The following is a 57,671-nucleotide window of genomic DNA, read 5'->3' as shown; positions in this document are numbered from 1 at the left end:
ATTACATGATTCAAACACATCAATTAACAAAACGTTATACAGGCAAACCTGTCATTAACCAAGTAAGTATGAATATTAAAGAAGGAGAAATTTATGGGTTTCTCGGTCCAAACGGTGCTGGAAAAACGACGTTGATGAAAATGCTATTGAATTTAGTAAAGCCGACATCAGGGGATATTTTCATTCAAAATCACCCCATTGTTACCAGTTCGTATAAATATTTAAAAGACATCGGCAGTCTCATTGAGTATCCCATTTTTTATGAGGAACTAACCGCACAAGAAAACTTGGAAATGCACTGTTCTTATATAGGGTATAAAGACCAAAACCATATCAAGAAAGTGTTAGACATTGTCGGATTGCAACAAATTGAAAGGAAGAAAGTAAAGGAATTTTCCCTCGGTATGCGACAACGTCTGGCGATTGCACGCGCCATTGTTGCTAAACCCAACATTTTAATTTTAGATGAGCCTATTAATGGGCTGGATCCCATCGGCATTAAAGAAGTGAGAGAATTGCTTGTCATGCTAAAACATCAATATGGAATGACCATTTTAATTTCGAGCCATATCGTCTCGGAAATCGAATCCATTGCAGATACGATTGGCGTATTAAATCGCGGAGAATTAATTGAGGAAATTCCGATGCATTCCCTGCGTGATAAAAGGCAATCGACGATCGAAATGGTTGTTAGTGATACGAAAAAAGCGAAACGAATATTAGAGGAAAAATTCAGTGCTAAAGTGCAAATTACGAATCCTAGAACTTTGATTATTCAACAAATGCACGAAAAGCCATCAACATTAACAAAGCATTTGATCATGCATGGTGTTGATGTAGATGAGGTCGAAACTGTACATCAATCGTTAGAAGAATATTTTGTCAATCTTATTAATGGGAGGAAACAATATGCTTAATTTAATCAGCTTAGAATGGCGCAAGCATCAAATGGAACGTTATTTTACAAGCTTCTTCTTCTGTGTTATTGGCATTTATGGCTTTGTGGCATTCATTTCATTAGCTTCAAAAAATGATGCAGACGGGGCGATGCGTTCATTTCAAGAGTTTATGACACTCGTAAATATCTTATCGAATATTACATTTATTATTTTGGGCAGTGTGATTTTATCCCGCTTGATCATTTCAGAATTTCGTACGAAAACGATGCAAGTATTGTTTACCTACCCTATAAAACGTAAAAAACTTTTATTTGCTAAGTTAACGCTCGCTTATTTATTTACTGCAGGCTGTTTATTTGCCGGCGTTTGGCTCATGCAAATAATCACGTACTTTTTACAGCCCTCACTCGGGTTATTTGAAGGCACAGTATCCATGAATGATTTAGCTGCGACGTTTCCAAAAACGTTGACTAACGCAATAATGATGGGCGCAATTGCTTTAATTCCGTTATTTTTCGGTATGCGTAAAAAGTCGACTGCTGCCACAATTACATCTGCCGTCATTATCAGCTTTTTAATTAACGCAACCGTTTCTGATGGCGGTGCAACATTTAGCTTAGCCGATGTTGTATTGATCCCACTCCTATTAGCACTGCTTGGGATTGGCATTGCCTATTTATCATTCCGCAACATTGACGTAAAGGATGCAGGATAAATGATCCGAAAAATATTGTTTGTACTGTTGCTTGGAATCATCACTGTAACCATTATTCTTTTTATGAAACAACCGGCGAAGACAATAACGATTGGTGAATACGAAGCGGTGCCGCATATCGATGTGACACTTGATGAGTTAAATATGGCTATTTCCAACTCACCTGATGATAAAATACATGTTCAAATGCAAGGACATAAATTAAATAAAAACATGCTGACAATTCATGAAGAAAACAATACATTCTTCATGAAAGAGCAAAAGGGCAAGAAAAATTGGAAAGAAAATATCCGTTTTCGTCCAACGGCAACCGTTATCGTACAATTGCCCAATTCTCAAAGCAAAACACTGGCCCTTAATGGTGCAGATGGAGATTTCACCATTCAGGATCTGGAACTCGATACAATACAACTTGAAACGTCAGCAGGCGTAACTTATCTAAAAAATCTTTCCGCTTCAAATACTGAGATTCAATCGGAAGATGGGAATGTGACAATAGCAAACAGTGCCATCGATCATTTAGAAATTACCTCAACTGCGGGTGATGTTGCCATAAAAGAAAGCACTGGCTCAACACATACAATACAAACGGTTGATGGACAAATCAAATTGACAAAGGCTGCAGAACAGCCGAATGTACATGTGAAAAGTGTCTCTGGTGATATTGGTATTCACTATAAAGAATCACCAACTTCACTTCAATTATTGACAACTGGTGAAGATGTCGAGATAACATTACCAAAGTATAATAAGAAAACAGGTAATATCGGCGATGGCTCTAATATCCTTTCAGCCGAAACGAAAGATGGTGTCATTGCAATCAAATAGAAAAGAGGTTGATAAAGAAATATCCTTTGCCCCATGGTATCGGGCATCCTTGCAGCCTATACTGGGTTTCAATGGGACATTTCTTTTATGGATAAAGGGAATGTAAAACAAACTGTGAACCGAGGGGGCTGATACCTCTTGCTCAACAGTTTGTTTTTTAATGGTAGTCTAATCTGATGTCTTAGTGCAGTGTTGCTTATAATTATTGACCTGTAACTGCACTTACTCCTCCTACCTGTTTTAGTGGTTACATGGATGAAGTTGTTTATGAATGAGGGGTTTTTCCAACTCCAGAAGCTGTTTCTTCATCTCAATCCCTCCCCGATAGCCTCTCAATTCTCCGTTTTTTCCTATCACCCTGTGACAAGGAATTGCCATTAAAACCGGGTTAGCACCTATTGCACTGGCAACGGCCCTAACGGCATTGGGCCTTTGAAGGTTTGATGCAAGTTGGGAATAAGAAAAAGTCTCGCCATAAGGTATGTCTAGCAAAGCATTCCATACTAATAATTGAAAATCCGTTCCATGCAGGTCGACCGGAAAAGTAAACAAATTACGTTTCTGTTCAAAATACTCCTTAAACTCATCGATATATGGCTCCAGCTTTTCGTCATTTTGTTCTAAATGAACCTCTTCGAATATAGATTTAGCCCAACTTGTTAGTGGCTCAACCCCCTTATCGTAAGAACCTACATAACAAAGTCCCTTCACTGTTGCGGCAAGATACATCTTCCATTGATCATGCTTGAACAAAGTCCAATATATTTTTTCATTTTTTATTTGTTTCACAGTTGAAATCCTTCCATTCTTTTTTCGTTCTATATTGGTTTGGCGAGCAGCCGGACAACTTTTTGAACTGCCTGTAAAAACTGGAGAAGTTGTTGTATCCTACTTGAAAACAAATTTCGGTACTGCTGTAAGCAGTAGACAAAAGCAGGCCTCTGGCCTTCTCAATTCGTATATTTTCCAAATACATATGAGGGGTAAATCCTGTTTTTTCTTTAAAAATCCGGTTTAAATAATATTGGCTTATGCCAATTTTCAAAGCTAATGTATGTAACATAATTTTTTCTTGGTAGTGATGTTCTAAATAGTTCTTTGTTTGTTCCACAATTTCAAGATGAGGGTCAAAAATGTCAACTTGTAAATCTGGCTTACATCGTTTACACGGTCGAAATCCTTGGTTCATGGCTTCTGTTGCTGTTTCAAAAAAACAAATATTTTTGTGATTCGGTGTCTTTGATTTACAAGAGGGACGGCAAAATATTCCTGTTGTTTTTACTGCATAAAAAAACTTGCCATCATATATTTGATTACATGAAACAACCGCTTCCCACATTAATGCCGTTGAAAGTTTCGTTTGTAATGTCACAAACAGTCTCTCCTTTTAAAGCCAACACTTTTTAAGTATTGTTATTGGAATCTCATTTTTGATTTATAAGAGTATTTTATTATAATGAGCGTGGTCTTCAGTTAAGACAGAAACTTTTTCTGAAACATCATATAGCCGGCATACAATGCAACGATGATAACTGGAACCGTCAAATACAATTCAAAAAACGGAAGGACAAGTATACACATGGTGAGTGATAATAACGAGCACCACCAAGGAAATGTATGTTTGGCAAATAATTTAACACCCGCTGCCATGGATAGAATGTATACTATTACTCCCAACGAGGTAGGTATAAATAATATACCACGGAAAGACATGGATAAAGATTCTGTTAAAATGACTCCGGCTATAGCAATAGCAATGACAAATGCCACCATCCGTCTGGGAATTTGTTTTGTTACATGTAAAACCGAGAGTTTTTTTGGGAAAGCTCCATCTCTGCCCAACGAATACCCGAGCTGAGTCAAACTCGCCACAAATGCATTAGACGTTCCAATACATATCATGAGAGCTAAAATGGCAGTTACCATTTGGGCTCCTACTCCAATTGTCTCTCCCATGATCACACCTATTGGGGAAAAATTGCTTTCAATATTTCCATACGTTCCGGTTCCAATAGTGACAAAGCTTAGCGCCAAGAACAGTAGGCTTATTACCACCGCACTAATAATCGTGCTTTTAACAATATTTTTTTCCGGTTTTTTAAAGTGGTGGGCAAGATTACAAATAGCTTCCCAACCAAAAAACGACCAAAAAATAACAGTTACTGCTTCCCCAATCGAGTACCATCCATTTGAAAGAAAAGGTGTGAAATTCCCCCACTCGATGTTGACTAAGGAGACGAGCACTGTAAGGATTAACAATAGGAGCAGACAAGTACTTATAATTAATGCCACTTTACCACTTACAACAACACCATGGTAATTGGATAGACCCGCAATCAATAAGATCATGATCGCAATACATGCTCTTTCAATATCACTGAGCCCAAAAGCCAGACTGATATAGAAAGCACCAGTCAAGGCTACAACAGTTTGGCCAACTGCCGCAGTGGCAAAGTATAACCAACCAACAATATTACCTAAATGATACCCGAAAGAAAGCCGAACAAAAGTAGCTGCCCCTCCAGCATCGGGATATTTGCGAGCCAGACAGGCAAATGAATAGGCAAGCGGAAAACTAATGAATATCACGATCATCCAGGATAAAATGGATGCCGGACCCGCTATCGAAGCAGTAACTCCGGACAAAAAGAGAACACCCGAACCAAGAATCGCAGCAATATATAACGCAATACCTTCATATAACCCTATCGATCTTCTTTCCATTTGCCACCCCTTCTTTCATACATTACCTTACCAGCATTGTGCTTGATGTTCTTCTCTTTTCTTGCATTCTAATTCTGGCTTTTTAATAAACTATTCAAACTTCAGTATGACCAGGGAGAGATACTAGCAATGAAATCGCTTGGTTATGGGAATGGAAAAACACTTGTAAGAAGTATGTGCATAAATGAAGATCTCTAATAAATAAGGTTTCATCACATGGAGACTAAACTTTTCAACACAAAACACAATTAAAAAACGCAAGCCCTATCTTATTGCTGATTGGGCTTGCGTTTTTTATGATTAACCCGCTGTTTCAAAAACGTTTAAATTAATGCCTATTGGCTGAAGGGGCATCGAGTCGTCCGTTTACCGGCTTATAAACTAGACTCTTATTCTATTAATAACTGCTGTTCAAACAAATCTTTAAAAATAGATATACTCCAATGACTACTAACTATCAAACAATGCCATCAGATAGTATGACAAGACCATACTTTACTTAACGGTATTGTTCATATGATTCAAAGAATTTAATCACTTTTTTACAGCATGAATATAATGAATCGTTTCAAAGGCTGTCAAATAATCTTTTCGATTACTAAAATAAAGCTCATTAATTTTAGCTGGTGATAAATGTTCATAGATAAGCAAGCCTGAACTCTCCAACATTTTCTCCAGTTCAGAGTATGAATAACACGACTTCATTGGTTCTCCGCCCACTGCAGCCATTTTTACCATGTTTTCTACTCTGTTCGAAAATCCTTTCTCTTCAAAAAGTCTTCGGTCGGCATAATCGAAAACAATGGAGCTTCCAGTTGGAACTTTCGCAAATAACTGATCTAGCAAGCTTGAAAGTTCTTGCTTCGTTAAATAATAGGAAACGCCCAGCAAACTAAAAAAGGTTTTCTCATAGCCAAATCCTTTCTCTATCAGTTTCTCGTATGATAATGTGTTCGTTAAATCCATGGGAATAAAATGAAGATTACCCGGTATCTTTAAATCAACTTGCTCTAATCTCTTCTTTTTAAACTCCTGTGTTGCCGGATGATCAATTTCAAATATCTCTAAGGTGCTTTCCAGTTCAGGATGCCGAAAACCGAATGTATCTAAGCCTGCACCTAATATTACATATTGCTTTACCCCCAGCCTTACTTCATTGCGTAATATTTTTTCGCAATAAGCCGCACGAGCCAATGGCGTTGGTGACAGCTGAACTTGTGTAATCCATTTTAATATTTCATCTGGATTACCCTTATATTTTTCCGCTATTTCCTTATTGAAGAATGGTATACCTTGAACCATATTTTCTTTGATATCATTATATTCTTTTGGTGATATTAATTTCTTTGCGATATGGTCATCAAAAATCTTAGGGGTGTCAAATTGACTATGATAGGCTCTACCAAATGCTGAAATGAGTGAAGTCAAACTGGATTCGTCTTTATTCATCCAAATACACTCCTTTACATAAAAAAATGGGATTCCCCTGGCCAGGAGAACCCCATTTTAACCCGAAAATTTTTTATTGTAAATTATAGCATATGTAAATTTTTTTGTCAATAAAAACACCTTCATACATTTACTTATTGAAAAAGGTGGTGACAAGCTCGTTGTCGCAGGAAATGAAGTAGATGAAAAACGGTTGGAAAATTATATGAAATACAAGTAAGTATATATACTCCTTACTCCGTCATTTAATAGCCCACAAAAGTGAGACTATATTTGATTATAACCTCTGCAAATTCTGTGCGGCAGTCTGGCTAATCACTATTTTTTTTTTACGGTAGGCCTTAAAAGAATCTACGATGATCGATTTGAGTTAACCATTTTCGAGCCCTTTTTAGCAGGCTTAGATGTTACACCAGATGACCGAACGTCAATTTATGAAGCAACTCAAGATTTTGCTTTGCTGTGCTTCTGTAATGACTAATGCGATATTGTTTAGCCAGGCGTCCTTAATAATCTTCGGTGCCTCAGCTTTTACAGATCTCACCTGAGTTTGAGGAACATCGACTTTTATATCTTCTCTTTTTTTAACCATTTTGTTCTAAAAAACATTGATTTCACTAAATGTATAGATTTTATACATTATATTGTTATAGTATGAAATAAAAAATTTCGCCGGCAATGTATCCGCAAGAATACGGACAAAAATGGGGAGGGTTTGAAATTGAATATAGATGTTGCTCAATTTAATGCAATTATTCTTGAAAGCAAACTCGAACTAACCATGATGCTAATGGCATTAAAGGATGGAGAAAACATCGAACACCGCATGATTAGATTGATCGAAACCTTAGAGGAATTACCATATAGTAATAAGCCCTGAATGAGGGCTTTTTTATCCCATATTTTCAGTAATGATATCTACTTCACATTGAATATATTGCGCAGAAGTGATCGGTTGCAAAGTTTACCTTTTAAGTCTTTATCCATCCGTTTTAGGAAAGTTAAGTAATATCATTACATCCAGTTATATGTAAAATTCCACCATATTAGGAGAAACGATGCATAAGTGGCCCTACATCCATTTTTCACCAAATTACTTAGAAAATGCTTATGATTCACCATTTATGTTTAGTTCAATTTATATACCAAAACTTAATCTACAATTTTTAAAGCAGGTGAATCCTTTTTTAGTTCAAAATCATATTTTTTTGCATTTTTATATCTTGGATCTAAATAACTGGATTTCTCATCACTGTTCGAGGCTTTTTTAAACCCCGGATAAGTAGTATATTCTTTTTCTTTCCAGACCCATATTCCCTTTTTTCCTTTTTCTTTATGGAATACATTCTTCGTTAGTTCAGTTTCTTTGTTTGTTGTAAAATAGTTCGTGATAAATAGGCGGGATGGGCCAGCAGTCAAAATATTTTTTTCTATCACGATGTTTTTTATATCATTCTGTAATAAAAGCTGCCCCCCATCTAGTCCCTTCGTGTCATTTCGATAAATAATGTTTTGTGAGATAAATGAATTTTTAGTACCTCCCCGATCTTCATCATACCCTCCAATTGATATTCCAGTGTAAAAATTATGATATAAAATATTGTTTGTAATATGAATATTATCTGCATATTTTTTATGATGTTCTGAGGTTGCCTCTATTCCGATATCGCTTTTATAAACAGTATTCTTATCAATGGTTATATTTTTCCCACCATCTACATAAATTCCTCCGGCAGAATAATCTTCCCCATAAGCTGGATTGCCGAAAGATGATATTTCATAAACTACATTATTTTTTACAACGCCATTACGTATAAAGTCTGCTTTTTTATCATGAGAGGTACCTTCGTAACCAATCAGATCAATACCGATATTATTATTTCTGCGAACTAGATTGCTATCCACCGTAAAACCGTCAATATTTCCGTTTAAAACAAGAGATTCACTAGCACCGAGCTTTAAATCTTCTATCGTATTACTCAAAACATTTATATCCCTCATCGCACCTGTCCCGTATATCGCGATTCCATGTCCATTACCGTCATCCGCAAGTGTTTTTATCCGGCGTACATGGTTATTTTTCAAAGTGATATGACTGCTAGAACCCGTTACATAAATCCCCATGACTGTTTCATCTGGTAAATTAGTCGTTACATCCTGAATAATTAATCCGCTAATCATAATATAATTTTTATTATGAATTGCAATTAAGGATGTATCGCCTTCAACATCCTTTAGTTCTTTTCCACTAATAACCACCTTTTCCCTTTTGTATGGTCTAAAAATAATTGGTTTTGATTTTGTACCACTATGTTTTACGACAAGCTTTTCTTTGTATGTTCCTTTACGTATGAAGACGGTCGTCCCTGCTTTAGCTTCTACAGCAGCTTTTTTTAGTGTGCGAAAGGGTTTTGATTTTGTACCATTATTTTGATCATCTCCATTTACAGCTACGTATATAGCCTTATCCTGTTTTACATGAGCATTAATTAATTTCAAAACAATTATGATAGCAGCCGCAGCCAAGAGAATTAGAAAAACCTTTTTCATTTAATCATTCCTTATTGAAAATAATTCCTTTCTTTCATATTGCACTCGAATTAACGAAAATGCTATTTTTTTGTCATAAAATTGAAACCGCATCATTCCATTCAAAGGCTGACTGTTGGTTCAAGCAAGGTTAGTGTTTGGTTGATCGTATTCATGTTGACTAATGCTCCAATAGGAATTGCTGTTTTATAAGTTCCATGTCCAGTTGTAAGATTGGTCATCAGCGGTTTTCCAAGAGGAACAACGAACTCATTAATTAAATCTTCATAGGACTTACCGTAAGCAACTGGGCATCCTGTACACTCTCCCATGATAATTCCGATACAATCCTGAAATTTTCCAGCCATTTTCAAATGATTCATATATCGATAGACCGTATTAACGGGTTCATGCGTCTCTTCCAGGAACAGGATTTTTCCCCTTGTATCTATCTCGAAATCTGTTCCCAAAGTACCAATAAAAGACGTGAGATTGCCTCCGACAATACGACCCGTAACATTTCCTGGAATTCTGCCAACAAGAGGTATTCCTGGGGGATTCACTATTAGCCTGGGTGCTGAAAAGGTGGAAGTTATGGAAAAAAACTGATTATAATTGTATGCTGGGGTTTCAGAAGTAAAGTTGATAAGCATAAGGCTATGGAATGTCATTAAATCTGCATATTGAAAAAGTACGTTTAATAATATCGTAATATCGCTATAACCCGTTACAATTTTCGGATTTTGTCGAATGATATTATAGTCAAGGTAGGGAAGAATTCCGGCTACGCCAACCCCTCCCCTTGTAGGTAATATTAATTTAACTTGTTCATTTTGAAACATATTCATCAAATCGAGTGCTCGCTCTTGGTCAGTGCCTGCAAGAAACCCGTTTTGGGAATATACATGATCCCCTACTACTACATCAAACCCCATATTATTTAACATATTGATTCTAGTATTAATAACATTTGCCTCTAATGGACTACCCAGAGTAACAATTCCAATAGTGTCCCCTTGTTGTAAATTAGGTGGTTTCAATACCATAAGTGTTAGCCCCCTTTTGTTTTCAATACCATAATTTTTTTTGCTTCACCTAACGCACCCGCTCGTATTTTAAGGTCAGAAAAGATATTTCTGACTGACTCATTTTTAATGGAACAAGATTTTTTGATGTCTTGAAATTAGATAGATGTAATGAAGGTTTTGTTTTTCTTTACCATATACTTATAAAGGTTTTTCTGTAATAGAACATCAAATAACCATTAGTAAGAACAAGTAATCATGCTAAAAAAAACAAACAACGAGAAGAACAAACGAAGTGAGACAATAAGAAGATCGAATGAAGGTGTAGAAAACCATCATTGATTTCTTTTATCGGGGAGCAGATCATCCACCGCTCCGAATCCGGTTCATTTCAGCTCGAATCCGAATCGATATTTTGGTGTTTTCCCTAGAAATCAATTAGCATATGCATACTGGACACTGTATTTTTAAATATTTTTTTAGTTGTATTCGGGGCTTAGAATCTAGCTTTTACCAAGTTTCTGTCCACGCGACTTTTTAAAACTTGGCACGAATTGTGCATTATACTTTTTTATAGAGGATAAAACCTTAAGTAATTGCCACAAAGATCATTTACTTCAAACAACCAGCAAGAACCCCATCCATAAGTGACGAAAATGGTTGCCTATAGATGATTATCGAAGGGATGTATGAGGCGCTTGAGATTAGAGTATAAGACTTTGGAAGTGTTTGCAAAAGAAGAACAGGTAAGAATTAAAGAGACTTAAGCGGTCGTTGTCGGATCGCATGTTCATTCTAAACGAATGGAAGCTGTGAAAGTGTAATTGGTTTGTTAGAACGTTAAAAATGATTCGTGATCTCAAAAACAACGAGATTGAAAGCGGTTAACTGGTAGTTTTACTAATGAAAAGGAGGGCTCGGTTTCGGCTGCCGATCTTGGTTAGGTGGAAAATTTACTTTTTGTAGAAAAGATACCAAGGAATTACTTATTGGGAGGGATTTCAACGGATTGACTATATGCCTGATGAAAACACTCGCTGATGAGATGAGTTTCATTGAGCTTCATATTGACCTTAGGGGATTCTTAAAAACATATCGGTGTTCGTTAAGCTAGTATTTATTTTACTTCCTTTACCGCTGTTTTTACCTCAGTGGAAATTCATATTTAAACATTTTATATAGAATAACGGACCGTCTCTCTCATATAACTTACAATCCATACCATTTAAAAATAAACTACTCGGATGAAAGGAATGAAGAAATAGTGAATAAAAAAGCAGATATTATTCTATCAAGTAATGCAGTTTTTACCGGAAAAGAGGATCATCCAATCCAGGCTTCCATCGCTATTTCCAACAATAAAATTATTGCCATTGGTACGAAAGACGAAATGAAGGCGCATACGGATGGTAACACAAAAATATATGATTTTAAGGATCAATTAATTACTCCTGGCTTTCACGACTTTCATTTACATATTATGCAAGGTTGTGTATTCCTGGATAGCGTCAATTTATTTGATGCTCGCTCCGAAATGGAAGCGTTAAAAATGATTCAAGAGTTTGCCGATTCAAAACCGGATGAACCTTGGATTATCGGATATATGTGGGATGCGGGATATTGGGATCAGCAGAAACTACCTACTCGCCATTCACTAGACCGTGTACTTCCAGATCGGCCAGCGATTTTATTTCATGCAGAACTTCATTATGCTTGGGTCAATTCAAAAGCGTTGGAGTTGGCAAATATCGACCGGGATACAGAGAATCCGGAGTACGGCGAAATCGAAAAAGATGCATACGGGGAACCAACAGGAATTTTATACGAAAAAGCAACAAATTTAGTAACAGATATTTCACATAACTTTACTGAGGAACAGCAGGAAAAAATGTTTAAAAATTTCCTTTCACATGCTGCAAGTGTCGGTGTTACAGCAGTTAATGACTTGTACGCGCCAAGTCAAAATACAATAAACGAGTATAAACTATTCAAAAGATTTGAAGACAAAGATGAGTTGTCTTTAAGAGTATTTTTATGGCCAGAGTTAAACGGCGATATAGCGAGAGCAAAACAGTTACGAGAAGAATATCAATCTAACAAACTTCGCGTCTCCGGTTTAAAGCAATTTATCGACGGGGTTATTACACCACGGACCGCATATATGTTAGAACCTTATGCGGACGCCCCAGAAACAAGAGGGGATACAGCATATTCACAAGAAACATACTATAAGTGGGTGACGGAAGCAGATAAAGAAGGGTTTGCGATTCGATTTCATGCGATTGGTGATGGCGCGATTCGTATGGCATTAGATGCCTTTGAAGAGGCACAAATCAAGAATGGAATAAGGGATTCTAGACATGCAATTGAGCACGTGGAAGTTATCCACCCAGACGATATTGAGCGTTTTAATGAATTAGGAGTCATTGTTTCTATGCAGCCAGATCATTTTGCAATGTCAGAAAGAGGCGTCTATACCAACCGTATCGGTAAAGAAAGAGAAAAGTATGTGTTTATCATTAACACTTTGCAAAAAACAGGTGCAAGGATAGCATTTGGGACGGACTTTCCAGTCGATCTATTAAATCCAATGTTACAAATCTATCGAGCAATTACAAGAATTGATAGCAGCGGAAAAGATGTTTGGCACCCACATGAACGAATTACACTTTCAGAAGCATTGAAAGCCTATACATTAGGACCTGCATATGGAACGTTTACTGAAAACGAGTTAGGAACGCTCGAAGTTGGAAAAGTGGCCGACATTACCGTTCTTGACAGAAATCTGTTTGATGTTCCGGCAGAACAAATAAAAGCTGCCAAAACCGTTTTAACGATGGTTGATGGACAAGTAATTTATGAAAGAAATTCGATAAAAAATTAAACAAGATTACTTTGCGGTCAGATGAATGCCAATTCCAGTAAATTGGATGCCCTGGTGGGGAAAAATACTTTGGTTGCACCCAGCGGGGCTCTGGCTCCATACACCGGAAACTACTAATAACATGGGCAAAGGCTGCATCAGCGACTAAGATATGTTTTGCTCAATCAGTATAATGCAGATAAAACGAGTAGGAGGATGTGCTTCTACTCAATCAATAGAGGTAATAAATTAGATCTGAGTTATTATCCCAGGAGGCTAAAATGAGAAAATCTGGAGAACTACAACGAGTATTAGCCTTAAGACACATAGTATTTTTTGGACTTGCTTTCATGGCTCCTCAAACATTTTTTGCAACATACGGTATTGTGGCTGTTGAAAGCAAAGGAATGATTGCAATTGGATACGCTATTGCCCTATTTGTTATGTTATTTACAGCATATAGTTATTCACAGTTAGTTAAAGCATTCCCTTCAGCTGGAGCAGCTTACACATTTACACAGAAAGCCATTAATCCCTATATAGGATTTCTTGTTGGTTGGGCTATATTGCTAGATTATATGCTTAGCCCAATGATTAGTGCATTGCTTTTAGGAATAGCGCTAACTGCTTATTTTCCAGCTATACCAATTTATGTATGGATCATTCTTTTTATCATAATCATAACCATTGTGAATATACGTGGTATTAAATTTGCTGCGAATTTTAATACCTATGTTTTTCTTTTACAACTATTAATTTTTATTTTCTTTTTTATTTTTTCAATAAAATATTTGTTAACTGGCGGAGGAACCGGGACTTTATTTTCCATTAAGCCTTTCTTTGACCAAAATGTAGAATTTTCTTCGTTAATCTCTGTGGTGCCCATTTTATGCTTTACTTTTCTAGGGTTTGATGCAATTACTGCTTTATCAGAGGAGACTAAAGACCCTAAAAAAACGTTGCCAAAGGCGATTTATGCGATTCCACTAATTGGCGGATTTCTATATATTGCTGGTTCATATTTATTACAAATGGTCCATCCGAATGTTAGTACATTTGTAAACCCTGATTCTGCGTATTTAGAAATTGCCTATGACATTGGTGGTATATTTTTAAATACTGCTTTTATAGCAGTAGCACTTACCGCTGGATTTGCTTCTGCAGTTGCTTCGGGTTCTTCTGCTGCACGAGTCTTATATGCAATGGGAAGAGAAAATATACTTCCTAGACGGGTTTTTGGATATATTTCACCTAAGTACAATACACCTGTTTATAATATTTTAATAGTTGCTTTTGTGGCGATGTCAGCTTTGTTTTTTAACCTTGATACAGCAACTTCCTTTATAACATTTGGTGCTTTTTTTGCATTTGTGTTCGTGAATCTCTCAGTTATCAGTCACTATTTTCTGAAGAGTGTAATTCGTACGCCTAAGGGAGTTATTCAGTATTTACTCATTCCATTAATAGGAGCAATTTTTATAGTTTGCTTATTGTTAAGTATGAATTCAAATGCTCTTATTTTAGGTGGAGTTTGGATAATGATTGGATTTTTATATCTTTTAAACCAAACCAAATTTTTTAAACAACCACCTCCGGAAATTTTTGACGAAAAAAGTGAATTAACAAGTTAAGATAATCTTGTGAGGTAGCTATATCTTTTTGACAATCAACTACATTCTTCTAAGGTTTAATGTTCACCTTTGTAATTTGAATTTAAGTGAGAGTTATTGGTCCCAGTGGCTGTCGGCCTTCCTCCGCTCCCACTAAAAAAATAGTAGCACAAACCGTGGCCTTGGTCTGTGCTGCTATTTTTTTAACCAGAAACAGCCTTTTTCTTTGCTAAATAAATTGTTCATTAGGACGTTTTTCAATATCATAAAAGCAGTAAAGAACTGGATTTAACAAAATAGCCTCCATATTAAGACAGAATGGCCTGAGCCTTTTTTAGCAAAACATCTTGAGGGTGCCAACTTAATCGAAACAGAACATCCCCAGCCCAAAACAATCATAGAGTTAAGAGCAATTTCAAAGGGAAAATTAAGTACATATCATTACATCCCTTTGTTAAATTCAATTGCATATTTCCATTTTTCTGATCTAAGATAAATGATCGTTACATCTACAGGATTTGATTTGTTAGCATAAGAAATCCTTGTGCTTTTTAAAATAGGTTGCCCTTCCTCGATTTTTAATTGTTCTGCTAGTTGCACATCTGCTGAAACAGCTTCTAGTTGCTCTTTTATGGTAGTAAATTCAATACCCTTTTCATCTTTTAGTAACTGGTCAATCGATATAAAGGAAGGGTCTTTCTGAAAAATTTCAATTGATAAATCAGGATGTAAGAAATGCTCCAAATAAATCACGGGTTCACCCTGATCTGTACGAATCCGTTTAAGATGAATCATTTCTTCATTGCTATTAATTTTTAGTAAACTTGCATAATAAGGAGACGTTTTTTTTGTAACCTCTATCGTTCGGGCCGATATCTTTTTCCAATCCTTCGTATAAATATGATTAAACCCTGTCATTGTTATCCAATGGCCAATCGGCTTGTAATTTGCTACAAACGACCCTTTTCCCTGAGAACGATAAATTAATCCATCAGATTCAAGCTTATTTAATGCTTGCCTAACAGGGGTACGACTTGCCTGAAACATTTTTTCTAATTCACTTTCCGATGGTAAGGTATCGCCGACTTTATATGCGGAGTTATAGATTTTCTCTGCTATAGTGTCATAAATAACCTTATATATGGGTTTTTTATTAAATAAGTTGTTCATTGAATTATCACTTCCTAGCTACATAAACCAACTGGATAAAAAGGATCCTATATAATTCAAACAAAGTTTTATAGAATAGTTAAAGCTGCATCCATAATATCTACTATAAACATATGGTAATCATTGTATTTAGATTTACTTGCATAGCTACTATTTGAGGTGTTACTCCAAACAAGCCAAAATCCTTAGTGATAGGAACAGCCCCTTTAATATTGTCCTTTATACCAATAATTTCTTGGACCCCCAATACGAATCGCACTGGAATTCCGCTTTTTAACATAGATTTTTCAAACGTATGGCTGCCCCAAAAGGAAAGCGTCGTTTCATTCAGAACATTTACCTGTTGGCAGCTATCTTAGCCAAAAGATTTGGATATTGCTAAAGAGCAGAACAAAGAATGGCAAGCCGCTTGATAAGTTACGCAATATTTTATGACTTTTCCCCTTTATGATAGCGGTTTTACTCCATCTAAAAAAGTATTACTCTCTCTATATCTACAATATTTTTATTCAGAAACAGCAGCAATCAATTGAATCTCAACAGGTGCATTACCTGGCAAGGAGGCAACACCAACTGCAGCTCGGCTTCCGATACCGATCTCACCCAGTTTTTCATATAAGTAATCAGAAGCAAAATCTGCAATTCTAGAATGCGCCTGGAATGCTTCTTCAGCATTAATGAAAACAGTGAGGGAAAGAATTTGCCCGAGCTGTTCACCTTCAGTAAGTGTATTCGAAGCTGCCGCCAGTGCATTGGTCACAGCTTGCTTAACTGCTGCTTTGTAAGTATCTACCGGAGCTTCGGCAAGGACTTTCCCACTTTGTATTAACACACCGTTATTCCTTGGAGTCATTCCAGCCGTATAGATAAGGTTTCCAAACCGCGATGCGGGAACGTAATTTCCTTGGGGAACAGGATTCTTTTTCTCTTCAAACATACTCATTTGCGATACAACTCCATTACTTTAATTACACGCTCCATGGCAGAAACAGCCGCTTGATGATCTTGTGAGAAGTTAATACGGAAGCTGTCCGTGAACTGTGGACCAAATTCTGTCCCAGGTGTTACGGTAACATTGGCCTGAGCACGAAGAACCTTCACAAATTCCTCAATGGTAACATCCAATTCCGGGAGCCTTGGGAATAGATAGCTACCTGCTTCTGTGGCTCTCACTTTAATGCCCTCGATTGCACGCAGCTTTGTAATCAGATCATCACGGATTGCTTGATGCTCGGCAATTCTTCTTGTCATCCACCCTGCTGGTTCATCAAACCATGACTTTAATGCGGCTTGGCTATAACCGGCTGCGCGGAGAGACACAATAGCCTGTAGTTTTTCCATACGGTCGATAATTTTAGCTGAACCAAATGCGACACCCAGCCTATACCCACTTAACGACTCTGTCTTAGATGGACCCATGATCGTGATTAGATTTTCAGAATCCAATATATTCTGCGCAGAAAGATGTGTATAAGCCCTCCCTTCAAAAACCTGGCGTGAGTACAGTTGGTCGACGATGACTGTTGCCCCATACTTCTGTGCCAGTTCGCCTATGCTGTGATCTCCTCCTGTGAATAAATGACACCGGTTGGATTGTTGGGATTTGAGAACAAAAAGAGTTTTACACCTGCTTTAAAAGCGTCCTCCAGCTGATTTAAATCTAAACCTGCACAAGTATTTGTATGAAAATATTCCATCTGAATAGGAACGACTTCGCCCTCAAAGAACTCTACCAGTTTTCGATTGGCAAAATAGTCCGGTACCACAATTGCCACTTTATCGCCTCTGGAAATGGTTGATCCCATTGCCAGGAAAAGCGCTCCTTGTGTTCCTGGAGTAATGATAAAATTTTGGTCTGCGTTAATGGTTGTACCCGTAAAATTAGAAAGTTTTTCGGCTACATTCTCCCGGATCATTTTACTCCCACGATATTCGGTATAAGCCTGCTCGCCACCAATATGAACACCTTCAATGAAGTTATCTAAAGATCCGGGAATTGGTTCAAATGCGTTAACATCACCATGGGAAAAATCAACCGGTGTACCGGGAATTTTTTCACCTCGCAATTTAACTTCATTTGTGTTTTGTCGCACTTCTTGTCCAGGTGCATATTCAGCACCAAGCTTTAAAAACTTTTCTTTTACTAAACTCATGATCAGTCTCCCTCTCCAATTAATAATGACACTTTGATATCTACGAATATTCTACACTTTTAAATCAGATAGATCGCGAAGCAGTCGTACTTCTCTCAGCGATATTTTGTGTTACTTCCAATAACTCTTCTATCTCTTCCACACTGTTACAATGCAAAGGTGATATCCTGATTGAGCCAGTCATTCCGAATGACTCCAGCATCCTTTTAGAATAAATACTGGATGCGACACGTTCATATACAATCACATTTTCTTTTTCATATTGTCTGACTGCTTCTTTATAATCTAAATGATCGATGCTTATGGCAACAATCAAATCTCTCTTTAATAAATCCTCATAATCAAGGTGGACCGTAACTCCTGGAATATTCCTTAATCCTTTCACTTTATCTGTCCCATTAAGCATTATATCTAGAAGTGATTTTTCATGCAGAGCTATCCGTGTCATTCCTTCTACATATAAACTCCTTTTATCTTGCTGATTGGTAAACTTGCTTCCTATCCAGCAGACGTAATTAACAATCTCACTTATCGCAGCAAAATGAGCTGGCGCTGGACTGCCAAGTTGCCAATCACCTTCGTCCTTCCCATTTAGACGGTGATGAGGGAGTTTGGCAGCTCTTTCGGAAAGATAAGCAATACCGCAGCCCCTTATCCCAAAAAATTTATATGGCGCAAAGTTCATAGCATCCACAGGCGTTTTTTCTATATCAATTACACCATGTGGGGCATGCTGTACAGAATCGACAATAATATATAGATCCGGTTTAATCTTTCTTGCCTCTCGTACAATCGTCTCGATGTCTAATATAGCACCTGAAATATTCGATGCGTAAATCACGCTCAAAAGGGATGTATCACTGTCAATGTGTTTTATAATTTCTTCAACATCCACTCCTCCTGTGACAGGATTTGTATTAGCAACACGGAGCTCCTTTCCTAACTTATTGGCATAAAACTTTGCCGAATCAAAAGCAGAAGGATGTTCTAATTCGGTAGTTACAATATTTGTTCCCTCAATATTTTCAGCAATTACACCAGTAATATCAAAAATGGCCTGGGAGGCAGTAAGATAGGTTGCTATACTTCCTTTTTTTCCATTAAAAATGATTCGTGTATCCTCTATCCCCCTCCGTTCAACCTCAGCCAAGTATTTGGCCACTTCGTGTTCCCGCTGAGGATGATCAGGAAACATATCAAACTGAGAAAACTTTTCAATTGCATTCTTTAATCTTAAAGACCCTCCAGCATTGTCAAAAAACAGCCGTTTTTTCTTTGTTAGCGGATCCATATCTATAAAAGCAAACTTCTCCCTAATCTCTTCCATTAATTCGTTACTAAACAATGCTTCATTTGTTAAGTTAACCATTTTTAACCTCCATGCTTTATTATTTGATTGGTAATAATAATGTTGGGTTGGATTAATAAATCCAGCCTCGGTTGTCTGTTCTTTTCTAATTGGACTGAGTATACCTAGTATTAAGTGTGTGAATAGATGTTCTTTTGTCATATTACATACATATAAATCACGAATCTCAAGAACTGGAGCACCATTTCCGTAAAGTCAGGCCCCATTGCAAGCATTTGTAATAGCACTTAATATACTTAGTATTATAAGTTGGATAATACTTTTCCCACTTATTTGAATACTTATATGCTACAACTTTATGATAAAGAATGTCAATCATGAATTTTCGAAAAGTTTTGCTATAGAATGATAGAAGACCTTCAATGTAGGAAATCCACGATAACAATTGATGTTAGACTCAAAAGCAGAACACGGTTTATGACGAAACCAATCTTATCATCAACAACAATAATGATTTGTTTTCTAAAATGATGTAAACAATATCTATGGCGCAAGATCCTTATCATTATTATATCTAGTGAAGTAAAAAACTTTTCTTACCGGTTACTCTTAAAGTTTTGTTAACTCTGTTACTATACGTTCGAGCTTATTTTCCTCAACACCGTATGCACCATAATAGGAAGATTTTTCTCCACATCTAATTTATTGGAATCACCAAAGAAGATATTAGTTTTTGAAAATTTTGTAAGAGAATGCATAGAAAATGAGTAAGACTGAATAGAAAAAAGAAGAGAAGACAATCTCTTAGGCCCGATTCATACCTGAGAGACGTCTTCTCTTTTAGTTATAAATGGTTTTTACCGGAGTTGGGTATCCCCCTATATGCAATGTAATCGCGATGGATCCAAATCCGACTCCTTGAATATATGAATTGAAAAAATTTCCTCACTGCTTATATTATTGCATCATCTCTTGGGTATAATTTTTCATTCTTAATAAAGTAGCCATAAGGAAGATTAGAGCCTTTATACTCTTCCTTTAGTAAAGCTGTTTTTATACGGGTAGGGATCCTCTGACTCTTTTCCTCGTAAAACCAAGCATACAAACCGAATTTATCATCAGTATTATCCTTTATTGTATCAATAGCATCAGCTAAAAACGTTCGTTTTAATTTTTTGCCGGATTTGCATTCTATTCGCAGTCAGAACTAAAAACCGCTCATCCTCGAAAAGAAGTAAGCGGGTTTTAAGCGTTCTATAACTCATTCCGATGTCGTCAGAGACGCCTGGACTTCCGGACTGATTTTCGGGTAAGGATAGTTAATTTTTTCATCAAATTCCACCCAGTCGAGATTTGCCATCATTAGCAAATAGCGTTTTCCACTGGACGGGTCGCTGATGATGATGTGGTCACGACCAGCCGTTTCTATGCGCCCGTGGTAAACCATTGCATTCCATCTTTTGTTACCTTGATAAGTAAAGTAGAATGTACCTACCTTACCTTTGTTGAACCGTATGATATTTTCAATAAATGATTCTTCCGTCGCACCTGCCAGAAGTTGCTGCGCGGTCCCCATCGGGACCACCGGGGCGGCATACGTGGGGCCAGAAGGCATAGCCATCGGAGAGCCAGCAGGTTGTGCTCGACTGGTCCGCATCATGGAAGCTGGATAAAAACCAGGATGATAATTCATTGGATAATAACCAGAGTCTCCACAAGTCATGGGAAGATCAGCTCCTTATTAATTTATCTATAAAACTCTGGGCAATAGCCCGGTACCGCTACATAGAAGCAATGGTTCCTGTACGCAAAATCGAACTTAGTACTAGGGGATCTTGGCATCGTTTCGGTACAAGGAGCTCGGTACTTTTTCCCCGGACTGGGGTTAAAAAACCACAAATTCATCCTTGCACGAGGGTCCCTATCACCGTGTAACAAATTCCTAGCCCTCTGGAGGTCAGCTTCTGTGGGGCGTTGTGTATACAATGTTCCATTTAAGACAGGCTCGAAGTGAGGAATATCGGTTCCAGGTATGGTTTGATAGATCGCATGTCTGATATTGCGCAACCCTTTGAAGTCGGGAGCACAGTCAGCCTCGACTCGATTAGCCACAACCGTTCCTACCATGTTCATCCCTTGAACACCTTCACCGATTGCTTCCGCCAGCATGAGCCTAGCTAACTCCTCCACGTCACGTGAAGTATGTTTTATTCGTCTACCCATTTTCTCACCACCTTCGGCTTATACAGGTAACTTATTACCTGAAGCTGGATTTGGTAACTTGCCTATCAGCCCAAATACTTCACTTCTGAAAAATCATAATATCATGACATATGTTTGCCCGTTTTCCCGAAAAGCGAACATTGCATAACAAAAGCGCAAGCGCCTGCTTATCGACGTACAGACTGGAGTGACTCCAACGAGATAAAGGAAACACGGCGACAAAGAAGCCGATGTTGACTTATCGTAGGCGGAGGCGCGAAGTCTGCTAGTCGATAGGTGCTGAAGCTGGACGTAGCAGAATCCGTTTTTAACATGTACTCCACAGTCGTGAGGATTTATACTTTCCTAAAGATAACAAAAGCGGAAGCGCCTTGCTCATCGACGTACAAACCGAGCCGAAATGCGGAAACGCCTTGGTTAGCCCCGACAAGCATAAGACGATTCCCGAGGAGGCAGTACTTCAGCCACCACAGGGAATTGGCTTGTGACCTCGAGGGGCTAGACGTTGAAGCTAGACTGGAGGGGCTTCCGTAAGAGATAAAGGAAACACGATGAGCCTGATAAGGCGAATCGATGTTGACTTATCGTAGGGAGGAGCCCCGAAGTTTGCTAGTCGATAGGCGCTGGCCTCCTCAAAACGCCACGTCCTGTAGCTTCGGTGGCACTAGGACATCCTGTCCGTCGAAGCTGGACGAAGAAAACTTTTTCACAGAGGTATACACTTTGTACGATTTTATAAATTCCTATACCACTAAGAAAAGCGCAAGGCGCCGCTTAGCCTTAGGAGACAAGCACAAGGCGAATTTTGATCAGGAAGTTCTTCAGCCACCACAGCAAGTTGACTTGATCCTTTCGCCGATGGCGCCGAAGGTAAGATTAGTCGAATCCCCATTGTTTACTCATCAATAGTTATGGTTTCCAAAAAGGATAATGGCAAATAATGAATAAGCTTGTCCCAAGAGTTTTTATACTTTCTCTGAATTAAACAAACCTGCACACTATCTGAATCTTTAATTGCTATCTGTTTATCTAAGCATTTTCAAATTGGTAAAACCGTATAAAACTCCATAATTTTGCTATACCCCCAAGTACGTTATTCTATAAAATGACCTGATATTGAAATTTAGGGCGCTTCTTTTTTCCGTTAAAGCGCCCGTTCGTAATATAAGGTTAGCCAGTTTAGTTATACATAAAGATTTCACATTATATAAATAATACGACAACAAGTAATTATTTTTTATTTTTTAGCTCTAAAAGTATAGGAGTTATATTTAATAAAATCGATATAATCGTCAAAACCCATAACGCTATTTCCATCGTAGGCACTACATCTAATAAAGCAGACCAATCTTCCACCTTTACCCAATCGGACACCATACTGTATTCTGCAACAAGTGTTAGTGCTGTAAAAGATAAACCCATTGCCATTGCCAATTTATAATCTTTGCCTGTTCCATACATATAAAGATTTATAAAAGTTGTTACTATGGCGATTAGCCCTAATATTAACCACATAATTATTACTCCTTTGTCAGCAATGTCCAGCTATCTTATTTTATTCAACAATCTAGCCCTTTAATGGAATATGACGGTTTTAGTTTTTAAACAGTTTCATTATCAATTAAAATATATCAAATGTAGTCAGGTTGTAAACCTTCTTATAAGCATACTTCTTAGGGTACCGCACCCACCCGCATCCCCGCGGCATCTTTAGTCCTGCCCATTGGTTGAAGAAGAATGGGGCGTACGTTGAAGTAAAGCCCCGTCAGTTTAAGTAGAAACCTTCACAATCTCTTCTATACTTTAAACATAATCCAATCTATTAAATAAGTTATTCCAGAATCAGAAGCAATATAAAAAGACGCCTCTTATTAAAGAAAAGCGCCCTTATATGGAAGACTTGATTTCAAGATAATACAATTACAATTTCCATTGTTCCCCTATTACTTAAAAATAAGAAAAAGGGGTTGCTGTTGGTTTAAAATAAAGTTTGTCGATCACCCGACAAACTGAATTAGACTGACTCGTAAAAAAAGCTGTAACGGACTAGGAACTCGAAAGACCTAGACTGCCGCTGCTTTTATTGTGCTAACGTAATACGGTTAGCGTAATCTACTTTAGGTGACAAGGTCATCTAACCGTCTGGTAAACGAGACCTATGGCTCCAGAATCAAATGTCTTGTTTTCGATAAGTTTAAGATTGATCTTCTCCTTGAGACCTTGGAATAACGGCAACCCGCTGCCGACTAGGACGGGAGAAACCGTAATTTTATACTCATCAATTAAATCAAGCTGCATAAGGTAGTGTGCGAATCTAGGACTGCCTAGGATGACCATATCCTTGCCTGGTTGCTGTTTGAGGTTCTTGATCTCTTCCTCAACATCTTCTTTCACCAGTCTGGAATTGTTCCATTCGACTTTCTCCAGCGTCGTGGAAAAAACGATTTTGGCTGTCTTTTCAATCCACTCGGCATGATTCCGTTCATACTGCGAAGCTGATGGGTTCGAAGGCACAGATGGCCAGTAACTGTGCATCATCTGATAAGTCCCACGTCCCCAAATGACAGTGTCGGCACTACTTAGAATTTCTTTCGCGTGTTTCTCCAAATCAGAATCGTAGGAAACCCAGCCAATGTCCATTTCACCGTTTGGCCCTTCTACAAAACCGTCAAGCGATGCGTGCAGAAATAGAACGAGTTTTCTCATTTTCAGTTCTCCTTTGTTCACATTGATAGAATTATTATCGTTATTGGCAGAGTCAAGTTTAGCACACATAACAATCAATAATTTCTTCTCGATTGCTAAATTTCTTTATTCAACAATCTGGCCCGATTCTTGAATAACTAACAATATTTAGTTGGGGGCAATACATTTGTAGCTTTTCCACCCTCTCTCCCACCTTCCATTTTTAGATAATCTAATTGAACCGCCTACAACGACTTATTTTCTTTTATTATTACTTTTATTTATTGCTTGACACATTCTAGTTATGCCTTCTTTAATTTCGTCATTGTTTAGATGTCCATAACCCAAAATAATTTGATTAGGATATTTTCCTTTTTCAATTGTATGATCTTCAACTGGATAAATTTTAACTCCCAATTGTTCAATTTCTTCAAGTAATTCTTTTGAAAAATGTTGTTCATTAAATTCAATAATGAGGTGTAGGCCTGTGGAGTCACCCAAAATATTAATCTTATTTGAAAATGTTGTTTTTAAACAATTAATAAGAAAATCTCTCCGGCATTTATAAGTCTTCTTCATTCTGGAAATATGCCGTTCCAAATGGCCTTCCTTTATAAAACGTGCAAGTATAAGCTGATCTAATGAAGGTGTATGTAGATCCGAAAACCATTTTAGCTTCCGGCACTGTTCAATGAGCTGTAAAGGTAGAATTAAATATCCCATTCTAAGGGCGGGTGATAAGATTTTGCTGAATGAACCTATGTATAATACACGTTCAGGGTCCAATCCCTGTAATGAGCTTACAGGCGGGCCTTCATACCGAAACTCACTGTCATAATCATCCTCAACAAGATAACAATTAGTTTTTCTTGAGTAATGAATCAATTGAATCCGTCGTTGAATTGGTAACACTCCTCCTATAGGAAATTGATGAGATGGAGTAACAAAAACGAATCTTGGATTTTTATTTAATGGCAAACAAGATGTTTTCATTCCATATTGATCAACAGGTATGGGATAAAGCTGCGCACCCATTGTTTTAAATATCGTTTGAATATCATTAGTGATTGGATCTTCCATTATTACCGTATCATTCGGTGATAAAAGTAATTTGGAAACAAGTGTCATTGCTTGAGTTGCACCAGAAGTAATCACAATTTGATCTGGATGACAGTCAACACCTCTCGTTTTCAGTAAATAATGTGATAAAACCTGTCTTAATTCCGGACGCCCCTCAGGAAAATCATATCCAAACACTGAGGGAGATGTCTCGTTCCATATGGTAGAGGATAACTTTGCCCATATCTTACGTGGGAACAAATCCAATGCAGGTATTCCTGAACGAAAGTTAATAATATCAGCATCTTTTTCGTCTTTTTCATCCCTAATAAAAGAGTGTAATGGGGATGCCTTTTTATGTTGTTCTAAAAAAGCTCCTACAGCAACAAATGTCCCCGAACCCCTTCGAGAAACTAAAAATCCTTCGGCCAATAGTTGATCATATGCTTCTAAAATGACATTCCTAGAGACTTTTAATTCAGAAGATAGTTCCCTGGTAGATGGTAGTTTTTCATCCGATTTTAGCTGACCATTTAATATCCGTTCTCGTATTTGCTGATAAACTTGCTTAATTAAAGGTATATCCAGCGAGCGGTCAATAGGTATCCAAAGCATATTTGCATTTTCTCCTTCTATAAAAGTGGTACCATCAAAAAACATAATAAGTGGCACTAATATAAACCAGTTTATCATGATAAAGTGATTCAAATAGTAAAAAGGAGATGTATGATTATAATGAAAAACCAGGAAGCCCAGGTCTCTAAAGCACTTAAATCGATTGCACGAAATCAACATATTAAATCTTATATCCAACAGTCCAATGAACTATATCCATCATTATTGAAGGCTGCCAAACGGTTTGTTACAGGGGAATATAAACAAGATGGAATCGAGATAGCAAATGAGCTGATTTCAAAAGGATATTTTATTTCACTTGAATACATTGGAGAAAATACGAAAGAGTTAGAGGATTGTATAAAAGTCAAAGAGGAATTCTTGAATCTTATAGGAAAAATGGGTTCCATGTCAATGAAGCAAACTGTTTCTCTTGATCTCTCGCACATTGGATTATCTCTGAATCCAGACTTAGCTTATATGCATTTAATTGAAATAGCTGAGCAAACAAGTCAATACGGGATTACACTTATGATCAGTATGGAGGAATCATCAAAAACGGACGCCATTCTTGATATCTATAAAAAGGCGACTGAGCAATATCCAAATGTAGGTATAACGCTGCAGGCACATTTATACCGATCCAGTGATGATATTAAGGAACTCATTCATTATCCTGGGAGAATACGAGTTGTAAAAGGTGCTTATGAGGAATCTGCTGAAATCGCTATTGGTAGATCTGAAGAATTAACCGAACGTTATCTGTCACTTGTGGACATCCTCGTAGCAGCAAATCATCCTGTATCCATTGCAACTCACGATGAGGTAATTATTCAGGAATTACTTCATCGTAAACATGTCCAACAACCTAATGTAGAATTTGAAATGCTATATGGAATCGGTTCTGACTTGATATGTGATCTAAAGGAAAAGGGTTACCAAACAAAAGTGTACTTAACATATGGGAAAGATTGGTATTTATATTTATGTCACCGACTTGCTGAGTATCCACCGAACATTTATACTGCAATCTCTGATATTGTACAGCCGAATCTTTCAGATAAAATATTATACTAACTCTTAACACCCTAGTTAAGCTTAAGGTTCATTTAAATAAAAACCGATGTATAATTAGTCTTTCTGCGTCACTTTTTATAATAGACTCATAAATTTAAAAGGAGGGTCGTTAATGGTGAAAAAAATGACGTAGAACTCAAAAAATTTAAAACTATCTTCTCGAAAAAATCCGGCAAAAATGCCTCAAAAAAGAAGGAATTCTTACCGTACCTCTAATTCTTAGTAACAAAATATTTTTACCAATAAACGGCATACTTGTTGGCGAACCAAAATTTATTGTAACACCAGGAGTGAGGAGTAGCTTTTTTAATACCCCGCCACAAGCTATCCGGAACCGTACAACTAGCGTATGGTTTTCATTTACACAATAATAGACAGGGATTCGAATCATCCCTGTCCATTATTAAGCATCCAATTCGTCAAAGGCAATCTGCGGCGGTTCCTTTTTAAAGAAATCAGTTGTAATTGCAATGTAAACAATACCCAACAGAGCCCAGATCCCTCCTGCTATGATGGAATAGGTATCGAGGTTTGCCCACAGGTAAATGACAAATGCCAATCCGATCAATGGGAAGATAAGGTTTCCAACGATAAGGCCAAACTTACGCGGTCCCTTATGTCTGAAAAAGTTGATGATCACACAAAGGTTCACGAATGAAAAAGCAGTAAAAGCTCCCACATTGATAAGGGAAGAAGCCGCTTCCAGGCTTAGAAAAATAGCCGAAAGTGCCAAAAGTCCGATAAGCAGGATGTTAAAAACTGGCGAGTTATATTTTGGATGCAAATAGCCAAAGAAACGTTTCGGGAGCACGCCGTCCCTTCCCATGGCATACAGCAGTCTTGAAGCGCTTAACTGCGAGGCCAAACCTGAGGCGAAACAAGAAAACAATGCTCCTGCAAGGAAAAAGGATAGGAATAAATTCCCGCCGATGATCTTGGCAATTTCCGGAGAGGCTCCTTCAATATCGTTGAAAATGGAAACGTCCGGAAAAAGAGACTGCATAAAATAAGTAACTCCAAAAAAGAAAACGCCCCCAATCCCTGCCACAAGAAGGATCGCTTTCGGTATGGTCTTTTTAGGTTTTACCGTATCTTCTGATAACGTCGTAATCGCATCAAATCCAATAAACGATAAAGCTAATAAGGCCGCTGCCCCGAATAATCCTGATACATCATCACCGGAAGGAAAAATGTCACCAATGGCCATAAAACTTTCCGGCCCTTTGACGATTGAGCGAATGGTTAAATACGTAAAAATAATCCCGACAAGTGCTTGGAATCCAACAAGAAGCAGGTTTACAGACACCGCAATTTTTACACCAAAGATATTTAAAAAGCTGATGATGGCGATTAAACCCACTACCCAGACCCATCCCGGGATATTAGGAAAGCCGGCGGAAAGATAAATGTCAGCAAGTAAAGCATTGATCATCGGCAGCGCGATGTAGGCAATAAAAGTGACCCATCCGACGATGACACCTAAATAAGGATTGATAATGTTCCTCGTATACGTATAGACCGATCCTGCATTAGGAAATTGCCTGACAAGCTTTCCATAACTGAGTGCAGTAAACAGAATGGCAATAAATACAACAATATATGCAGCCGGCACATGGCCCGATGAAATGTCCGATGCGATTCCGAAAGTATCAAACACCGCCATTGGTGCCATGTATGCCAGGCCGATAGCAACGACATGTATTAGTTTCAGTCTTCTTTCAATTCGATTGGGTTGTTTCATAAAAAATCAGACCTCTCAGCTTTAAATGAAGGAAAGACAGGCATATAGTGAATGCGTTTTTACCATTTGGCCAATCCCTTCTTTCGATACCGAATCCTGACTGGCAACTGAACCCGATTCCCTTTCCTACATTCATTGATTTAACATCTACAAAAAAAGTCATTAGATATTCTTGTATTGGAGGAGCTCAAATTAAGAAAAGCGCTAGCAGCTTGTGACCTCAAAGCTACACAAAAACAGATACTTTTCCGAATAATTTTATAAGGAGTTTTCTAAAAAAACACCATTTATAGTAAAGGGACTGCCTGCAAGATTCATGCAGTCCCTTTTTTATAAGCATTTTGTTTTCCTCTTGTAAAATGCTCGGTTTTATTTTGCATTATATACAATTTTTCCGTCAACAATCGTATAGACTACCGGTGTTTCAGAGATGTTTTTCGGATCAATTTTGGTAATATCCTCACCAAGAACGACTATGTCTGCCTTCTTACCAACTTTCAAGGTCCCTAAGTCATCCTCGCGGAACATCTGGTAAGCGACGTTCTTCGTAAATGACTGAAGCATTTCCTCAACAGTGAGCGCAAAGTCAGCGTTGCGAACCATATCCTTGTCCTGCTCTTCAGGATAAGGGCTGTTTCGCGTGACCCCAATCTCTATCCCGTTAAGTGGACGGTAATCAGGGGTTGGAGGATAGTCGCTGCCACTGGCAATCGTTATACCCGCATCCCACATTTTTCGGGCAGGATACATTGCCAGTGCACGTTCTTTCCCTAACATTGCCGCTTCAGTGTCGAAGTACTGATCTTTGTAAAACCAGAACGGTTGCAGGTCGGCCAAGATATTCAATTCAGCCATACGGGGAATATCGTTCTCATCGATTGAGCTAATGTGGGTGATGGTGTGACGCGATTTACTTTCTCCGTTCACATTGGCGGCATTCTCGTACGCATCGATAGTCATTCTAACAGCAGCGTCACCAATGGCGTGAGTATACACCTGGATTCCTGCTTTATCTAGGGCAGTAACCATTTTCTTGAATTCATCAACTTCCCACTCTGAGTCACCGGCGTGGTTGTGGCCCTTGCCAGCCCCTGCACCGTATGGTTCGAGGAAAAGGGCCGTCGAAGCTTCAGTAACGCCATCGGCAAATAGTTTGGCGGTATTGAACTGAACCCAATCCGAGTTGTATTTTTCACGGTTGTCCTGAATACGTTTAACTGCCTCCTCTGGCGACATCTCCGCTCCTACGTAAGATGTGGCAGCGACTCTCAATGTGAGTTTTCCTTCTTTCTCAAGTTCCGCAAGCTGTTCTCCACTACCATGAGGCTGAATACCAGTAATACCAAAGCTGTTAGCTTCTTCAATGAATTTCAACATGGCTTCTTTTTCCTGCTCTTCTGAAAGTGGCGGTGCCATATCTGCTACTTTGCTGAACAAATGACCCCCTTCGCGTACAACACCACGGGGAGAACCGTCCGGATTGCGAACGATTTCGCCACCTTTAGGATTTGGTGTATTCTCGTCTATCCCAGCTAACTCAAACGCTTTAGAGTTGGCCCATACGGCGTGGCAGTCAATAGAGCTAAATATAACCGGAATGTCGGGAACGACCTCATCTAAGGCCTCTTTCGTAGGGCCAAGGTTCGTACCATCCTTCTGTTCATAAGGCCCGTATTTCCATCCACAACCGCCGTTGATGACTTTGGTGTCAGGATTTTTATCCATGAAATCAGCTATTGCCTTCATGTACTCCTCATGGGTATTAAGACTTGAGAGATCTACTGAAAATAGCTTGTCAGGCCACAGACCCGATGGATGCGTATGACCATCCATAAAGCCGGGAGATACCATCTTCCCATCCAGATCAATTACCTCTGTGTCATCGCCTACATATTGTTCCACATCGTCATTACTACCTACGAAGATGATTTCGCCACCTTTTGCAGCAATTGCTTCTGCGGTCGGTTGATCTTCCTCCAAAGTGTAAACACTTCCATTTTTAAGAACGAGCGTAGCCTTTTCATCAGATACTACTCCCTCTTTTTTATTGGCAGCATCTGAATCTTTCTTTTCGGTTACATCTGATTTTTCACTGCAAGCGTTTACCAAAAGCATTAATGGAATAACAATTAAAATTAAAAAGAACAGCTTTTTGCTACGCAAGACATGACTCACGATATTTCACCCCTCCATTGATTTTTCTTAGATAAAAATTTTACTAATCAGTTAACCTTCCCTCTCCCTTCATTTATGATTGAGCGAAGACATGGGTTGCTTGAAAAATCTGGAATCATAACTTACTAACCTCGTCAAGCTTCCAAATAGATTCGATTTCAGTAACTTTCCTATGCATTCCCCTCATCGATAACAAGATGCAAAAATCGTACCAAAATTAGGTAATCTTTAAAAATCAATAAAATTTCAACTAATTTTGGGCTATTTTCATTCTTTGGACGCCACTTTCAATTTTACTTTTTAGTAATCTTTTTAAAAAAAACGAAGCGAAAGCGAGTAAAAATGATGCGAAAGTGAATCGATTCAACAGCTTTTTTCTCGTAAACTCAGACCGGTAATTTTTTGATCAAAATATAGGTTTTCAATACTCATTAACTAAAAAGCCGCATTCCTTTTGACGGGAATGCGACTTTTAAATCACATAGTTTTTTGGACCATACCTTCAAGTAAGGTAACTGGGGCGTTTATTACAACATGCCACCCAAAACTGCTGTACCAGGGCATCTTTCTCTAAAGAACGGAAGTGGAAAAGCCTCTGCAGGAAGCCATCGATCCAATGATCAAATCTCCATTTGGTTCAGGATGAAGGAGTGGATATCCACTCTTTCTTCTATTTATGTGTTAAATACAGTAAGCTCAATATAATCAATCGAGTTTTAGTTGGTAACAAAATGTACATTTTTCAAAACCATAAATGTCATCTCTGGTAAGAACCGAATCTAAGAACATTGCAGTACACCCTATAACTTCAGCTATTTTTTTAGCATGATCCATCAATATACGCCCGTATCCTTTCCCACGATCTTCTTCTTTAGAAATCATACTAGATACGTATCAAGATTTTCCAATTACCCCTTTCGGTTTTCTTGTATGAGAACATGAAGTCATCTGACGCTGGTTCCAAGAATTACGCCATGTGTAATGCTACGCTAAAATATTGCCAACTAAACCTGGACCCATTGATTCCTTTAATGTATTTCATCGGGCCTTCTGCACCCCATTCCATTCCTTTTAATCGCTTAACAGACTTCTGTATAAGGTTGTAATCTGGCTTGTACAGCTACAGCTGTAAAATGTTAATCTGATACCATTCTGTATAAAGTGAACGAAGAGGGGCACCCTCTTCGTTCGTTTTTTCTCTAATGTTCATTGTTTATGTTTGAATTTATCACTTTTCAGATCAATCGTACTCAGCAAGTTCTTCAGACGTCATGAATCCTATCTTGATGAAAGTTCCCGGGGGATTACGTTTGGGTGAGACTTACTATAACCATCGGCTACAGGACTAACTTCTTTTGGATAAGGTACAACATTGTTTCCTTCATTCTCAACTACGGCTTCAGAGGGTACCTCTCTAGGGGCCACTTCTCTTGGTTGAGCTTCAGAAGGTACCTCTCCAGGGGCTACTTCTCTTGGTTGCGCTTCAGAAGGTACCTCTCCAGGGGCCACTTCTCTTGGTTGAGCTTCAGAAGGTACCTCTCCAGGGGCTACTTCTCTTGGTTGCGCTTCAGAAGGTACCTCTCCAGGGGCCACTTCTCTTGGTTGAGCTTCAGAAGGTACCTCTCCAGGGGCCACTTCTCTTGGTTGAGCTTCAGAAGGTACCTCTCCAGGGGCTACTTCTCTTGGTTGAGCTTCAGAAGGTACCTCTCCAGGGGCCACTTCTCTTGGTTGAGCTTCAGAAGGTACCTCTCCAGGGGCTACTTCTCTTGGTTGAGCTTCAGAAGGTACCTCTCCAGGGGCCACTTCTCTTGGTTGAGCTTCAGCATGACTTTCCTCATTTCCAATGACTTTGGGCGTATAATCAGAAGCCAATGCCGCTGCTGATGTGCTAATTACAGCAACCAAAAACACCGCTGTTATCGTGAGGTACATTGTTTTCTTTTTTTGTTTCTTAACATGAAGCATCATAATTAATCTCCTTTTCAATTGTTTGCCGTCACCCGATAAAGAGGCACAAAATTGTACGGGTAAATTCCTTGATCCTGTCATGACGCTTAAGATCGTCTCCCCATAGCGTTTTCGCTCGGCATAGGACATCTCTTTTACGACTTCTTCATCACAAGACAGCTCGCTCCATATATGAATGTCCTTGCGAAGTATGTGCACCAAGGGGTTAAACCAATGTAAGGCACTTGCTCCGAGAGTGAACGCTTTGACCCATAAATCTTTCCGTTTCAGATGGATCAATTCATGACGGATCACCATATCCACGTTAATGGTATTATCTTTAGGAAGATAAATGGTTGGTTTCCATAGGCCGACAAGAACAGGACTCCGAACGATGGAGCTGTATGCAAGTCTGACGTTGCTTTTTACACCAAGGGCTTCCTTGATGAATGAGAGCTGTTTAGCTGCTTCGCTGCTTATCGGAACGGTGGTACGCGTATGTTCTAGTTTCTTTAAAAATCTGCAATAACAGTACATCTGCCATGCAGCAAAAGCTATAGCGCCGATTGCCCATAAGACAATAAGGGAAAGGACTACGTTTGCTGATATGGTCAGTTCTGGGATGAGTTGCTTCGGATGAATCCCTGAATATTGACCGGGCAGCGCATGTTGCACAGTTGAAGGCAACTCGTTCACGATGGGGACGGTTGATGTTGCATTAAATGTAAAAAACGGTGAGATCCACTGAATACCAAGGACCACGGGTAAAAGATAAAAACCTATTGCCATTTTACTAATGCTATAGCGCCACTTAGTAGGAAAGACATTGATGGATACGATCCGCAGTACAAGAGTGGAGGCTACGACGGCACTTCCAGCAACGGTAAGGGTAAAGAGCATTTCGAGAATAGTATTCATAAACACCTCCTACTTTTGCGAAAACCATTGCTTCAGCTCTGCAATATCTTCATCTGAAAGCTTTTCGCCGTCATACAAAGCTGAAATTAGATTTTTAACCGAGCCTTGATATAATCCGTCCAGGACGTGCTGCGTTTCCATGAGCTTATACTCTTCAGGCGAAATGCGAGGCACATATTTATTTGTCCGTCCATGCCTCGTATACGTAAGTGCCCCTTTGTCCACCAAGCGCGATAAGAAGGTGGAAATGGTCTGTGCCTTCCATTCTCTTCCTCTCTTGGCAAACAGAGCGAGCAATTCGGTGGATGTGACAGGCGGTGTACACTCCCAAATCACCTCCATTAGCTCCATTTCAGTATCCGATAATTTTTGAACCTGGTTCACGGTGAACACCTCTTTATGTCGTTATGCGTCCATAACGAATAGTTACTACACAGTGTAGTGTTTCAAAAATACTACACTGTGTAGTGATATGTCAAGCTGAAATTTACTACTACCTAGAACTTATACGTAAAATTAAAGAACCGCAAGGGAGCGCGGTTCTTGTCTACAATACTGTTTAAATTATCGAGATCACCGAAATTCCCCGGGTCCTGACCCAGACAGCGAGAGATCGTTGCAACGGTACGCTTGAGCTTGATAGAGGCCATGATCTGAGAGAGCGCGGTTGGAGGTGCCGTAAACGATACGAAATGGACAACGTCAGGAATTCTCCCTCCTGCACGATCGTTACGATGTAGAGAAAGTCGATATGAGCATTAGTTGCTCCAAACGGTATAGGGCTCTCACCTTCTTGTTCAGCTTATCGGATAGGCATGCAGCCGGTATACGAAGCTCAGTTTGCGGTACAATTCCAATGCTGCTTCCACATCATAGACAACATGCCATTTCCGTTTGGAAACTTTATGCTTGATTCTTAAAAAATAAATAGCCTAAAATTGTGTTCAATGGTGCAGTAAAATTAAGTGATTATATACTAATAAACAAAGGAAAAAATATTAAGGCTATATAAACTGATACCACTATCATTTATAATGAACTGGACAATCTCATAAAAAATCGAGGTATAAAATGGTTATTATTGGAATTATTACTCTTGTTTTACTCATTATTTTCCTTGCTTCTTATTTAACAGATCCTAGAAGAATAATAAATGGCTTTCTATTTAACGTATTTTTTTGTTCATTTATCATTTTTCTATGTTATTTAGGGTTTAGTTCAGATTTTGTAATTCTTAGATTGATCGCTATTGTTCCAATTGTTATTCTGGCCTTTATATTAACTTTTGGATTATTTGCTCTATGTGTTGGATTATTTTTAAATGCACGAATCCTGCTGAAAAGGGAAAGCCGGAGGTTTGCCAACAGTTTAACGTTAATTTTAGGTATTTTTCTTCTGTTATTCATTCTATTCCGTACGGTGAATCCTGTGCGTTTTTTGCCTTACTATTTTGAACCTTTATACACTGGGATTTCCTTTATCATAGTGTATTTCTTTTTACACTTAACTAACTTTTTAACCGCATATTTGTTATATCAATTTAACAGACCAAAATTAAACCAAGATTTTATTATTGTTCTTGGTAGTGGTTTAATTAAAGATAAAGTGCCACCACTTTTGGCAAGTCGCATTAATAAAGCAATTGATTTTTATTGGAAACAAGCAGCTATAGCCTCCCCGCCTATATTAATTTTCTCAGGTGGGCAAGGCCCGGATGAAGATCTTCCCGAAGCTGAAGCAATGCAGGATTATGCTATAGAGAAAGGGATTCCTTTGGAGCATACTTTAACAGAAGCTCGTTCTGTCAATACATTTCAGAATATGCTCTACTCAAAACAAATCATGGATTCAGTAAAAGGCAGTGATTACAACAGCATCTTTACTACAAACAATTTTCATTTATTTAGGGCAAGCCTGTATGCGAAGAAGGCAGGTTTAAAGAGCCAAGGAATTGGTTCAAAAACCGCGCTTTATTACTGGCCAAATGCCATGATTCGCGAATATATTGCTATTGTCGTGATGCAACGTAAACGTCATACCTTTATAGCTGGGACAATATTAGGATTTTCAGTCCTTCTAGCCATTTTTTCTTTTTTATTTTTATAGCCGATACAAAAAGCCATTCATCAATTTCTGTGAATGACTCTACCGGTTTACTAATTTAGCTAGAATATCAAATGATATAACTTATATTTTACTCCATAATAGTTTAATTAGAATCTATTTTTTTAGTTACAAGCGCTCCAACCTTACACTATTTTAAAAATAACGGTACCATTACTTATTTTTTCTATCCTCTGCATTGTTCGATGTATTTTTATCTTTGCTAACCTGATAATCATTAAAATTGAACACTCAACCTGTTCCAGCAATCTTTTTTCCCCGCGGTTGGAGACTTGATTCATCCGGTTCAGTAGTAATGCCAAGTTCATCAAACTGACCATCATTTTTTAGTTGTAAACTTAGCATGCCGGTACCATTTTCATTTGGTTTGAATCTCCCTGCACTTTCACGCTCACCTTCTTTTATGAACCAAACCTGATATACTTCCATACCTTTCAACTGAGGCATATTTTCAATCTGGACAATCAACTTTTTTGACCTCCCATCTTGTATAACGGCGGCATATCCGGTTAATTGATTGTTCGTTACATCTGATGCCTGAATCGTCATTGTATTCACTACTTCAGTGGGCACAGAATGATCAGGTTGTAGCCCGGTCAAAGAGCTTTGAGAAAAAGGGTTGTCTATTATCAGGAAAAGGGAAATGGCTGTTAGAAAAATCAGGAGACCGCTTGCCAGTGGACTAATTTGATTTTTCGATGGAGTAGTCCAATGTTTCGATTTTCTGATGGCCTTCCGATTATGTTCCCTCATAAAAACATAATCCATTACATCTTTCTTTAATGAAAGGGGGACCCCTTTTTCTTCAAAACCCCATTGTAAAGCATTCCAGGAATCGTTTATTTCTTCATAACCCTCCGAACATAATTCGCACCTATTTAAATGTTTGATAAATTTCCCATTTTCCTTTTCACTTAGCTCTCCCGTCATAAAGAGAAATAACTTCCTGCAATCCCCCTCCATCTATGTATCCCCCAATTCCAAATATTTCTTTAGTCTCTTAAGAGATTGATAAAGTCTGCTTTTAATCGTCCCGACCGGTTCTTTCTCAATCTCGGCAATTTCTATTAATGAATAGCCTTGCCAATACAACAGATCGATCAACCTTTTCTGAGCAGAACTTAATTTGCTTTTTGCTGCGGACAATTCATTCCTGAGAAGGCTTGTTTCAACCTCATTGTATGGATCAGGGATCTTATTTCGGCTGGACGGGTCGACATCAAATTGATGTTTGAGATATGCATAATCTTTACGTATATAATCCACACAAACGTGTCTAGTAATCGTCAAAAGCCAGTTAACAAAACTTCCCTTCTTGGATTGGTAGGTGCTATTTGTTGTCCAAAGTTTCAGAAAGATAATTTGTATAATCTCCTTTGTCATTTCCTTATTACCATTTGTAAATTTAAACGTAAAGCTATAGATCAGTTTGATATATCGATCGTAGATTTCTTCCAAAGCAGGCCGATATTTATCATTGATCAATCTCATTAATTCCTCATCGTCTTTATCCCTCAATCTTGGCTACACCCCATTCTATTAGTTCTTAAAAAGAAGCAGGAACTGCCGGTTAACACAGCAGTCCCTATGTCGTTAGAGACATTACTTAAAATCGGTATCCTTATTGATAAGATACCAAACATCCTTGACACCTTGCCCGTTTACGTCCCCTTTGTTTTGATCCTTTGCAAAATAATACAGAGGATATCCTTTATAAGTAACCTGTTCAGCATCTGTATCCTCTCTTGTAATCGTTCCAAAATCACTCCTTTCAAATCCTTCGGGAACATCGAAATCTTTTTCCGTAAACGGCGGTCAGTTGTCCAAACACTCTCCGCTGCAATTGCTTGTTTCTGGCTCATCCTTTTTGAAATAATAGAGTGCCATCCCTTTTGAATCTGCAAGATATTCTCCCACTTTATCATCCTCAAGTATTTGAAGGCTTGCTGTTTCGCCGCCCATATCACCGCTCTCTTCCGTACTCTTAGCCTTTTCCGTCTGACCCGATCCTTGTTCCGAGGCTGTTTTTCCCTGTGAGGCGTCCCCCCCATTGCCAGCACTTTCTTTCTCGGCGCTTCCACAGGCACCCAATAGCATGGCCGAAAAAAACAAGGCCAGAATGATCATCATTCTTCTCATCATCAATCACTCCTTTGAATTATTTCCATCCCCATTTTTGAAACACCTCATGGGAAGCTTCCGTTTTTAAGAAGGCAATGAATTGCTTTGCGGCTTTCCTTTGATCAGAGTTGGCAGCTATGCTGATAGGCGTACCTCTATACAGCTTTTCCTCATCAGGAAGTTCAACCAGATCGGTCACATCTGCTAAACGGTAATGCCAGGATTCATATGTAATCCAAGCATCATACTTATCGTTCTTCTTCCAGATTTCTATCGCTTCTGCACTGGAGGTTACGGACTGATCAATATTCCTGCTAATCCCGGGGATGAGCCCTTTACGGCCTGCCAAATCCTCCCACAAACCCAGTTGACCTGCTCCATTTACATCGAGAATCTTGATTCTGTTCTTGGTTAAATCCTCCAGTGATTGGATGTTTTTCGGATTGCCTTTTCTCACCAATATTCCGGCTGCCCTGGGAAACAGCTCTGTTTGTGATTGTTCATCAATCAATCCGGGATGGTTCAGCATCATATTACGAAGCATGTATTCAGAGCCTCCGTAGATAAGGTCAGCATCTTGCTTTGCGTCTTCGATCCATTTTGATTCGGGGCCGGCTGTCACTTCAACATGAATTCCAGTTTCCTTTGAAAACTTTTCGGCTAGCTCCTCAATAGGCCCTAAAGGCCCTCCTGGCCCATACACGTGCAAGGTGTTTCCGTTTTCCTTAGCAGCTTTTACACCGGAAGGTCCCATGGACACACATCCGCATAACGAAAGCGGAACGAGCAACATGAATAATACGATTCCTATTCTGTTTAACAATTTTCTATCTCCTTCCAAAAATACTCTATCATTATAAATAACGGTGGATTTAGGCAAACGGTTTGAAGTACCTTGATTAAATAGCCTTATCATAGCGATAAGCCATTTTTATAGAAGAAAGAGCAGGCAGGCGGCGTGCTGTCCACAGCTTGATATGGAGAGACGGGGATTTGAGAGGTCTTACATCTTGATATGAAATATCTAGTTCAAAGAGGCATTGAGTATTAATAGATATAGTAAAGAAATGGATACTAAATCCTATAACTTAAAAAAATACAATGAACGCTGTGAAGCATCCGTTCGTTAATTTTAAAAAAATAATGAATCCGCTACACAAAACTAGTTAAAATGAATCCAAGTAAAAAAAAGCTGATTCAAAAGGGAGTTTTTAAAGACTTGTGGAGTCAGTCTTTCCCTTTTTATATTTTTTTGCTTATTTTTATGCCCTTGATGGGTATACAGTTCTGTATGCAGTACCTTTTAACCAGCTATTTGGGATTTTTAGATCTGCGTTGCCCACTTTTTCAAATTGAGGGCAACACAAACTAGACGCCATTCCACTGTTTTTCTAGCCTATGACCTAGGGCAAACATTAGCAGTACAGTTCCAATCGTTGAACCTCTCAAAAGAAAATAATGTTAAGATGGTCAATTGTCACACCCTATCTATTATTATAAGAATTTACAAATCCTTACTTAAAAACATCCTAAAATTAATATTTCCCTTCTATCTATAAAGATAATACACACACATCAGAGAGAGGATTGTAAAATGTATCGGATTTGGAAGAACAAAATCGCTTACGCGACTAACTCACGACCCAAGTGATGATTAATCAATTGGGTTCTCTCTCGCATCAATCATGGTGCTATTACACTTTGGGCAATGTAATTTCACTTCTTCTCCTTTGTTTAAGTCCACACTAAATTCGCCGATAATATATTCGGGAACTTCATCGGTTGTATTGCAATCCAGGCACCGGAAAATGACAATTTCCAAGTCTTCGTCTAACCCAAAAGGGTCTTCCTCTTTTAGGCAGTCTTCCAGATTCTCCTGTTGATTTTTTCTGCTAGACAAGCCCATATTCCCTCCATTTCTTATACGTTTCGGTTTCTTGTATGTAATGATAGATTCACCCTTAATCACTGTGCCATATCCCAACCAGGTCATTACGGCATGATTACGAAATATTCTTGACATTGGCATATACTGTGATTACGAGTAGGAGAATTGTGCACTTTGAAGATTACAGATGTATTTGAAGAAGATGGCACTTACTTCCTCAATATTAACAAGACTCTCTATAATCCAAAGAACATATTAAAGGATTATAAATTGGTCACAACCAAGAATAAGGCATCGAGAAGAATCATTGACATAGATCCGGTCGTATATGAAGCTTTGCAAAATGTCATAGCATATAACGAGCAATTAAAAGAAGCTACAGGAGAAGATTATCACGACGAAGATTTCATTTTTGTTAATAGCAATAAGTATCCCGGTTATCCTCATTATATTAAATTTGTTCAACATCGAATGAATCGGATTCTACGCATTGCAAATATGAATCCTCATTTGAGTCCACATGCCTTCCGTCATACACATACGTCTTTATTGGCGGAAGCAGGTGTGGAATTAGAACGAATCATGAAACGTTTGGGACATGCGAATGACGAGATTACAAAGAGGATATATTTGCATATTACCAAACCAGTTCGAGAAAAAGATGCAGAACGATTTAGTCAGTTAATGGATCAGGTTATAAATATCGAAACGTAGAAAACAACACGATAATGAAGCTTCAGAAAACCTTCAAAACCATTCGCAAAATGAAACCAACCCGTTTTGAAACAATCGTTCAAAACGGGTATATTCTAAAAAAAGACCACCATTTTTATGAGGGTCTTTTTTAAACCTATATATTGATACTAAAATCTCGTTTCCCAATTATACCGAAAGCCCATTTTAAAAAGAATATCATCGAAGCTTACAGATGTAAATTTATTTTCATATTCATTAAAGAGCAGTTTAATTTCTTTAATGAGTTGCTTATGATCTTTTCTAGGTAAAACAAGTTTAAGGAACGTTATCAAGGTAAACAACCTTCCATTATTTATATGATTTCGTGGAATGCCTAATATTTTTCCAATTTGAGCGTTTCTGGGTGGGTTGTGTACACTAAAGCTATACATTCTTTCTTCATGAGCACATACATTTCTAAAGAAATTCGCCATTTTTAGTACATCCAAAATTATAGCCGGTGTTATTTGGCAATTTTGTTGGTAATCTCTATTAAAGTTTATTGCAAAGTCCTTAGCGATAGTGTTCTGTAAACTATCAGTGAGACACATGTAAAAATAATTGATATTGCCTAATGTTAAATAATTTACTAAAACCCATAGCGGAACACCATCATGAAAATCCAAATAATGTTTTATTGGATTCTCACCTTTTGCTTTACCTTTTTTTGATATAGTATTTGAAATTGTTGATATTAAATCAAGTACGTTTTTTAATTGATCAGGATTACGAGTATAATTCTTCAATACTAAATAAGCATGCTGTTCTTTATACTTCTCCGAAAAACGATAAGAAATTTTTGCTTTAATACTACTTTCAAACATTAATATATATTCTAATATTAAGTTTCTCAAACTTCGATCAAAAGAATAAAGCTGATATATTTCATCAAAGGTTGTACCTTTTTTATATTCCTCTGGATCAAGTGGTTTACCTTGAGTATCTAATTTAAGAAAAAGATCCTTATACCCATTTATCAAAGCATAATATCCTTCTTTTTCGAGTATTCTCAATGCTGTTGATCCATTTTTAACTTCTAAACCACGGTCACGTAAGATTCCCAATTGTTGTCTATGAGTTTTAAAAGGTTTCAAACGTCTTCATCTCCATAAAAATAGCCCAGTCCTCGTAAGGATCTGGGCCTGATCGCTAAGATCATTATATAATATGCACAAAAACATGTCAACATAACCGGTAAAGGTATAGTATAGGAAAAATCTTTGATTGAGCATATCTAAAGAGACAAATCTTTATAAAATCCACATGAAATACCGTTGTCTTTTTCATTACTTCCCAACTTATCTTTATTTTAAACCAGATAAGAAAAACATCCTTCACACAACAATTTGAGTGGAAGGATGTTTTTAAAATGTTGTTGGAATGTTGTTGATTATAATTCGTTGCCGTCAAACCCTTGTGTATCAAGGGGTTCAGGCTTCGCTTACATCATGCCGCCCATTCCACCCATTCCGCCCATGTCAGGCATTCCAGCTCCACCAGCATTTTCTTCTGGCTTGTCAGCTACAACAGCTTCTGTTGTAAGGAGCATAGCCGCTACGGAAGCAGCGTTTTGAAGCGCATAACGAGTTACTTTTGTCGGATCAACAATACCAGCGTCGATCATGTTCACCCACTCGCCATTTGCAGCGTTGAATCCGATGCCGACTTCTTCTTTCTTCAAGCGGTCAACGATAACGGATCCTTCAAGACCAGCGTTTTGAGCGATTTGACGTACTGGCTCTTCAAGTGCACGAAGTACGATTTTTACGCCTGTTGCCACGTCGCCGTCGCCTTCGATTGCAGATACTTTGTTGAATACGTTCACGAGGGCTGTTCCACCACCGGAAACGATTCCTTCTTCAACAGCCGCACGAGTAGCGTTCAATGCGTCTTCGATGCGAAGTTTACGCTCTTTCAATTCAGTTTCAGTTGCAGCACCAACTTTGATAACTGCTACACCGCCAGAAAGTTTAGCCAAGCGCTCTTGAAGTTTTTCTTTGTCGAACTCGGAAGTCGTTTCTTCCAGTTGCGCACGGATTTGGTTTACGCGGCTAGAGATATTTGCAGAGTCCCCAGCACCTTCAACGATTGTTGTATTTTCTTTTGATACAACAACTTTAGCAGCGCGTCCAAGTGATTGGATAGAAGCTGTTTTAAGATCAAGTCCAAGATCTTCAGTGATGACTTCTCCACCAGTCAAGATTGCAATGTCTTCAAGCATCGCTTTGCGGCGGTCACCAAATCCTGGAGCTTTAACTGCTACTGCATTGAAAGTTCCGCGAAGTTTGTTCACTACAAGAGTAGCCAATGCTTCACCTTCAACATCTTCAGCGATGATCAACAAAGGTCTGCTTTGCTGAACGACTTGCTCAAGAAGCGGAAGAACTTCCTGGATGTTTGTGATCTTTTTGTCAGTGATTAAGATGTATGGATCTTCAAGAACAGCTTCCATTTTATCGGAGTCTGTTACCATGTATGGAGATGCATATCCGCGGTCGAATTGCATACCTTCTACAACATCAAGCTCTGTTGTGAAGCCTTTGGACTCTTCAACAGTGATGACGCCGTCGTTTCCAACACGCTCCATAGCTTCTGCGATGAGTTGCCCTACTTCTTCGTCACCGGATGAGATGGAAGCAACTTGAGCGATGGACTCTTTGTCTTCAATTTGCTTGGAAATGTTGTGAAGCTCTTCAACTGCAGTCGCAACCGCTTTTTCGATTCCTTTGCGGACACCTACAGGATTTGCTCCTGCCGTTACGTTTTTCAAGCCTTCGCGGATCATCGCTTGGGCAAGAACTGTAGCAGTAGTCGTACCGTCACCGGCTACATCGTTCGTTTTGCTTGCAACTTCGGAAACAAGCTTGGCGCCCATGTTTTCGAATGCATCTTCGAGTTCGATTTCTTTTGCAATTGTGACACCATCATTTGTGATAAGTGGAGAACCGAATTTTTTCTCAAGTACAACGTTGCGCCCTTTTGGCCCAAGAGTAACTTTTACTGCATCAGCCAATTGGTCCACACCGCGAAGCAAAGAACGGCGTGCTTCTTCGTTAAACTTAATCTCTTTTGCCATTTAAATATCCTCCCTGTCATTTAAATTGATTTCTCTCATATAAAAACGTTCTTTTTATCAGCCGATAACAGCCAATATGTCAGACTCACGTAAAATTAAGTATTCAGTACCTTGGTATTTCACTTCTGTTCCAGCGTATTTAGAGAAAATGATGCTGTCGCCCTCGGATACTTCAGGTGCAACACGCTCGCCGCTGTCAAGAACACGTCCTGTTCCAACAGCAACTACTTTTCCTTCCTGCGGTTTTTCCTTCGCAGAATCCGGAAGAACAATGCCGCTTGCAGTTTTCTCCTCTGACTCCACCAGTTCAATGATTACGCGATCCCCAAGTGGTTTTAACAAGTGAAACAACCTCCTTAAAAAGTGTATGTAGATTTTATCTTAGCACTCTAACTCAACGAGTGCTAACACAAGTATTATATTAAATAATTTGTTTTCCATTTGCAAGCGTTAACCACTTATTTTTTAAAAAAGTTTCTCCAAAATTCGAGTTTGCCTTTAGTGGCAATTTGTCGGAAAGCGGTGGTTTTGCGGCCCAATAAACTATTCTCCGCAAACAATCAATACTTTAGCCCTTCCCCTGCCGGGGTCTGACCCCCGCCGCGGAGACGCGTTAAAGTGCTGATCAGGCATACTGGAACACATTTTTCAAAAATAATTGTCATATTGATTCACTCTATCAATTCGCTTATAATTGTGGTAATCATCTGAAGTGGCAGAAAAATAGTTACCTTCAGATGATGCAGAAAAAATAAGGGGGAAAAGCATTATGAAAAAAGTATCACGCTTTTGGTCACTGGGTTTTCTCTTATTAAGCCTGACTGTCCTATTATTTGGCTGCGGAGGAGGATCGGATGATGCAGAACCCGCCAGCGGAAGTGAAGGCGACAGCGAAGGCAAGAAAAAGCTCGTAGTTGGAACGGATGCTACATATGCGCCAATGGAGTATATGGATAATAACGGCAATATTGTCGGTATTGATATCGACATAGTGAAAGCGGTTGCAGATGAAGTTGGCGTGGAAGTTGAATTTAAAAACATCGGCTGGGAGCCGTTATTCCCTGCGGTAGAAAATGGAGAGGTGGACTTTGCAGTATCTTCCATCACAATCACAAAAGAGCGCGAGGAGACGTTTGATTTCACCGAGCCATACTATATAGCAAACCAGGTCATCCTTGTAAAAAAAGGATCGGACATCAAGTCTTTTAAAGATTTGAAGGATAAGAAGGCCTCTGTTCAAATTAACACAACAGGCCATACAATGATGAAAGAAATCCAAGGCAACACAAGCTCTAAAATCATTGCTGCCGAAACCATGCCGCTTGCGATTGAAGAATTACTGAACGGAAATGCCGACGCAGCTGTCGGAGATAACTCCACCGTTAATGAATATATTAAAAACAACCCAAATGTAGAAGTTGAAATTATTGAAGACGACAGTGCGGAAAAAGAGTACTACGGCTTAATGGTCAAAAAAGGTAACACTGAAATTGTTGATCTATTAAATGAAGGAATTGAAAAAATTAAAGAGAACGGAAAGTTGAAAGAAATCACCGGCTTTGATGTTGAGTAAGAAGTCGCTTCTTAGTCCTTGAACATCGTCTACTCAATCTGGAGGTGGTTATAATAGATTTCTTAGACATTCGGCTGGATATGATTTGGAGCTACAAAGAGCTGTTTATCCGTGGGCTCTGGGTTACCCTTGCCCTGACCGCTGTCGGTTATGTAAGCGGAATCATTTTGGGTCTTTTTATCGGAATGGGCAAACTGTCCAAAAGAAAATGGATCTATTATCCTTGTAAATACTATGTGGATTTTTTCCGGGGGACACCCTTACTGGTACAAATCCTGCTTATCCACTTGGCTTTGATTCCATCTATTTTTGGACATTCCCTCGGTTACTTTGTGTCGGGTTCTATCGCTCTTGCATTAAACTGCGGAGCCTATAATGCGGAGATTATACGGGCTGGGATCCAATCGATCGAAAAAGGGCAGATGGAAGCTGCCAGATCACTCGGAATGCCAAGAAGCGTGGCTATGAAACATATCATTCTCCCGCAGGCGTTCCGGCGGATGGTCCCTCCCCTTGGAAACGAATTGATCGCATTATTGAAAGATTCATCTCTTGTTACTGTTATCGCGGCAAATGACCTGTTATATGCCGGAAAAGTTGTGGCAGGTGCTTACGCGAGATTCTGGGAGCCATATATAACAGTAGCCATTCTATACTTAGTTCTCACCTGGTTATTTACAAAAGTGATAGCCTATGTGGAAAATCGTTTCAGCAATAGCTATATACCTAGGCAAAGGAGACGGGTATTCACATTTGGGCGTTCAGCAATAGAGGTGAACAAATGATTAAAATACAAGGGCTGCATAAGTCGTTCGGTGATCTGAAAGTTTTAAAAGGAATCGACTATGAAGTGAATGAAAAAGAAGTCATCTGTGTCATTGGGCCAAGCGGCTCGGGAAAGAGTACCTTTCTTCGCTGCATCAACCTGTTGGAGGATATCACGGATGGTTCCATTTATATTGACGGTGTCAAAGTAAATGATCCAACCACGGATATCAACGAAATCCGGAAAGAAGTGGGAATGGTTTTTCAGCAGTTCAATCTCTTTCCTCATATGACCGTCCTCGATAATATCACGATTTCTCCGATAAAAATCAGGAGGATGAATCCTCGTGACGCCGAAGAACTGGCACATCAACTGCTTCAAAAAGTGGGTCTCGGCGACAAAGCGAAGGCCTATCCGGAACAATTGTCGGGCGGACAGATGCAAAGGGTGGCCATTGCCAGGGCATTGGCGATGAAGCCGAAAATCATGCTGTTTGACGAACCTACATCCGCACTGGATCCGGAAATGGTCAAAGAAGTCCTTGATGTTATGAAGCAGTTGGCAATGGATGGAATGACCATGGTTGTTGTGACCCACGAAATGGGGTTTGCTAGAGAAATGGGAGACCGTGTGTTATTCATGGACCAAGGCTATTTGATTGAAGAAGGGCCCCCTGAACAGATTTTCGGTTCGCCGACAAGCGATAGAACGAAGGCGTTTTTGAGTAAGGTGTTATAAGTCTGAATCCCAAGAGTGAGATAACAGTATGAATGGGGTACGATACCAATTCCCCGTGAGGCTCTAGAAGGCAGATTTCAGTGGCAACAAAGTATGTTTTTGCTACTGAATGTACGATTCCTAACACTAAAGATGCAGCATTGGTTTATATCAATCACGTACAGCATGTTCATAAATAATAAGTAAGATCAGGTGAGGAAAAAACTATTTATTTTTCCTTGCCTGATTTTATTTTAGATACTTTTAAACAGTCTTTCTTCTTAATTTGATATGATAGAGTAAGTGAAAGTGATGGAGATGAACTGCCCGTGGATTTACTTCTTATCGTTTTACCAGTATTTTTAATATTTTTTGCAGGTTGGCTTGGGCAAAAGCTGATTGGATTTGATATAAAGTCGATTTCAAAAGTGGCGCTTTATTTGATGTCGCCATTTCTTGCCTTCCGAACGTTTTATAAGAATGAAGTCACCATGGACTATATTTATATTTTCATGTTTTGCTGCCTTTTATCACTTGTTCTCATTGTGGTCACATGGGTTGCAGGCTTGATCATGCGGTCTGATAGACCGAAACTTTCGGCGATGATACTTGGCGGAGCATTTATGAACAGTGGTAATTACGGGGCTCCGGTCGTATTGTTTGCTCTTGGAGCGGTTGCCTTCGATTACGCCGTCATCATGATGGTCTTTCAGTCTTTTTTGATGAATTCGATAGGAATCCTAGTGGCGTCGATTGGTGGAAAGGAAAACGCATCAATCCGGGATGCAGTCATGCAGGTGGTAAAAATGCCTGTCATTTATGGAGCGGTGTTCGGTCTAACTTTGCAGCTTCTTTCTATCGATCTGCCCGGAACTATTATGAATGCTGTTGAACTTGTTGCAGATGCTTCCATTCCGACAGTGATGCTTGTACTCGGAATGCAGTTGGCCGCCATGCAAAGAAAGCGTGTCGCTTACCGATTTGTTTCTGCCACTGTCGGGATTCGGATGATTTTGTCTCCTTTGATCGCACTTCTTATCTTATATTTCCTGCCCATGGATGACTTGATCAAAGCAGTGCTTTTCATCCAGGCATCCATGCCGGCCGCAGCCAATACGACTTTGCTGGCAATCCAATTTGATACAGAGCCAGATCTCGTATCATTCACAACCTTCATAACGACAATGGTCAGCCTGCTGACCATTCCATATATTCTCTATCTCATAGGAGTATAAACGCACGATTTGAATCCCTTTGTGTTTATTAGTAAAATGGGATTTGCGGTTTTTATATCGTTGAAAGGGACTAAAACTTTATGAATAAAAAATACGTTTATATTGTACTGACCTATATTGCTATGCAATTGTCCGTTTTTATCGGCATGCCGCTTTTTTATGCGATCGGTGTAAAAGGCTTCGACCTTCCTCCTAGGGAAGCAGAAATCCAAGCGACAGGGTACTGGCTCGTTTTCAGCTTTTTTGTCGGCCTGGCCATCGTGCTACTTCTGCTTAGAAAAAGTGAAAGGCACAATAAAATTGAGCGTGCTGAACCTCTTTCATTCGGCTTGTCCCTTGTTTGGGCGATAGGCGGAATTTTCTTGGCTTTTTTTGCACAGATCATCGCGGTAGCTATTGAACAGATGATTGGTGTAAAGCCGGGCTCGGAAAATACGCAGGAAATTTTACAGTTGATTGACCTTTTTCCTGGAATTGTTTTGATCAGCTCCATTATTGGGCCGATTCTGGAGGAGATCGTTTTTAGAAAGGTCATCTTCGGGACGCTCTATAACCGGCTGCCTTTCGGAATGGCAGCTGTCATCAGTTCTATCATTTTTGCTTTTGCGCACATGGAACCGATCCACTTGATTTTATATACAGCGATGGGATTTGTTTTTGCTTTTTTGTATGTACAGACGAAAAGAATTATCGTTCCGATCATCGCTCATGTTATGATGAATACGCTTGTCGTAGTGGCGCAGCGGTTCATTCCTGAAGATCTGGAGAAAAATATTCAAAGCTTTATACACTTGGTGCGATGGATGGGAGGTTTCTTTTCATGAGGTCACCGTTATTTTCCGGCATGATCTATATCTTGCTTGGAGTCGTGTTCACTTTTTTTGCCGTTCAACAAGTGAAGTTGAACGAATGGAGTTTCATGGTATACTTACTGATCATTTTAGCCACCTTTGATTTTGGGGCAGGCTTCCGACTGATCTCCCTCCACTTCCGTCTAAAAAATCAACAAAAAAAATAAAATTCAGGTGAGAGATAACCATTTTCGGTTTCTTTCACCTGTATTTTGTATGTCCTTGTTCTAAGATTCTTCTGCCTTCATAAGAGCTTCGGTTTGATCTTCTCTTGATATTCAGTTAACAGAGAAATCTGGCAACCGCATTTCTAATCTTCTTCAGTTTAACTTCTGCCGGATACCCGACGCTTGCCACTATAGAAAAAGCACCTCTAAGTTGTATTTGTGTATTCAATACAGAAACTTCAACTCAAAGATGCTTTTATTTGTCTCATTTTATGGGTTATGGGGTCAGTCCCCAGTACTTACTTTTTGATCATTGTGGTTCGTTTAATGCACGCTCTTGCTCTGCTTCTGCGGCCAGTACTTTTTTATAACCGATTTTTGAAATCCAAATACTGATTTCATAAAGCAGGAGCAAAGGTACAGTAACCATCATATGTGAAATGACGTCCGGAGGCGTAATGAATGCCGCCACCACTATTAAAATAAAATAGGCGTACTTCCGGACCTTCCTTAGCAAGGCCGGCGTTACAATCCCGAGCCGTGTTAAAAACAGCACTACAACCGGCAATTGAAATAGTACACCAAACGGAATCGTGATCTGAAAAAGAAAATGGAAGTATTCATTAATTCCAATCGTTGTCTGAATTTCCATATTCCCGGATAACCCGAGCATGAAGCGAATGACAAACGGAAATAAGACAAAATATGAAAAAAGGACTCCCGCCAAAAATAATGTGACAGAGACAGGAATATAACTAAGCGTCACTTTCCGTTCTTTCTCTAATAAGCCGGGACTGATAAATGCCCACAGCTGGTATAAAATGACCGGCGAAGTCATCATAAAGGCCAGCACGAATGCCATTTGCATGAACACCTTGAAAGGGTCGGTCACCCGAAAGGCGTTCATCGTTATGTCATGGGCGATACTTGCATGCTGAAGCCATTTTATGAGAGGCTGTGATAAAAAAAAGCTGACAATGACCGCCAGCACAAAGAAAACGACTACAATCATCAGCCGTTTTCTTAATTCTTCTATATGATCAAGAATCGTCATATCTTTCTGATTCATGTCGTTCATCCTATCGCTGGCTGGTGTCTTTCTTCTTGTCCTTTTCATCGTCTTCCGCCAGCCCTTTTGTTGCATTTTTGAATTCACGCAATGTGTTACCTGCTGCTTTGCCTAATTCCGGCAGTTTTTTGGGACCAAAAATCAAGAGAGCGACAAAAGCGATTATTATCAAACTTCCAGGACCTACTCCCATAGGGGTCCACCTCCTCATATTATTATTTTAACGGAAACTTGTTCGATTAGCCATTTAATTTCGTTTTATCATGTGAATTTTCCGTGTCATCGTTGGGATAATTCTTTAAAAAATAAATGAGCGATTGAAGCTCGACCGCCAAATCAATATGGTGGACGCGAATGGAAGATGGGACATTGAGCCTTGCTGGAGTGAAGTTTAAAATCCCTTTCACATTTGCGTTTTTGATCCGATCGGTAATGGTCTGGGCAGCGTTTGCAGGAACGGTTAAAATCGCAACGGTTATATCTTCCTGCTCCAGCCTTTTCTCCAAATCATCCATATCAAAAATCCGGACGCCGCAAATTTCTTTTCCGACCTTCTCTTTATCCACATCAAATGCCATTGCAATCTTCGTATTATTGTTTTTTAGAAAATTATAATGTAAAAAAGCCGTTCCTAAGTTTCCAACACCGATCAAAGCGACCTTTGAAAGTTCATCCTGATCCAATGTTTTACGGAAAAAAGTGAGAAGGTAGTTTACATTATACCCATATCCCTTTTTTCCAAGCGCTCCAAAATAAGAAAAGTCTCTTCGGATGGTGGCTGAATCCACCTTGACCGCTTCACTCAATTCAGCGGACGATACCCTTTGTTTTCCCGAAGCATGCAAATTTTTCAAAAACCTGTAATAAAGCGGCAGTCGTTTAGCTGTTGCCTGTGGTATTTTTGTTGTTTCTTCATTCATGATCCAATCCTCCAAGACTAGATGTGAGAAAGAAATGCGTAAGCGCCTGTTCATCAACGTACAGACTGGAGTGCCTCTGACGAGATAAAGGATAAGGAAGCGCGAGAGTGCTGGCGAAGGCGTAGTTTGCCTTCATAATCAATTGGCTCGAGCCGATGGGCTCTCGGCAGGCTCACAACTCGACATCCTGTGCATCGCAGCCGGACAACACGGCGACAAAGGCCACCTCAAGCCTCCATCCCCTGTCGCTTCGCTTGCACTAGGACCTCCTGTACGTCGGAACCAATGTTCACTTATCGTTGGGTGGAAGAGGCGCGAAGTCTGCTAGTCAATAGGCGCTGAAACTAGACAATAAGAAGGCGAAAGCACCAGTTCATATTTAAAGCCAACCCGGCATCGCCCTAGCGACGATAATCTTGACTGGATACTCCCCCTGTTTTTTCCATTAAAAAAGTCGGTCCGATCACCATTCCTTTATCAATGGACTTGCACATATCGTAAACGGTGAGTGCTGCAGCTGAAACGGCTGTCAAAGCTTCCATCTCTACACCTGTATTTCCGATCGTTTTCACAGAAGCTTTTATGACAAGCTGTTTGTGATCATCCTTCTCCTCATGCCATTCAAAAGAAATATTAATCCCTTTCAAAGGAATCGGATGGCACATTGGTATGATGTCCCATGTTTTTTTGGCCGCCATGATACCTGCCACCTGTGCAACTGCCAAGACATCGCCTTTTTTTACCTTGTTTTTGCTGATATGCTCATAAATTGTGCCGTTGACTTCAATGCTGGATTGGGCGATGGCCGTGCGGACTGTTTCTGGCTTCCCGCTGACATCCACCATTTGGGCTCTGCCCTCTTCATTAAAATGGGTCAATTTTTCCACGATCAACACCTCTTATCCATCATACACTATTTCATCATGCCTGTCTTTTCCTGCTGAAGAAAATTGTTGATTGTCAAAAACTGAAAAAATGGTACACTGTCTATGATTAGGGGTGTAAAATCATGCTATTGTTACAGGTACAGCAGATCACCAAATACTTTGGTGCCGATCTGATTTTATCAAATATAAAACTTGAACTCCATGACAGGGACCGGACCGCGCTTGTCGGAAGAAACGGCGCTGGAAAGTCCACTTTACTCAAAATCATCGCAGGGGAATTATCCCATGATTCAGGACAGATCGTGAAGCCGAAAGATGTGACAATTGGCTATTTATCGCAGCACACCGGCTTAGAATCCAACCTGACGATATGGGAAGAAATGCTTTCTGTTTTTGATGAGGTCAGGGAGATGGAACAAAAGCTTCGGGATATCGAACAGAAAATGTCCGATCCTGCAAACTATGGACAGGATGGTGCCTATGAAAAAATCTTATCGGAATACGACCGACTTCAGGAGAGTTTCAAGGATATAGGCGGATACCAATATGAGTCCGATATCCGTTCGATCCTTCATGGTTTCAGGTTTTTTGAAGAAGATCACCATACGAATATATCTACGCTCAGCGGCGGACAAAAAACTCGCTTGGCTTTAGCGAAGCTTCTTTTAACGAAGCCTGATTTGCTTATATTGGACGAGCCGACAAACCATTTGGATATTGAAACGATGGCATGGCTCGAAAAATATTTGCAAAACTATCCTGGTGCGCTTCTTCTGGTTTCACATGACCGTTATTTTTTGGACCAAATCGTTACGCAGGTTTATGAGCTCTCCAGACATGAAATATCAATTTTTCACGGAAACTACAGCAAATACTTGGATCAGAAGGCTCAAAGTTACGAGCGGGACATGAAGCTTTTTGAAAAGCAACAAGGGGAAATCGCCAAACTGGAAGACTTCATCCAGCGGAACCTTGCAAGGGCTTCGACAACAAAGCGGGCTCAGAGCCGGCGCAAACAACTGGAAAAAATGGAAATTATGGACCGGCCTGCAGGGGATGAAAAGTCCGCCTCCTTTTCTTTTTCAATCGAAAAACAAAGCGGAAACGATGTACTTTTAGTTGTTGACGGTGCTGTGGGATATAATGGCAAACCTTTGGCCAAAAACGTGGAACTTTCAATTACTCGGGGCGACAGTATTGCTTTAGTCGGGCCAAATGGGATTGGCAAATCCACATTGCTGAAAACCATTATTAAGAAGCTTCCGCTTTTATCGGGGGATATTAAATACGGCTCCAATGTTCAGATTGGATACTACGATCAGGAACAAGCTGATTTGTCATCGAATAAAACAGTGCTGCAGGAGTTATGGGATCACTATCCTTTGACTAGCGAAAAAGATATCCGGACAGTTTTGGGAAATTTCCTGTTCAGCGGCGATGATGTACTAAAGATTGTCTCTTCTTTGAGCGGGGGTGAGAAAGCACGCCTTGCTTTAGCTATCTTGATGCTCCAAAAAGCCAATCTGCTCATATTGGACGAACCGACGAACCATCTTGATCTGGACAGTAAGGAAGTCTTGGAAAATTCGCTTGTGGATTATCCGGGTACCATTTTATTCGTTTCTCACGATCGTTATTTTATCAACAGGCTTGCGACTAAAGTTGTTGAGCTGTCTGAAAACGGCACTGTGGAGTATCTAGGTGACTACGACTATTATGTTGAAAAAAAGATCGAAATGGAGGAACTTGAAAAACTTGCTCGTGAAAAAAAGGCAGAAAAGAGTAAAGCTGTTTTAAAATCTGTGGATAAAAATTCTTATACACAAGAAAAAGAAATGAGAAAACTGGAAAGACAGCGAAAACGAAAAATAACAGAAATCGAGGAACGGGTTGAGCAATTGGAAATGGAGCTTGCGGAAAAAGAAGAACTGCTCTGTCAGCCTGATATTTATGAAGATCATGAACAGTCTCTTGCAATCCATTTGGAAGTGGAAAAGATTAAAGGGGAAATTGAGAAACTGATGGAGGAATGGACCGAGCTTTCAGAGGAAATTGAATCATAAGCGGCCTTGCATATGCGGGCCTTTTTTTTATCGAGAATATCGCTTGGGGTGATGGTGGAACCATGAATACAATTGGATGAGTCTACGCGGCTACTGAAATGCCATCGTTTTAAAAAATCCAACATTTAACGGGAACAGAATGAAGCGTCTCTATATGAAAATAGGAATATGGAATTTTAAATGTCCTTTATTCACAGATTTATTCACATATCCAACTCAATACTTATCAGTTACGAACAAACTTATTAAGATTATCCACAAACACTCGTTAATTAATCCACATTTTCCACAGAACTGTGGATTAGTTATGAATAACTTTGTATAAACATTTCCCCAAGAACAAAGCCTGTAAACCTATTAAGCAACTTGCTCACCCCATAGATTCCTAAAACACAAAAAACAGGCGGACATAATGACCACCTGCTTAAATCAAAAATGTTCTATATCCAATCCGGGATTTGCATTCATGTCCAGTCTGCCCCTCTTACCTGCTTCATATAACATGCTGCCGGCGGCAGCAATCATTGCAGCGTTATCTGTGCATAAATAAAGAGGCGGAATAATCAACTCAGTGTCGCTAATTTCGCAAAAAGCCTTCTCCAACGAAGCGCGCAATCCCTTATTAGCTGCTACTCCGCCTGCGAGCAATACCTGCTTTACTCCATATTCCTTGGCCGCTCGGACTGTTTTTTCTGTTAAAACCTCAATCACACTTGCCTGGAAACTCGCTGCAAGGTTTTCTGGGAGTATCTTTTCCCCACGCTGCTCTGCATTGTGCAACGTGTTGATAACTGCTGATTTTAATCCACTGAAACTGAAATCATAAGATCCTTCATCAAGCCATGCTCGTGGCAAATCAATGTTCGGTGTTCCAATTTGTGCAAGTTTATCAATATGCGGACCACCTGGATAAGGTAAATTCAAAGTTCGCGCCACTTTGTCGTAGGCTTCCCCTGCAGCGTCGTCCAAAGTTTCACCTATCACTTTAAACGACACGTCTTTTTCCATGTAGATCAATTCTGTATGGCCGCCTGAAACGACAAGTGATAATAACGGAAACGTAAAATCTGTGATCAGCCTGTTAGCATAAATATGACCAGCGATGTGGTGGACTCCAACAAGTGGCTTATTCAAACTGAATGCCAGAGCTTTCGCTGCGTTGACACCAACTAGGAGAGCGCCTACTAAACCAGGCCCTTCAGTAACAGCAATTGCATCAATATCATCAAAAGTGACATTTGCTTTTTGAATAGCTTCCTCAATGACAATTGTAATCTGCTCTACATGGTGCCTGGACGCCAGTTCAGGAACAACACCACCGAACCTGCGGTGGCTTTCAATTTGGGAAGCAACAACATTTGAAAGGATCTCTGTTCCATTTTTTACTACTGAAGCTGCAGTTTCATCACAGCTTGTCTCTATTCCAAGCACATTTAAATTTTTTTTACTCATAAATTCACCCACATGACCAGTGCATCTTCCTTATTATCACTATAATAGCCCCTTCTGATTCCACCTTCTTGGAATCCGAGCTTTTTATATAAAGATTTTGCGATATGATTGCTTACACGAACCTCAAGGGTCATTGTCTTGGCTCCCGCATCCTTAGCCAAGCACATCATTTTACAAAGTAGTTTTTCCCCCAGCTTACGTCCCCGAAATTCAGGGAGAATGACGATGTTTGTGATGTGCGCCTCATCCAATATGATCCAAACTCCACAGTAGCCTGCCTGAACATCATCCACTTCGATAAAAACATAGGATGCAAAACGATTATGCGCAATATCGTTATAGAAAGCTTCCTCAGGCCACGGAGCTGAGAACGAGCGGCTCTCAATGTAATGGAGATTGTGGATGTCATCCATCGTAGCAAGACGGAAAGATATATTTTTCGTCAATTCCATACTCCGATCAATCATTGGTCATTTTCCCCTGTCTCTCTAGCCATTTGGCCTCAGCTTCAACAAGCCGGATATAATTTGGAGTAAATGTGTGAATATTTTCTTCAGGCCGGCTGATTCCCAACAAGCCAAGCTCTCCTGGTCTGGGATTAAATTCTCCAGCCGCAGCGAAATGAGCCTTTTCTTCAAGTACAGAACTAAAGGTCTCACTGTGAATGTTAATATCATTACCTATGAATAAGATAGGTTCATTTGTCTCTTTTAAAATTTCAGCCCACTGCGCTGCAGGGATGTTGCAATCTTCTTTTAACACTACAGGTTCATGACCTTGAACCCGATACAGGCCTGTATAAATTAATCCGCGCCTTGCATCAAAAAGTGGAGAGACCAAACCTGGAAAATAGCGTCCGGAAGCTGCCAGGACTGCCAAACTCGATACATTGGATAAAGGTATTCCAAGGCTCCAGGCCATCGTTTTGGCAATCGTCACGCCAATGCGGACCCCGGTATAAGATCCTGGACCGCCCGCTACAACAATTTTATCCAATTCAGAGGGTTTCGTTTCACAGTCCGCAAGAAGGCGTTCAATAGCAGGCATAACCCGTATGCTGTGATTTTTCTTCAAGTTTGTTATATATTCACCGATTACTTTTGTTTCGTCTACGAGACCAACACCAAGTACATCATTGGAAGTATCAATTGCCAGGATTCTCATCAAAAAACTCCTTACATAAAACTTCATACCTTTTTCCTATCGGTTTAAAAACAATGCGTCTCCTCTCATGGTCCTCGTGATATATATGGACATCCAAATGACTCTGAGGGAGTTGGTCCTCAATGAACTTAGCCCATTCCACTACTGTTACGCCATCACCATAAAAATATTCCTCAAAACCTAAATCTTCGAATGAATCTTCCAAACGGTATACATCCATATGATATAAGGGGATCCGCCCCTGATACTCTTTGATAATTGTAAAAGTCGGGCTGTTCACGTTTCTCTTTATGTCAAGACCGGAGGCCAGCCCTTTTGTAAAAGTTGTTTTTCCCGCGCCCAGATCGCCTTCCAGAAGTAAAACGTCAGCCGGTTCAAGCATATTTCCTAATCGACGAGCAATTTCCAGTGTATCATCTGGTGTATTTGAAATGATTTCGTATGTCTTCATAAAAAGACTCCCTTAATGGATTATACAAAAAAACCTTAGGATCCTCTACCTCCCTAAGGTTGATCTTGTTTATTTTATTGAATAAGAAGGTAATTGCGGGGGCAGGATTTGAACCTGCGACCTTCGGGTTATGAGCCCGACGAGCTGCCAGACTGCTCCACCCCGCGACGATAAAAAAGAGAATGAAATTCAACTTGTCTAAACAATTATATAGAAAAGGAAAGAAAAAAGCAAGGATTCAAGAAAAAAACAATTCTCTTTGCATAAATACTACAATCTTTTTATTATACAGCATTGTAAAAATGCTGGTTGCGTGACTCTTTATTAGAAATTGCAAGAAGTACAGCCATGATGGAGGTAATTTTCCCAGTTAATTGTATGATGGAACTGATTATATTTTCATTATGGACACAAGCCTTATCTTCTCTTACAAGATTCCGAAGTTTCTGTTGTTCGAAAACATCCGTCTAAATTCGGGATGGTGTATAAAACACAAAAAAACATGAAGTCTACTGATTCCATGTTTTTTTATTGCCCGGCGACGTCCTGCTCTCACAAGGGGAAGCCCCTCACTACCATCGGCGCTGAAGAGCTTAACTTCCGTGTTCGGGATGGGAACGGGTGTGACCTCTTCGCTATCGCCACCAGACTATTTATTTAGAAAGGGATTCATTCCCTCAAAACCAGATAAGAGAAGA

Annotated in this window: 55 protein-coding genes, 1 tRNA gene, 1 rRNA gene and 1 pseudogene (1 of these 58 running past the window's edge); 16 read left to right on the top strand and 42 right to left on the bottom strand. The window is 39.3% G+C overall.

Features of this window, described 5'->3' with window-relative positions; genetic code table 11:
* The 3 genes in view from C509_RS0110110 to C509_RS0110100 are tightly spaced (each overlapping or abutting the next) and all read left to right on the top strand, a layout consistent with a single transcriptional unit that may run on beyond the window.
* A protein-coding gene (locus C509_RS0110110; protein WP_018706814.1) for an ABC transporter ATP-binding protein crosses the window boundary here: on the top strand, positions 1-917 show its 3' portion. It extends 4 nt beyond the left edge of the window; 917 of the gene's 921 nt are visible here — the last part of the coding sequence; its start codon lies beyond the left edge, outside the window; its stop codon occupies positions 915-917.
* Positions 910-1,614, top strand: coding sequence for an ABC transporter permease (locus C509_RS0110105; RefSeq protein WP_018706813.1), 705 nt, complete (start codon positions 910-912; stop codon positions 1,612-1,614). Before C509_RS0110110 ends, C509_RS0110105 begins: the two co-directional genes overlap by 8 nt.
* Positions 1,615-2,442 (top strand): DUF4097 family beta strand repeat-containing protein, encoded by an 828-nt coding sequence (locus tag C509_RS0110100; RefSeq protein WP_018706812.1) that lies wholly within the window; start codon positions 1,615-1,617, stop codon positions 2,440-2,442.
* A gap of 240 nt (positions 2,443-2,682) precedes the next feature.
* On the opposite strand, the gene C509_RS0110090 is transcribed toward C509_RS0110100, so the two are convergent.
* The 5 genes from C509_RS0110090 to C509_RS26475 form a co-directional block, all read right to left on the bottom strand.
* Positions 2,683-3,231 (bottom strand): methylated-DNA--[protein]-cysteine S-methyltransferase, encoded by a 549-nt coding sequence (locus C509_RS0110090; RefSeq protein ID WP_018706810.1) that lies wholly within the window; start codon positions 3,229-3,231, stop codon positions 2,683-2,685.
* The gene (locus C509_RS0110085; protein ID WP_033370011.1) at positions 3,212-3,781 is read right to left on the bottom strand and encodes a bifunctional transcriptional activator/DNA repair enzyme AdaA; all 570 of its coding nucleotides are present in this window, start codon (positions 3,779-3,781) and stop codon (positions 3,212-3,214) included. Before C509_RS0110085 ends, C509_RS0110090 begins: the two co-directional genes overlap by 20 nt.
* 134 nt (positions 3,782-3,915) lie before the next feature.
* The gene (locus C509_RS0110080; protein ID WP_018706808.1) at positions 3,916-5,166 is read right to left on the bottom strand and encodes an APC family permease; all 1,251 of its coding nucleotides are present in this window, start codon (positions 5,164-5,166) and stop codon (positions 3,916-3,918) included.
* 534 nt (positions 5,167-5,700) lie between these two features.
* Positions 5,701-6,615: a class I SAM-dependent methyltransferase gene (locus C509_RS0110075; RefSeq protein ID WP_018706807.1), complete on the bottom strand. Its 915-nt coding sequence runs from the start codon at positions 6,613-6,615 to the stop codon at positions 5,701-5,703.
* A 427-nt stretch (positions 6,616-7,042) separates the two neighbouring features.
* Positions 7,043-7,207, bottom strand: coding sequence for a hypothetical protein (locus C509_RS26475; protein WP_169509200.1), 165 nt, complete (start codon positions 7,205-7,207; stop codon positions 7,043-7,045).
* Positions 7,208-7,336: 129 nt separating this feature from the next.
* On the opposite strand from C509_RS26475, the gene C509_RS26110 reads away from it, so the two are divergent.
* A complete protein-coding gene (locus tag C509_RS26110; protein WP_018706806.1) occupies positions 7,337-7,495 on the top strand; it encodes a hypothetical protein in 159 nt (52 codons plus the stop codon).
* A 272-nt stretch (positions 7,496-7,767) separates the two neighbouring features.
* On the opposite strand, the gene C509_RS0110065 is transcribed toward C509_RS26110, so the two are convergent.
* The gene (locus C509_RS0110065) at positions 7,768-9,165 is read right to left on the bottom strand and encodes a DUF1565 domain-containing protein (protein ID WP_018706805.1); all 1,398 of its coding nucleotides are present in this window, start codon (positions 9,163-9,165) and stop codon (positions 7,768-7,770) included.
* Positions 9,166-9,266: 101 nt separating this feature from the next.
* On the bottom strand, positions 9,267-10,190 hold the full coding sequence (locus C509_RS0110060) for a S66 peptidase family protein (protein WP_018706804.1): 924 nt from the start codon (positions 10,188-10,190) through the stop codon (positions 9,267-9,269).
* Between the two features lie 1,243 nt (positions 10,191-11,433).
* Here C509_RS0110060 and C509_RS0110055 point away from each other — a divergent pair.
* Positions 11,434-13,053 (top strand): amidohydrolase, encoded by a 1,620-nt coding sequence (locus C509_RS0110055; protein ID WP_018706803.1) that lies wholly within the window; start codon positions 11,434-11,436, stop codon positions 13,051-13,053.
* Between the two features lie 260 nt (positions 13,054-13,313).
* Positions 13,314-14,663, top strand: coding sequence for an APC family permease (locus C509_RS0110050; RefSeq protein ID WP_018706802.1), 1,350 nt, complete (start codon positions 13,314-13,316; stop codon positions 14,661-14,663).
* Positions 14,664-15,083: 420 nt separating this feature from the next.
* On the opposite strand, the gene C509_RS0110045 is transcribed toward C509_RS0110050, so the two are convergent.
* From C509_RS0110045 to pdxR, 11 genes are all read right to left on the bottom strand, one after another.
* Positions 15,084-15,812: a GntR family transcriptional regulator gene (locus C509_RS0110045; RefSeq protein ID WP_018706801.1), complete on the bottom strand. Its 729-nt coding sequence runs from the start codon at positions 15,810-15,812 to the stop codon at positions 15,084-15,086.
* A gap of 505 nt (positions 15,813-16,317) precedes the next feature.
* The gene (locus C509_RS0110035) at positions 16,318-16,755 is read right to left on the bottom strand and encodes a RidA family protein (RefSeq protein WP_018706799.1); all 438 of its coding nucleotides are present in this window, start codon (positions 16,753-16,755) and stop codon (positions 16,318-16,320) included.
* Positions 16,752-17,318 carry an aminotransferase class I/II-fold pyridoxal phosphate-dependent enzyme gene (locus tag C509_RS27225; protein ID WP_281168070.1) on the bottom strand — a complete coding sequence of 189 codons (567 nt, stop codon included), beginning with the start codon at positions 17,316-17,318 and terminating at the stop codon, positions 16,752-16,754. Before C509_RS27225 ends, C509_RS0110035 begins: the two co-directional genes overlap by 4 nt.
* Positions 17,319-17,362: 44 nt before the next feature.
* Positions 17,363-17,965 (bottom strand): aminotransferase class I/II-fold pyridoxal phosphate-dependent enzyme, encoded by a 603-nt coding sequence (locus tag C509_RS27220; protein ID WP_281168067.1) that lies wholly within the window; start codon positions 17,963-17,965, stop codon positions 17,363-17,365.
* Between the two features lie 64 nt (positions 17,966-18,029).
* A complete protein-coding gene (locus C509_RS0110025) occupies positions 18,030-19,334 on the bottom strand; it encodes an aminotransferase class V-fold PLP-dependent enzyme (RefSeq protein ID WP_018706798.1) in 1,305 nt (434 codons plus the stop codon).
* Between the two features lie 1,201 nt (positions 19,335-20,535).
* A complete protein-coding gene (gerQ, locus tag C509_RS0110020) occupies positions 20,536-20,850 on the bottom strand; it encodes a spore coat protein GerQ (RefSeq protein WP_306419663.1) in 315 nt (104 codons plus the stop codon).
* A gap of 170 nt (positions 20,851-21,020) precedes the next feature.
* The gene (locus C509_RS0110015) at positions 21,021-21,497 is read right to left on the bottom strand and encodes a cell wall hydrolase (protein ID WP_018706796.1); all 477 of its coding nucleotides are present in this window, start codon (positions 21,495-21,497) and stop codon (positions 21,021-21,023) included.
* An 895-nt stretch (positions 21,498-22,392) separates the two neighbouring features.
* The gene (locus C509_RS27495; protein WP_425423162.1) at positions 22,393-22,518 is read right to left on the bottom strand and encodes a tubby C-terminal domain-like protein; all 126 of its coding nucleotides are present in this window, start codon (positions 22,516-22,518) and stop codon (positions 22,393-22,395) included.
* A 209-nt stretch (positions 22,519-22,727) separates the two neighbouring features.
* A complete protein-coding gene (locus C509_RS0110005) occupies positions 22,728-23,012 on the bottom strand; it encodes a hypothetical protein (protein WP_018706794.1) in 285 nt (94 codons plus the stop codon).
* Positions 23,013-23,627: 615 nt separating this feature from the next.
* On the bottom strand, positions 23,628-24,203 hold the full coding sequence (locus C509_RS0110000) for a dihydrofolate reductase family protein (protein WP_018706793.1): 576 nt from the start codon (positions 24,201-24,203) through the stop codon (positions 23,628-23,630).
* Positions 24,204-24,437: 234 nt separating this feature from the next.
* Positions 24,438-25,856: a MocR-like pyridoxine biosynthesis transcription factor PdxR gene (gene pdxR, locus C509_RS0109995; RefSeq protein WP_018706792.1), complete on the bottom strand. Its 1,419-nt coding sequence runs from the start codon at positions 25,854-25,856 to the stop codon at positions 24,438-24,440.
* 120 nt (positions 25,857-25,976) lie between these two features.
* On the opposite strand from pdxR, the gene C509_RS0109990 reads away from it, so the two are divergent.
* Positions 25,977-26,933 carry a proline dehydrogenase family protein gene (locus C509_RS0109990; protein WP_018706791.1) on the top strand — a complete coding sequence of 319 codons (957 nt, stop codon included), beginning with the start codon at positions 25,977-25,979 and terminating at the stop codon, positions 26,931-26,933.
* A gap of 403 nt (positions 26,934-27,336) precedes the next feature.
* Here the strand turns inward: C509_RS0109990 and C509_RS0109985 are convergent, their stop codons facing one another.
* The 5 genes from C509_RS0109985 to C509_RS0109965 all read right to left on the bottom strand — a co-directional run bounded on the left by C509_RS0109985 (position 27,337) and on the right by C509_RS0109965 (position 34,098).
* Positions 27,337-28,674 (bottom strand): APC family permease, encoded by a 1,338-nt coding sequence (locus C509_RS0109985; protein WP_018706790.1) that lies wholly within the window; start codon positions 28,672-28,674, stop codon positions 27,337-27,339.
* A gap of 369 nt (positions 28,675-29,043) precedes the next feature.
* Complete coding sequence (locus C509_RS0109980; RefSeq protein WP_018706789.1) at positions 29,044-30,849, bottom strand: amidohydrolase; 1,806 nt, start codon at positions 30,847-30,849, stop codon at positions 29,044-29,046.
* A gap of 705 nt (positions 30,850-31,554) precedes the next feature.
* The gene (locus C509_RS26470) at positions 31,555-31,731 is read right to left on the bottom strand and encodes a GNAT family N-acetyltransferase (protein WP_018706788.1); all 177 of its coding nucleotides are present in this window, start codon (positions 31,729-31,731) and stop codon (positions 31,555-31,557) included.
* A gap of 396 nt (positions 31,732-32,127) precedes the next feature.
* Positions 32,128-33,714: a M56 family metallopeptidase gene (locus C509_RS0109970; protein ID WP_018706787.1), complete on the bottom strand. Its 1,587-nt coding sequence runs from the start codon at positions 33,712-33,714 to the stop codon at positions 32,128-32,130.
* 9 nt (positions 33,715-33,723) lie between these two features.
* Entirely contained in the window at positions 33,724-34,098 is a 375-nt protein-coding gene (locus C509_RS0109965) for a BlaI/MecI/CopY family transcriptional regulator (RefSeq protein ID WP_018706786.1), read from the bottom strand.
* Positions 34,099-34,785: 687 nt separating this feature from the next.
* Here C509_RS0109965 and C509_RS0109960 point away from each other — a divergent pair.
* A complete protein-coding gene (locus tag C509_RS0109960) occupies positions 34,786-35,820 on the top strand; it encodes a YdcF family protein (protein ID WP_018706785.1) in 1,035 nt (344 codons plus the stop codon).
* A gap of 249 nt (positions 35,821-36,069) precedes the next feature.
* Here the strand turns inward: C509_RS0109960 and C509_RS0109955 are convergent, their stop codons facing one another.
* The 6 genes from C509_RS0109955 to C509_RS0109935 form a co-directional block, all read right to left on the bottom strand.
* Positions 36,070-36,801 (bottom strand): anti-sigma factor, encoded by a 732-nt coding sequence (locus C509_RS0109955; RefSeq protein WP_018706784.1) that lies wholly within the window; start codon positions 36,799-36,801, stop codon positions 36,070-36,072.
* Positions 36,802-37,356, bottom strand: coding sequence for an RNA polymerase sigma factor (locus tag C509_RS0109950; RefSeq protein ID WP_018706783.1), 555 nt, complete (start codon positions 37,354-37,356; stop codon positions 36,802-36,804).
* A gap of 84 nt (positions 37,357-37,440) precedes the next feature.
* On the bottom strand, positions 37,441-37,590 hold the full coding sequence (locus C509_RS27490; RefSeq protein WP_425423161.1) for a COG4315 family predicted lipoprotein: 150 nt from the start codon (positions 37,588-37,590) through the stop codon (positions 37,441-37,443).
* A gap of 63 nt (positions 37,591-37,653) precedes the next feature.
* Positions 37,654-37,977 carry a hypothetical protein gene (locus C509_RS27485; protein ID WP_018706782.1) on the bottom strand — a complete coding sequence of 108 codons (324 nt, stop codon included), beginning with the start codon at positions 37,975-37,977 and terminating at the stop codon, positions 37,654-37,656.
* A gap of 19 nt (positions 37,978-37,996) precedes the next feature.
* Positions 37,997-38,782 carry a substrate-binding domain-containing protein gene (locus tag C509_RS0109940; RefSeq protein WP_018706781.1) on the bottom strand — a complete coding sequence of 262 codons (786 nt, stop codon included), beginning with the start codon at positions 38,780-38,782 and terminating at the stop codon, positions 37,997-37,999.
* Between the two features lie 831 nt (positions 38,783-39,613).
* Positions 39,614-39,865, bottom strand: a complete 252-nt coding sequence (locus C509_RS0109935) for a hypothetical protein (protein ID WP_018706780.1) — start codon at positions 39,863-39,865, stop codon at positions 39,614-39,616.
* Positions 39,866-40,009: 144 nt separating this feature from the next.
* Between C509_RS0109935 and C509_RS24750 the strand changes: the two are divergent.
* Positions 40,010-40,561: pseudogene (locus C509_RS24750) on the top strand (site-specific integrase); the annotation flags it as partial.
* A 149-nt stretch (positions 40,562-40,710) separates the two neighbouring features.
* Here C509_RS24750 and C509_RS0109925 read toward each other — a convergent pair.
* The 3 genes from C509_RS0109925 to groES form a co-directional block, all read right to left on the bottom strand.
* A complete protein-coding gene (locus C509_RS0109925; RefSeq protein WP_018706779.1) occupies positions 40,711-41,676 on the bottom strand; it encodes an Abi family protein in 966 nt (321 codons plus the stop codon).
* 347 nt (positions 41,677-42,023) lie between these two features.
* Positions 42,024-43,658, bottom strand: coding sequence for a chaperonin GroEL (gene groL / locus C509_RS0109920; protein WP_018706778.1), 1,635 nt, complete (start codon positions 43,656-43,658; stop codon positions 42,024-42,026).
* A 57-nt stretch (positions 43,659-43,715) separates the two neighbouring features.
* Positions 43,716-44,000 carry a co-chaperone GroES gene (gene groES, locus C509_RS0109915; RefSeq protein WP_018706777.1) on the bottom strand — a complete coding sequence of 95 codons (285 nt, stop codon included), beginning with the start codon at positions 43,998-44,000 and terminating at the stop codon, positions 43,716-43,718.
* 427 nt (positions 44,001-44,427) lie between these two features.
* Here groES and C509_RS0109910 point away from each other — a divergent pair, with 427 nt between their 5' ends.
* The 6 genes from C509_RS0109910 to C509_RS0109885 all read left to right on the top strand — a co-directional run bounded on the left by C509_RS0109910 (position 44,428) and on the right by C509_RS0109885 (position 48,967).
* Positions 44,428-45,231 carry a basic amino acid ABC transporter substrate-binding protein gene (locus C509_RS0109910; protein WP_018706776.1) on the top strand — a complete coding sequence of 268 codons (804 nt, stop codon included), beginning with the start codon at positions 44,428-44,430 and terminating at the stop codon, positions 45,229-45,231.
* Between the two features lie 80 nt (positions 45,232-45,311).
* On the top strand, positions 45,312-46,016 hold the full coding sequence (locus C509_RS0109905) for an amino acid ABC transporter permease (protein ID WP_018706775.1): 705 nt from the start codon (positions 45,312-45,314) through the stop codon (positions 46,014-46,016).
* Positions 46,013-46,735, top strand: coding sequence for an amino acid ABC transporter ATP-binding protein (locus tag C509_RS0109900; RefSeq protein WP_018706774.1), 723 nt, complete (start codon positions 46,013-46,015; stop codon positions 46,733-46,735). The genes C509_RS0109905 and C509_RS0109900 overlap by 4 nt, the downstream gene beginning before the upstream one ends.
* A gap of 308 nt (positions 46,736-47,043) precedes the next feature.
* Entirely contained in the window at positions 47,044-47,949 is a 906-nt protein-coding gene (locus tag C509_RS0109895) for an AEC family transporter (protein ID WP_018706773.1), read from the top strand.
* 80 nt (positions 47,950-48,029) lie between these two features.
* Entirely contained in the window at positions 48,030-48,773 is a 744-nt protein-coding gene (locus C509_RS0109890; protein WP_018706772.1) for a CPBP family intramembrane glutamic endopeptidase, read from the top strand.
* A complete protein-coding gene (locus C509_RS0109885; RefSeq protein WP_018706771.1) occupies positions 48,770-48,967 on the top strand; it encodes a YdiK family protein in 198 nt (65 codons plus the stop codon). The genes C509_RS0109890 and C509_RS0109885 overlap by 4 nt, the downstream gene beginning before the upstream one ends.
* Before the next feature lie 310 nt (positions 48,968-49,277).
* Here C509_RS0109885 and tatC read toward each other — a convergent pair whose 3' ends face one another.
* The 4 genes from tatC to moaC form a co-directional block, all read right to left on the bottom strand.
* On the bottom strand, positions 49,278-50,036 hold the full coding sequence (gene tatC, locus C509_RS0109880; protein ID WP_018706770.1) for a twin-arginine translocase subunit TatC: 759 nt from the start codon (positions 50,034-50,036) through the stop codon (positions 49,278-49,280).
* A gap of 10 nt (positions 50,037-50,046) precedes the next feature.
* Entirely contained in the window at positions 50,047-50,229 is a 183-nt protein-coding gene (locus C509_RS0109875) for a twin-arginine translocase TatA/TatE family subunit (RefSeq protein ID WP_018706769.1), read from the bottom strand.
* Positions 50,230-50,275: 46 nt separating this feature from the next.
* Positions 50,276-50,956: a redox-sensing transcriptional repressor Rex gene (locus tag C509_RS0109870; protein WP_018706768.1), complete on the bottom strand. Its 681-nt coding sequence runs from the start codon at positions 50,954-50,956 to the stop codon at positions 50,276-50,278.
* Between the two features lie 401 nt (positions 50,957-51,357).
* Positions 51,358-51,843: a cyclic pyranopterin monophosphate synthase MoaC gene (gene moaC, locus C509_RS0109865; RefSeq protein ID WP_018706767.1), complete on the bottom strand. Its 486-nt coding sequence runs from the start codon at positions 51,841-51,843 to the stop codon at positions 51,358-51,360.
* 122 nt (positions 51,844-51,965) lie between these two features.
* Here moaC and C509_RS0109860 point away from each other — a divergent pair, with 122 nt between their 5' ends.
* Entirely contained in the window at positions 51,966-53,906 is a 1,941-nt protein-coding gene (locus C509_RS0109860; protein ID WP_018706766.1) for an ABC-F family ATP-binding cassette domain-containing protein, read from the top strand.
* Between the two features lie 429 nt (positions 53,907-54,335).
* On the opposite strand, the gene tsaD is transcribed toward C509_RS0109860, so the two are convergent.
* The 6 genes from tsaD to rrf all read right to left on the bottom strand — a co-directional run bounded on the left by tsaD (position 54,336) and on the right by rrf (position 57,622).
* Positions 54,336-55,358, bottom strand: coding sequence for a tRNA (adenosine(37)-N6)-threonylcarbamoyltransferase complex transferase subunit TsaD (gene tsaD / locus C509_RS0109855; RefSeq protein ID WP_018706765.1), 1,023 nt, complete (start codon positions 55,356-55,358; stop codon positions 54,336-54,338).
* Entirely contained in the window at positions 55,355-55,825 is a 471-nt protein-coding gene (gene rimI / locus C509_RS0109850; protein ID WP_018706764.1) for a ribosomal protein S18-alanine N-acetyltransferase, read from the bottom strand. The genes tsaD and rimI overlap by 4 nt, the downstream gene beginning before the upstream one ends.
* Entirely contained in the window at positions 55,818-56,522 is a 705-nt protein-coding gene (tsaB, locus tag C509_RS0109845) for a tRNA (adenosine(37)-N6)-threonylcarbamoyltransferase complex dimerization subunit type 1 TsaB (RefSeq protein WP_018706763.1), read from the bottom strand. Before tsaB ends, rimI begins: the two co-directional genes overlap by 8 nt.
* Positions 56,503-56,973, bottom strand: coding sequence for a tRNA (adenosine(37)-N6)-threonylcarbamoyltransferase complex ATPase subunit type 1 TsaE (gene tsaE / locus C509_RS0109840; RefSeq protein WP_018706762.1), 471 nt, complete (start codon positions 56,971-56,973; stop codon positions 56,503-56,505). Before tsaE ends, tsaB begins: the two co-directional genes overlap by 20 nt.
* A 93-nt stretch (positions 56,974-57,066) precedes the next feature.
* A tRNA-Met gene (locus C509_RS0109835) sits at positions 57,067-57,140 on the bottom strand.
* Between the two features lie 366 nt (positions 57,141-57,506).
* A 5S ribosomal RNA gene (rrf, locus tag C509_RS0109830) occupies positions 57,507-57,622 on the bottom strand.
* Positions 57,623-57,671: the final 49 nt, after the last annotated feature.

This window comes from Siminovitchia fordii DSM 16014 = CIP 108821, from assembly GCF_000374565.1.
GTDB lineage: Bacteria > Bacillota > Bacilli > Bacillales > Bacillaceae_C > Siminovitchia > Siminovitchia fordii.
The sequence above is the reverse complement of the archived record's forward strand: the minus strand, read 5'-3'. Positions and strand labels throughout refer to the sequence as shown.

What these genes read in the sequence shown, in the direction of transcription:
- groL (WP_018706778.1), bottom strand. Translation starts at nt 43,658, where the DNA reads ATGGCAAAAGAGATTAAGTTTAACGAAGAAGCACGCCGTTCTTTGCTT.
- tsaD (WP_018706765.1), bottom strand. Translation starts at nt 55,358, where the DNA reads ATGAGTAAAAAAAATTTAAATGTGCTTGGAATAGAGACAAGCTGTGAT.
- C509_RS26475 (WP_169509200.1), bottom strand. Translation starts at nt 7,207, where the DNA reads ATGGTTAAAAAAAGAGAAGATATAAAAGTCGATGTTCCTCAAACTCAG.
- C509_RS0110015 (WP_018706796.1), bottom strand. Translation starts at nt 21,497, where the DNA reads ATGGGTAGACGAATAAAACATACTTCACGTGACGTGGAGGAGTTAGCT.
- C509_RS0110100 (WP_018706812.1), top strand. Translation starts at nt 1,615, where the DNA reads ATGATCCGAAAAATATTGTTTGTACTGTTGCTTGGAATCATCACTGTA.
- C509_RS0110045 (WP_018706801.1), bottom strand. Translation starts at nt 15,812, where the DNA reads ATGAACAACTTATTTAATAAAAAACCCATATATAAGGTTATTTATGAC.
- rimI (WP_018706764.1), bottom strand. Translation starts at nt 55,825, where the DNA reads ATGATTGATCGGAGTATGGAATTGACGAAAAATATATCTTTCCGTCTT.
- gerQ (WP_306419663.1), bottom strand. Translation starts at nt 20,850, where the DNA reads ATGGGGACCGCGCAGCAACTTCTGGCAGGTGCGACGGAAGAATCATTT.
- C509_RS0110080 (WP_018706808.1), bottom strand. Translation starts at nt 5,166, where the DNA reads ATGGAAAGAAGATCGATAGGGTTATATGAAGGTATTGCGTTATATATT.
- C509_RS0109935 (WP_018706780.1), bottom strand. Translation starts at nt 39,865, where the DNA reads ATGGGCTTGTCTAGCAGAAAAAATCAACAGGAGAATCTGGAAGACTGC.
- C509_RS0109910 (WP_018706776.1), top strand. Translation starts at nt 44,428, where the DNA reads ATGAAAAAAGTATCACGCTTTTGGTCACTGGGTTTTCTCTTATTAAGC.
- C509_RS0109890 (WP_018706772.1), top strand. Translation starts at nt 48,030, where the DNA reads ATGAATAAAAAATACGTTTATATTGTACTGACCTATATTGCTATGCAA.
- C509_RS0109905 (WP_018706775.1), top strand. Translation starts at nt 45,312, where the DNA reads ATGATTTGGAGCTACAAAGAGCTGTTTATCCGTGGGCTCTGGGTTACC.
- C509_RS0109860 (WP_018706766.1), top strand. Translation starts at nt 51,966, where the DNA reads ATGCTATTGTTACAGGTACAGCAGATCACCAAATACTTTGGTGCCGAT.
- C509_RS0109990 (WP_018706791.1), top strand. Translation starts at nt 25,977, where the DNA reads ATGAAAAACCAGGAAGCCCAGGTCTCTAAAGCACTTAAATCGATTGCA.
- C509_RS0110105 (WP_018706813.1), top strand. Translation starts at nt 910, where the DNA reads ATGCTTAATTTAATCAGCTTAGAATGGCGCAAGCATCAAATGGAACGT.
- C509_RS0110050 (WP_018706802.1), top strand. Translation starts at nt 13,314, where the DNA reads ATGAGAAAATCTGGAGAACTACAACGAGTATTAGCCTTAAGACACATA.
- tsaB (WP_018706763.1), bottom strand. Translation starts at nt 56,522, where the DNA reads ATGAGAATCCTGGCAATTGATACTTCCAATGATGTACTTGGTGTTGGT.
- C509_RS27220 (WP_281168067.1), bottom strand. Translation starts at nt 17,965, where the DNA reads ATGAGTTTAGTAAAAGAAAAGTTTTTAAAGCTTGGTGCTGAATATGCA.
- tsaE (WP_018706762.1), bottom strand. Translation starts at nt 56,973, where the DNA reads ATGAAGACATACGAAATCATTTCAAATACACCAGATGATACACTGGAA.
- C509_RS0110085 (WP_033370011.1), bottom strand. Translation starts at nt 3,781, where the DNA reads ATGTGGGAAGCGGTTGTTTCATGTAATCAAATATATGATGGCAAGTTT.
- C509_RS0110060 (WP_018706804.1), bottom strand. Translation starts at nt 10,190, where the DNA reads ATGGTATTGAAACCACCTAATTTACAACAAGGGGACACTATTGGAATT.
- C509_RS27485 (WP_018706782.1), bottom strand. Translation starts at nt 37,977, where the DNA reads ATGAGAAGAATGATGATCATTCTGGCCTTGTTTTTTTCGGCCATGCTA.
- C509_RS0110075 (WP_018706807.1), bottom strand. Translation starts at nt 6,615, where the DNA reads ATGAATAAAGACGAATCCAGTTTGACTTCACTCATTTCAGCATTTGGT.
- C509_RS0110000 (WP_018706793.1), bottom strand. Translation starts at nt 24,203, where the DNA reads ATGAGAAAACTCGTTCTATTTCTGCACGCATCGCTTGACGGTTTTGTA.
- C509_RS0109955 (WP_018706784.1), bottom strand. Translation starts at nt 36,801, where the DNA reads ATGGAGGGGGATTGCAGGAAGTTATTTCTCTTTATGACGGGAGAGCTA.
- C509_RS0109870 (WP_018706768.1), bottom strand. Translation starts at nt 50,956, where the DNA reads ATGAATGAAGAAACAACAAAAATACCACAGGCAACAGCTAAACGACTG.
- C509_RS0110065 (WP_018706805.1), bottom strand. Translation starts at nt 9,165, where the DNA reads ATGAAAAAGGTTTTTCTAATTCTCTTGGCTGCGGCTGCTATCATAATT.
- C509_RS0109960 (WP_018706785.1), top strand. Translation starts at nt 34,786, where the DNA reads ATGGTTATTATTGGAATTATTACTCTTGTTTTACTCATTATTTTCCTT.
- C509_RS0109900 (WP_018706774.1), top strand. Translation starts at nt 46,013, where the DNA reads ATGATTAAAATACAAGGGCTGCATAAGTCGTTCGGTGATCTGAAAGTT.
- C509_RS0109985 (WP_018706790.1), bottom strand. Translation starts at nt 28,674, where the DNA reads ATGAAACAACCCAATCGAATTGAAAGAAGACTGAAACTAATACATGTC.
- C509_RS0110025 (WP_018706798.1), bottom strand. Translation starts at nt 19,334, where the DNA reads ATGGTTAACTTAACAAATGAAGCATTGTTTAGTAACGAATTAATGGAA.
- pdxR (WP_018706792.1), bottom strand. Translation starts at nt 25,856, where the DNA reads ATGCTTTGGATACCTATTGACCGCTCGCTGGATATACCTTTAATTAAG.
- C509_RS0110005 (WP_018706794.1), bottom strand. Translation starts at nt 23,012, where the DNA reads ATGTGGTTAATATTAGGGCTAATCGCCATAGTAACAACTTTTATAAAT.
- tatC (WP_018706770.1), bottom strand. Translation starts at nt 50,036, where the DNA reads ATGAATCAGAAAGATATGACGATTCTTGATCATATAGAAGAATTAAGA.
- C509_RS0109970 (WP_018706787.1), bottom strand. Translation starts at nt 33,714, where the DNA reads ATGAATACTATTCTCGAAATGCTCTTTACCCTTACCGTTGCTGGAAGT.
- C509_RS0109875 (WP_018706769.1), bottom strand. Translation starts at nt 50,229, where the DNA reads ATGGGAGTAGGTCCTGGAAGTTTGATAATAATCGCTTTTGTCGCTCTC.
- C509_RS0110035 (WP_018706799.1), bottom strand. Translation starts at nt 16,755, where the DNA reads ATGAGTATGTTTGAAGAGAAAAAGAATCCTGTTCCCCAAGGAAATTAC.
- C509_RS0109885 (WP_018706771.1), top strand. Translation starts at nt 48,770, where the DNA reads ATGAGGTCACCGTTATTTTCCGGCATGATCTATATCTTGCTTGGAGTC.
- C509_RS26470 (WP_018706788.1), bottom strand. Translation starts at nt 31,731, where the DNA reads ATGATTTCTAAAGAAGAAGATCGTGGGAAAGGATACGGGCGTATATTG.